Annotated in this window: 47 protein-coding genes and 4 tRNA genes (2 of these 51 cut by a window edge); 24 read left to right on the forward strand and 27 right to left on the reverse strand. The window is 64.1% G+C overall.

Features of this window, described 5'->3' with window-relative positions; translation table 11 throughout:
* From CKW35_RS24000 to CKW35_RS24010, 3 genes are all read left to right on the forward strand, one after another.
* Positions 1–734, forward strand: the 3' portion of a protein-coding gene (locus tag CKW35_RS24000; protein WP_095117035.1) for an HlyD family secretion protein. The gene continues 412 nt to the left of window position 1, outside the view; the window shows 734 of its 1,146 coding nt (coding positions 413–1,146); its start codon lies beyond the left edge, outside the window; the stop codon is at positions 732–734.
* Entirely contained in the window at positions 724–2,238 is a 1,515-nt protein-coding gene (locus CKW35_RS24005; RefSeq protein ID WP_095117036.1) for a DHA2 family efflux MFS transporter permease subunit, read from the forward strand. The genes CKW35_RS24000 and CKW35_RS24005 overlap by 11 nt, the downstream gene beginning before the upstream one ends.
* Before the next feature lie 146 nt (positions 2,239–2,384).
* Positions 2,385–3,122, forward strand: coding sequence for a GntR family transcriptional regulator (locus tag CKW35_RS24010; RefSeq protein ID WP_060519057.1), 738 nt, complete (start codon positions 2,385–2,387; stop codon positions 3,120–3,122).
* 49 nt (positions 3,123–3,171) lie between these two features.
* On the opposite strand, the gene CKW35_RS24015 is transcribed toward CKW35_RS24010, so the two are convergent.
* Entirely contained in the window at positions 3,172–6,252 is a 3,081-nt protein-coding gene (locus CKW35_RS24015; protein WP_095117038.1) for a MexW/MexI family multidrug efflux RND transporter permease subunit, read from the reverse strand.
* On the reverse strand, positions 6,249–7,346 hold the full coding sequence (locus CKW35_RS24020) for an efflux RND transporter periplasmic adaptor subunit (RefSeq protein ID WP_016485571.1): 1,098 nt from the start codon (positions 7,344–7,346) through the stop codon (positions 6,249–6,251). The genes CKW35_RS24015 and CKW35_RS24020 overlap by 4 nt, the downstream gene beginning before the upstream one ends.
* Positions 7,347–7,430: 84 nt before the next feature.
* Between CKW35_RS24020 and soxR the strand changes: the two genes are divergently transcribed.
* Positions 7,431–7,886 carry a redox-sensitive transcriptional activator SoxR gene (gene soxR, locus CKW35_RS24025; protein ID WP_023049466.1) on the forward strand — a complete coding sequence of 152 codons (456 nt, stop codon included), beginning with the start codon at positions 7,431–7,433 and terminating at the stop codon, positions 7,884–7,886.
* Positions 7,887–8,032: 146 nt separating this feature from the next.
* Complete coding sequence (locus CKW35_RS24030) at positions 8,033–8,281, forward strand: CsbD family protein (RefSeq protein WP_016485569.1); 249 nt, start codon at positions 8,033–8,035, stop codon at positions 8,279–8,281.
* Positions 8,282–8,333: 52 nt separating this feature from the next.
* On the opposite strand, the gene CKW35_RS24035 is transcribed toward CKW35_RS24030, so the two are convergent.
* The 4 genes from CKW35_RS24035 to CKW35_RS24050 form a co-directional block, all read right to left on the reverse strand.
* A complete protein-coding gene (locus CKW35_RS24035) occupies positions 8,334–9,587 on the reverse strand; it encodes an OprD family porin (RefSeq protein WP_016485568.1) in 1,254 nt (417 codons plus the stop codon).
* Positions 9,588–9,654: 67 nt separating this feature from the next.
* Positions 9,655–10,959, reverse strand: coding sequence for a CitMHS family transporter (locus tag CKW35_RS24040; protein ID WP_016485567.1), 1,305 nt, complete (start codon positions 10,957–10,959; stop codon positions 9,655–9,657).
* A 113-nt stretch (positions 10,960–11,072) separates the two neighbouring features.
* Entirely contained in the window at positions 11,073–12,380 is a 1,308-nt protein-coding gene (locus tag CKW35_RS24045) for a dicarboxylate/amino acid:cation symporter (protein WP_016485566.1), read from the reverse strand.
* Positions 12,381–12,452: 72 nt separating this feature from the next.
* Complete coding sequence (locus tag CKW35_RS24050; protein ID WP_016485565.1) at positions 12,453–13,532, reverse strand: 4-oxalomesaconate tautomerase; 1,080 nt, start codon at positions 13,530–13,532, stop codon at positions 12,453–12,455.
* 147 nt (positions 13,533–13,679) lie between these two features.
* Between CKW35_RS24050 and CKW35_RS24055 the strand changes: the two genes are divergently transcribed.
* Positions 13,680–14,573 (forward strand): LysR family transcriptional regulator, encoded by an 894-nt coding sequence (locus tag CKW35_RS24055; protein WP_016485564.1) that lies wholly within the window; start codon positions 13,680–13,682, stop codon positions 14,571–14,573.
* 25 nt (positions 14,574–14,598) lie between these two features.
* Here CKW35_RS24055 and CKW35_RS24060 read toward each other — a convergent pair whose 3' ends face one another.
* Positions 14,599–14,895, reverse strand: a complete 297-nt coding sequence (locus CKW35_RS24060) for a DUF3144 domain-containing protein (RefSeq protein ID WP_016485563.1) — start codon at positions 14,893–14,895, stop codon at positions 14,599–14,601.
* Positions 14,896–15,281: 386 nt separating this feature from the next.
* Here CKW35_RS24060 and mtlD point away from each other — a divergent pair, with 386 nt between their 5' ends.
* From mtlD to CKW35_RS24090, 5 genes are all read left to right on the forward strand, one after another.
* A complete protein-coding gene (mtlD, locus tag CKW35_RS24065) occupies positions 15,282–17,426 on the forward strand; it encodes a bifunctional mannitol-1-phosphate dehydrogenase/phosphatase (protein WP_016485562.1) in 2,145 nt (714 codons plus the stop codon).
* A gap of 284 nt (positions 17,427–17,710) precedes the next feature.
* Positions 17,711–18,493: an aldolase gene (locus CKW35_RS24075; protein WP_016485560.1), complete on the forward strand. Its 783-nt coding sequence runs from the start codon at positions 17,711–17,713 to the stop codon at positions 18,491–18,493.
* A gap of 44 nt (positions 18,494–18,537) precedes the next feature.
* Positions 18,538–19,425, forward strand: a complete 888-nt coding sequence (locus CKW35_RS24080) for a dihydrodipicolinate synthase family protein (RefSeq protein WP_016485559.1) — start codon at positions 18,538–18,540, stop codon at positions 19,423–19,425.
* Positions 19,426–19,494: 69 nt separating this feature from the next.
* Entirely contained in the window at positions 19,495–20,709 is a 1,215-nt protein-coding gene (locus tag CKW35_RS24085) for a benzoate/H(+) symporter BenE family transporter (protein WP_016485558.1), read from the forward strand.
* Positions 20,710–20,767: 58 nt separating this feature from the next.
* Positions 20,768–21,970, forward strand: coding sequence for an MFS transporter (locus CKW35_RS24090; RefSeq protein ID WP_016485557.1), 1,203 nt, complete (start codon positions 20,768–20,770; stop codon positions 21,968–21,970).
* A gap of 110 nt (positions 21,971–22,080) precedes the next feature.
* Here CKW35_RS24090 and CKW35_RS24095 read toward each other — a convergent pair whose 3' ends face one another.
* Entirely contained in the window at positions 22,081–23,388 is a 1,308-nt protein-coding gene (locus tag CKW35_RS24095; protein WP_016485556.1) for a DUF2235 domain-containing protein, read from the reverse strand.
* A gap of 231 nt (positions 23,389–23,619) precedes the next feature.
* Here CKW35_RS24095 and CKW35_RS24100 point away from each other — a divergent pair, with 231 nt between their 5' ends.
* The 9 genes from CKW35_RS24100 to CKW35_RS24140 all read left to right on the forward strand — a co-directional run bounded on the left by CKW35_RS24100 (position 23,620) and on the right by CKW35_RS24140 (position 36,076).
* Complete coding sequence (locus tag CKW35_RS24100; RefSeq protein WP_016485555.1) at positions 23,620–24,579, forward strand: MoxR family ATPase; 960 nt, start codon at positions 23,620–23,622, stop codon at positions 24,577–24,579.
* Positions 24,580–24,583: 4 nt separating this feature from the next.
* Positions 24,584–25,528 carry a DUF58 domain-containing protein gene (locus CKW35_RS24105; protein ID WP_016485554.1) on the forward strand — a complete coding sequence of 315 codons (945 nt, stop codon included), beginning with the start codon at positions 24,584–24,586 and terminating at the stop codon, positions 25,526–25,528.
* Positions 25,525–26,019: a DUF4381 domain-containing protein gene (locus CKW35_RS24110; protein ID WP_016485553.1), complete on the forward strand. Its 495-nt coding sequence runs from the start codon at positions 25,525–25,527 to the stop codon at positions 26,017–26,019. Before CKW35_RS24105 ends, CKW35_RS24110 begins: the two co-directional genes overlap by 4 nt.
* Complete coding sequence (locus CKW35_RS24115) at positions 26,012–27,088, forward strand: VWA domain-containing protein (protein ID WP_016485552.1); 1,077 nt, start codon at positions 26,012–26,014, stop codon at positions 27,086–27,088. The genes CKW35_RS24110 and CKW35_RS24115 overlap by 8 nt, the downstream gene beginning before the upstream one ends.
* Complete coding sequence (locus CKW35_RS24120; protein WP_016485551.1) at positions 27,085–28,803, forward strand: tetratricopeptide repeat protein; 1,719 nt, start codon at positions 27,085–27,087, stop codon at positions 28,801–28,803. The genes CKW35_RS24115 and CKW35_RS24120 overlap by 4 nt, the downstream gene beginning before the upstream one ends.
* Positions 28,800–30,434 (forward strand): BatD family protein, encoded by a 1,635-nt coding sequence (locus tag CKW35_RS24125; RefSeq protein WP_016485550.1) that lies wholly within the window; start codon positions 28,800–28,802, stop codon positions 30,432–30,434. The genes CKW35_RS24120 and CKW35_RS24125 overlap by 4 nt, the downstream gene beginning before the upstream one ends.
* A 172-nt stretch (positions 30,435–30,606) precedes the next feature.
* Complete coding sequence (locus CKW35_RS24130) at positions 30,607–31,845, forward strand: exonuclease SbcCD subunit D C-terminal domain-containing protein (RefSeq protein WP_016485549.1); 1,239 nt, start codon at positions 30,607–30,609, stop codon at positions 31,843–31,845.
* Complete coding sequence (locus CKW35_RS24135) at positions 31,842–35,486, forward strand: AAA family ATPase (RefSeq protein ID WP_016485548.1); 3,645 nt, start codon at positions 31,842–31,844, stop codon at positions 35,484–35,486. The genes CKW35_RS24130 and CKW35_RS24135 overlap by 4 nt, the downstream gene beginning before the upstream one ends.
* Positions 35,483–36,076 carry a glutathione S-transferase gene (locus tag CKW35_RS24140; RefSeq protein ID WP_024717869.1) on the forward strand — a complete coding sequence of 198 codons (594 nt, stop codon included), beginning with the start codon at positions 35,483–35,485 and terminating at the stop codon, positions 36,074–36,076. Before CKW35_RS24135 ends, CKW35_RS24140 begins: the two co-directional genes overlap by 4 nt.
* 163 nt (positions 36,077–36,239) lie before the next feature.
* On the opposite strand, the gene CKW35_RS24145 is transcribed toward CKW35_RS24140, so the two are convergent.
* From CKW35_RS24145 to CKW35_RS24195, 11 genes are all read right to left on the reverse strand, one after another.
* Positions 36,240–36,419, reverse strand: coding sequence for a hypothetical protein (locus CKW35_RS24145; protein ID WP_016485546.1), 180 nt, complete (start codon positions 36,417–36,419; stop codon positions 36,240–36,242).
* A 122-nt stretch (positions 36,420–36,541) separates the two neighbouring features.
* Positions 36,542–37,672: a lactonase family protein gene (locus CKW35_RS24150; protein WP_024717868.1), complete on the reverse strand. Its 1,131-nt coding sequence runs from the start codon at positions 37,670–37,672 to the stop codon at positions 36,542–36,544.
* Complete coding sequence (locus CKW35_RS24155; protein WP_016485544.1) at positions 37,638–37,928, reverse strand: DUF5629 family protein; 291 nt, start codon at positions 37,926–37,928, stop codon at positions 37,638–37,640. The genes CKW35_RS24150 and CKW35_RS24155 overlap by 35 nt, the downstream gene beginning before the upstream one ends.
* Positions 37,929–38,078: 150 nt before the next feature.
* A complete protein-coding gene (locus CKW35_RS24160; RefSeq protein WP_033731806.1) occupies positions 38,079–40,454 on the reverse strand; it encodes an RND family transporter in 2,376 nt (791 codons plus the stop codon).
* Positions 40,455–40,474: 20 nt separating this feature from the next.
* Positions 40,475–41,503, reverse strand: coding sequence for a YCF48-related protein (locus CKW35_RS24165; RefSeq protein ID WP_016485542.1), 1,029 nt, complete (start codon positions 41,501–41,503; stop codon positions 40,475–40,477).
* A 266-nt stretch (positions 41,504–41,769) separates the two neighbouring features.
* Entirely contained in the window at positions 41,770–44,427 is a 2,658-nt protein-coding gene (gene pepN / locus CKW35_RS24170) for an aminopeptidase N (protein WP_016485541.1), read from the reverse strand.
* A gap of 13 nt (positions 44,428–44,440) precedes the next feature.
* Positions 44,441–45,271 carry a DUF2797 domain-containing protein gene (locus CKW35_RS24175; protein WP_016485540.1) on the reverse strand — a complete coding sequence of 277 codons (831 nt, stop codon included), beginning with the start codon at positions 45,269–45,271 and terminating at the stop codon, positions 44,441–44,443.
* The gene (locus tag CKW35_RS24180; protein WP_016485539.1) at positions 45,268–45,528 is read right to left on the reverse strand and encodes a YeaC family protein; all 261 of its coding nucleotides are present in this window, start codon (positions 45,526–45,528) and stop codon (positions 45,268–45,270) included. The genes CKW35_RS24175 and CKW35_RS24180 overlap by 4 nt, the downstream gene beginning before the upstream one ends.
* Positions 45,529–45,541: 13 nt before the next feature.
* Entirely contained in the window at positions 45,542–46,426 is an 885-nt protein-coding gene (locus CKW35_RS24185; RefSeq protein WP_016485538.1) for a rhomboid family intramembrane serine protease, read from the reverse strand.
* Complete coding sequence (locus CKW35_RS24190) at positions 46,423–47,397, reverse strand: metallophosphoesterase (protein WP_169725181.1); 975 nt, start codon at positions 47,395–47,397, stop codon at positions 46,423–46,425. The genes CKW35_RS24185 and CKW35_RS24190 overlap by 4 nt, the downstream gene beginning before the upstream one ends.
* Positions 47,394–48,284 (reverse strand): NAD(+) kinase, encoded by an 891-nt coding sequence (locus tag CKW35_RS24195; RefSeq protein WP_016485536.1) that lies wholly within the window; start codon positions 48,282–48,284, stop codon positions 47,394–47,396. Before CKW35_RS24195 ends, CKW35_RS24190 begins: the two co-directional genes overlap by 4 nt.
* An 88-nt stretch (positions 48,285–48,372) precedes the next feature.
* On the opposite strand from CKW35_RS24195, the gene CKW35_RS24200 reads away from it, so the two are divergent.
* Positions 48,373–49,305 (forward strand): DUF1853 family protein, encoded by a 933-nt coding sequence (locus CKW35_RS24200; RefSeq protein ID WP_024717867.1) that lies wholly within the window; start codon positions 48,373–48,375, stop codon positions 49,303–49,305.
* Positions 49,306–49,522: 217 nt separating this feature from the next.
* Positions 49,523–50,068 (forward strand): cytochrome b, encoded by a 546-nt coding sequence (locus CKW35_RS24205; RefSeq protein WP_016485535.1) that lies wholly within the window; start codon positions 49,523–49,525, stop codon positions 50,066–50,068.
* On the opposite strand, the gene CKW35_RS24210 is transcribed toward CKW35_RS24205, so the two are convergent.
* Both CKW35_RS24210 and CKW35_RS24215 read right to left on the reverse strand, forming a co-directional pair.
* Complete coding sequence (locus tag CKW35_RS24210; RefSeq protein ID WP_016485534.1) at positions 50,020–50,949, reverse strand: 1-aminocyclopropane-1-carboxylate deaminase/D-cysteine desulfhydrase; 930 nt, start codon at positions 50,947–50,949, stop codon at positions 50,020–50,022. The two genes, CKW35_RS24205 and CKW35_RS24210, sit on opposite strands and share 49 nt — an antisense overlap.
* A gap of 51 nt (positions 50,950–51,000) precedes the next feature.
* Entirely contained in the window at positions 51,001–53,037 is a 2,037-nt protein-coding gene (locus CKW35_RS24215) for an NADPH-dependent 2,4-dienoyl-CoA reductase (RefSeq protein ID WP_095117040.1), read from the reverse strand.
* 192 nt (positions 53,038–53,229) lie between these two features.
* On the opposite strand from CKW35_RS24215, the gene CKW35_RS24220 reads away from it, so the two are divergent.
* On the forward strand, positions 53,230–54,348 hold the full coding sequence (locus tag CKW35_RS24220) for a nitrilase-related carbon-nitrogen hydrolase (RefSeq protein WP_016485532.1): 1,119 nt from the start codon (positions 53,230–53,232) through the stop codon (positions 54,346–54,348).
* A gap of 4 nt (positions 54,349–54,352) precedes the next feature.
* A complete protein-coding gene (locus tag CKW35_RS24225) occupies positions 54,353–55,393 on the forward strand; it encodes an AraC family transcriptional regulator (RefSeq protein WP_016485531.1) in 1,041 nt (346 codons plus the stop codon).
* 230 nt (positions 55,394–55,623) lie between these two features.
* Here CKW35_RS24225 and CKW35_RS24230 read toward each other — a convergent pair whose 3' ends face one another.
* The 6 genes from CKW35_RS24230 to CKW35_RS24255 all read right to left on the reverse strand — a co-directional run.
* Positions 55,624–56,451 carry a DUF2242 domain-containing protein gene (locus CKW35_RS24230; protein ID WP_016485529.1) on the reverse strand — a complete coding sequence of 276 codons (828 nt, stop codon included), beginning with the start codon at positions 56,449–56,451 and terminating at the stop codon, positions 55,624–55,626.
* A gap of 198 nt (positions 56,452–56,649) precedes the next feature.
* Positions 56,650–56,726, reverse strand: a tRNA-Asp gene (locus CKW35_RS24235).
* A 141-nt stretch (positions 56,727–56,867) separates the two neighbouring features.
* Positions 56,868–56,944, reverse strand: a tRNA-Asp gene (locus tag CKW35_RS24240).
* A gap of 100 nt (positions 56,945–57,044) precedes the next feature.
* Positions 57,045–57,121: transfer RNA gene (locus CKW35_RS24245), tRNA-Asp, on the reverse strand.
* A 64-nt stretch (positions 57,122–57,185) separates the two neighbouring features.
* Positions 57,186–57,261: transfer RNA gene (locus CKW35_RS24250), tRNA-Val, on the reverse strand.
* Positions 57,262–57,499: 238 nt separating this feature from the next.
* Positions 57,500–57,671: the 3' portion of an SDR family oxidoreductase gene (locus CKW35_RS24255; protein WP_016485528.1), read on the reverse strand. The gene runs 602 nt beyond the window's last position; 172 of the gene's 774 nt are visible here — the last part of the coding sequence; its start codon lies off the right edge, out of view — the gene reads right to left on this strand; it ends in the stop codon at positions 57,500–57,502.

Below are 57,671 nucleotides of genomic sequence, written 5' to 3' on the forward strand. Positions count from 1 at the left end.
CCATCTTGCAGGCTGAAGCAGCCATGCGCAGTGCCACTGCCGAACAGCGGCGCAGTGACTTGGACATGCAACGCTACCGTGGCCTTGTGCGAGACGAGGCCGCGACCGTGCAGCGCCTGGAAACCGCCAGCGCCCATGCCACCCAGGCACAAGCCGCGCTGCAAGGTGCCCAGGCCGCGCTGCGCCAACAACGGTCACAACTGGCCATGGCCAAGGCCCGGTCAGCCCAGGCTGACGCCGAACTGCAACAGCGCACGGCAGCGTTGAGCCGCGCGCAGGCCCGCCAACAGTTGGCCGAGCAGGACGAACAGGACACCGTGATCCGCGCACCGATCACGGGCGTGGTCGGCCAACGCCGCGTACGTGCCGGCCAGTACGTGGTGCCGGGCCAGCCGCTGCTGGCCGTGGTACCCCTGCAGCAGGCCTATGTGGTGGCCAATTTCAAGGAAACCCAGTTGGCCAACATGCGCCCGGGGCAGCCGGTAGAAATCCGCGTCGACAGCTTCGTCAGCCAGCCACTGCGCGGCCATGTGGCCAGCTTCTCGCCAGCGTCCGGCAATGTCTTCGCACTGCTGCCGTCGGACAATGCCACCGGCAACTTCACCAAGATTGTCCAGCGCTTCCCGGTGCGTATTTTGCTCGACACACCGCTGGATGGCCCGCAGGTACTGCCCGGCATGTCCGTGGTGAGCACGGTCGACACGCGCCCCGCAGAGGTGGCCGATGGGCACTGAACCAACGGTCACACTGCGCGCCTGGGTAGCGGTGCTCGGCGGCCTGCTGGGCTGCTTCATGGCCGGCATGAACGTGCATGTCACCAGCGCCGCGCTGCCGGAAATCCGCGGCTCGCTGGGCGCCAGCTTCGAGGAAGGCTCCTGGATTTCCACCGCCTACCTGGTAGCGGAAATCGTGATGATTCCGCTGACGGCCTGGCTGGTGGACGTGTTCTCGCTGCGCCGGGTGATGTGGACCGGCTCGCTCATCTTCCTGATCGCTTCGGTGGCCTGCTCCTGGGCGCCCAACCTGGAGGCGATGATTGCCATCCGGGTGATCCAGGGTGCTGCGGGCGCGGTGCTGATCCCCCTGTCGTTCCAGCTGATCATCACCGAACTGCCGGCCAGCAAGATGGCCATGGGCATGGCCCTGTTCAGCCTGGCCAACAGCGTGGCGCAGGCGGCCGGGCCATCGATTGGTGGCTGGCTGAGCGATGCCTATTCGTGGCGCTGGATCTTTTATCTGCAACTGTTCCCCGGCCTTGCACTGCTGTTCGCCATCGCCTGGTCGATCGAGGCCAAGCCCATGAAGCTTGAGCTGCTACGCAAAGGTGACTGGCTGGGTATCACCGCCATGGTGATCGGCCTGGGTGGCTTGCAGATCGTGCTGGAAGAAGGCGGCCGGCTGGACGGGTTCGGCTCGCCATTCATCGTCGCCATGAGTGTGGTCGCCGCCATTGCCCTGGTGGTGTTCGTGGTGACCCAGCTGTTCGGCCAGCGCGCCTTCATCAACCTGCGCTTGCTCGGGCGCTACAACTTCGGCGTCGCCAGCGTGGCGATGTTCATCTTTGGCGCCGCCACATTCGGCCTGGTTTTTCTGGTGCCCAACTACCTGTCGCAGCTGCAGGGTTTCAGCGCGCACGATGTCGGCGTGGCGCTGATCGCCTATGGCGTGGTGCAGCTGCTGCTGGCGCCGTTGATGCCCCGGCTGATGGGCTGGACCAGCGCCAAGTTCATGGTCGCCAGCGGCTTTCTGATCATGGCCCTGGGCTGCTGGCTGGGGGCTAGCCTGAGCGCCGACAGTGCCGACAACGTGATCATCCCGTCCACGGTGGTGCGCGGTATTGGCCAGCCTTTCATCATGGTGGCGTTGTCGGTGCTGGCGGTGGCCGGGCTGGACAAGCGTGAAGCCGGCTCGGCCTCGGCGGTGTTCTCCATGCTGCGCAACCTGGGGGGAGCCATCGGCACGGCCGGGTTGACGCAACTGGTGGCCACCCGTGAGCGCTTTCACAGCGAGCGCATTCACGAGCAGGTGACAGTGTTCGCGCCTGGCGTGCAAGAGCGCATCAACCAGACAGTACAGAGCTGGTTGCCGCACCAGCAGCAGATGCTGGAGGGGCTGGCCGGGACGATTCGGCGGGAGGCTTACCTGCTGGCTTACAGTGATGCGTTCTACTTGGCGTGCCTGGCGTTGGTCGGGTGTGCAGTAGCGGCATTGCTGTTACGGTCAAAACACCAATTGTGACGCCGACACATCTCCCTGCAGGAGCATGCGCTTAGAGTGCCGCACCCGGCGCGCGGCCCAGCACCGCACGCATTTCGGCGGTGCCGAACATATCCCTGCCGCTGTTACACTGCCAACCGATGAAATTTACGAGACAGACCAGAGGTATGAACCCGACGCGCTACTCCACCGTGGCAAAGGACTTGATGGAAGGCATCGCCAACGGCCGCTACCCGGTGGGCAGCCTGCTGCCGACCGAGTTCGAGCTGTGCGACCTTTACGATGTGAGCCGGCACACGGTGCGCGCCGCGATCAATCAGCTGCTCGACCAGGGGCTGGTGTCGCGGCGCAAGCGCGTAGGCACCCGGGTAGAGGCCAGCAGCCCGCGCGGCGGCTATTCGCAGTCGCTGGCCAGCGTGGCCGACCTGGCCCACCTGGCCGAAACCCAGCAGCGGGAAATCCAGGACGTGCGCCATTTCGTCGCCGACCTGAGTGAGGCGGCGCGGCTGGGGCTGGTACCGGGGGAGCACTACTTTTGCGTGTCGAGCATCCGCGTCGACCGCCTGCACAATGCCGCACCGCTGTGCTGGATCGATGTGTACGCACAGCGCGACTATGCCGAGGTCATCGAGCGAGCCCGCGAGCACCCCGACCAGCTGATTGCAGGGCTGATCGAGCAGCACGTTGGCCGGTCAATCGCGGTGGTCGACCAGCAGGTACGGGCAGTGTTGCTGACGGCAGAGCTGGCCAAAGCACTGAAGGCCGAGGCGGGTTCACCGGGACTAAAAATCATCCGCCAGTACCGCGAGGAAAACGGTGATTTGATGGCGGTTTCCGAAACCGTGCACCCGGATGACCGCTTCACCCTGGTGACCCAGATGCGCCGGGTTCGCTCACCGTCCTGATCGTGCAACCGGGGCCGCTATGCGGCCCCGATATTCCTGTTCCCTCACTTCACATGCCCAACACCCGATCGGCCTCCAGCAACTGCTGCCCCCGCACCGTGGTCACCCGGTGATCGCGCGCCAGCCAGGCATAGAGGGTCGGCAGCACGAACAAGGTAAACAAGGTGCCCACCAGCATCCCGCACACAATCACCACCCCCAGCCCGAAGCGGCTGTTGGCCCCGGCGCCGCTGGCAAACAGCAGCGGCAGCACGCCAAAGGTCATCGCTGCGGTGGTCATCAGCACCGGCCGCAAACGTATCTGCGCGGCACGGACAATGGCGGCAGCACGGTCGAGGTTGTCGCGCACCTGGATCTCGTTGGCGAACTCCACCATCAGGATACCGTGCTTGCTGATCAGGCCGATCAGCGTCACCAGGCCAATCTGCGTGTAAATGTTCAGCGTGGCCCAGCCCAGCGCCAGCGGCAGCAGCGCACCGCAGATCGACAGCGGCACAGTCACCAGGATGATCAGTGGGTCAACCAGGCTTTCGTACTGCGCCGCCAGCACCAGGTAGATCACCACCAGGGCAGCAAGAAACGCCCACATCAAGGCAAAGCCTTCCTGCACATACTGGCGCGATTCCGATTGCCAGTCGTGGCTGAAGCCCGGTGGCAACTCGGCGGTGAGCTGTTCGAGAAAGGCCACGGCGTTGCCCATCGACACACCCGGGGCCGGGATTGCCTGCAGGGTACTGGCGTTCTGCTGGTCGAACTGCAACAGGCGGTTGGGCGCCACTTCGAGATCCAGGTGCACCACCGTAGCCAGCGGCACCAGGCTGCCCTCTTCGGCGCGCACATACTGGCGGTTCAGCGCCGCAGGCGTCAGGCGCTGGTCCTGGATACTCTGCGGGATCACATCATAGGAGCGCCCGAACAGGGCAAAGCGGTTGAGGTATTGCTCGCCCACCAGCACCCCCAGCGACTCGCCAATGGCCTGCATGCTGATGCCCAGGCTGGCCGCCTTGGCCCGGTCGACACGCACCTTGACCACCGGGTTGTTGTAGTCGAGGTCGCTGTCCACCACGGCAAACAGGCCGCTGTCGCGGGCGCGTTGCTTGAGCACTTCCATGGTCTGGTACAGCTCGGGGTAATCCTGGGCGCTGCGCAGCACCATCTGCACCGGCAGGCCACCACTGGAGCCCGGCAGCGAAGCGACCTGGAAGGCGAAGATGCTGCTGCCTTCGATATCCGCCACGGCCTGCTGCAGCTGTGCCTGCACCTGTGCCGCGGACCGCTCGCGCGCCTGCCAGGCGCTGAGGTTGATGCCCCCGAAACTGGCGGCCGGGCCGTCGGTGCCGTTGATGATCCAGGTGTCGGTGGTTTCGGCGATGGACTTCATCACCTGGTCGAGCTTCAGCGCAAAGCGTTCCGCATATTCGAGGCTGGCATGCTGCGGCGACTTGATGGCGGTCAGCACCGCGGCCTGATCCTCGGGTGGCGCCAGCTCGCGTTGGGGCAGCAGGTAAAGCCAGGGCAGGCTCAGGCACACCAGCAGCGCCACACCAGCGCTGATCCAGCGATGCGCCAGGGAGTAGGCCAGCACTTGTCCATAGGCCCCGGTCAACGCAGCAAACAACCGATCGGCCATGTTGGCCATCGCGCCATGCTGCTGCCCGGGTTGCAACAGCAACGAGCTCATCACCGGCGACAAGGTCAGCGCCACAATGCCGGACACGATCACCGCCCCCGCCAAGGTCAGGGCGAATTCGCGGAACAGCGTGCCGGTCAGCCCGCCCATCAGCCCGATCGGCGCATACACCGCCGCCAAGGTCAGGGTCATGGCAATGACCGGCCCGGCGATTTCCCGCGCCCCGGCCAATGCCGCAGCAACCGGCGACTTGCCCTCTTCGATATGCCGGTGCACGTTCTCCACCACCACGATGGCATCGTCCACCACCAGACCGATGGCCAGCACCATCGCCAGCAAGGTCAGCAGATTGAGACTGAAGCCGAACATCAGCATCAGGCCCGCGGCACCGAGCATCGACAGCGGAATGGCCACCACCGCGATCAGCACACTGCGCAACGAACCCAGGCACAACCAGATCACCAGCACCACGATCAGCATCGCCTCCACCAGGGTGCGCAACACCTCATGGATCGAAGCATCGATGAAGCGCGCAGTCTCATAGGCCAGCGCCACCTTCACCCCAGGCGGCAGGGTCTGCTGGATTTGCGGCAGCAGCTGGCGAATGCCCTCGACAATCACCAGCGGGTTGCCGGCCGGCGTGGGGAACAGCCCCAGGTGCACGGCAGGCTTGCCGTCCATGGTAGCGCTGGTCTGGGTGGCCGCCGCACTGAGCTCGACGGTGCCGACATCGCGCAGGCGCACCAGGTCGGTGCCATCGTTGCGGATGATCAGCTCACGGAAGTCCTCGACCCGGGTCAGGTCGGTGTCCACCTGGATATCGGCCAGCACGTACTGCCCACGCACCTGGCCCGGCGTCGCTTGGTAGTTGTTGGCCCGCACCGCCTGCGCCACGTCCGCTGCCGTCACCCCGCGCCCGGCCATCTGCTCGCTGTCCAGCCACAGGCGCATGGCCAGGCGTTGCCCACCGAACGACTGCACCTTGGCCACGCCGTCGATGCCTGAGAACTGCGGCTCCACCACCCGCGACAGGTAATCGCTCAGCTCCGGGATCGACAGGCTGTCGCTGGAAAAACCCACATAGGCCACGGCGGTGGAGTCGCCTGCCGACAGCTCCACCACCGGGTCGTACGCCTTTTCCGGCAGGCGATAGCGCACCTGGTTGACCTTGGCCATGGTCTCGGCCAGCGCCTGGGTCGAGTCGCGGTTGAGCACCATGCGCAAGGTGATCAGGCTGCGCCCCTGCTGCGACGACGAGGACAGGTAGTCGATGCCCTCGACCGACGACACCGCCTGGGTAATCGGCTGGGTCACGAAGCCCTGCATCAGCTCGGCAGAAGCGCCGGGGTACTCGGTGCTGATGGTAATGGTCGAGCTTGCCAGCAACGGGTACTGACGGATCGGCAACTTGCCCATGGCAAACAGCCCCATCAGGATGATCAGGCTGCTGACCACCAGCGCCAGCACCGGGCGGCGCACGAAGAGATCGGTAAATTTCACCGCTGCCGGCCTCCGAGGTTGGCCTGCAAGCTGTCCTGCGCCACCGGCTCGACCGACATGCCGTCGCTCAGCTTCAACTGGCCAGACACCACCACCCGGTCACCGGGCGCCAGGCCGGAGGTAACCTCCACCCGCCCCTGCCAGCGCTCACCCGTGGTTACCCGCACCCTGCTGACCCGGGTACCATGCGCCGCGTCCTGAGTGGCAACGAATACTGTCTGGCCATAGGCGACGTAGGTGATCGCGGTTTCCGGCACCGCCAATACAGTCGACGGCTGCACAGCATCCAGGCGCACGCCAGCGTACATGCCCGGCTGTAACTGCCCGTCCGGGTTCGGCAAGGCTGCCTGCACCTGCACCAGGCGCGCCTTGCTGACCACCGGATCGACCGCCACCACCCGGGCCTGGAAGCCTTGCCCGCGTACGGCGTCCAGCGTCAGTGCCAGCACTTGCCCGACGTGCACTTCGGGGGCGGCCTGCTCGCCCAAGGCAAAATTCACATGCAACTGGCTGATGTCGGCCAGGCTGACGATGGCCTCGCCGGCCCCCAGGTATTGGCCCTGATGCACCCGCCGAATGCCCAGCTTGCCGGTAAACGGTGCGCGAATGGCCTTCTGCGCGATCAGCGCTTCGACATGCTGCAGCTCCCCGCTGGCCACGTCCACGGCGGTGGCGGCGTTGTCCAGCAACTCTTGCGACACGGCATTCATCGCCCGCAGCTTGCGGCTGCGCTGCAGCACCACGTTAGCGTTACGCAATTTCGCCCGCAACTGCACCCGCTGGGCCTGCTCCGGCGCGTCGTTCAACTGCACCAGCAACTGCCCGGCGGTTACCGCCTGCCCCGACTCGAAGGCAATGCGGGTAATGCGCCCCGCCGTCTCGGCCGCTACCTGCACCTGGTTGACCGCCTCCAGCTCCCCCGAAGCAAAGTGCTGCCGCGCCAGTGGCACCTGCTCGGCCGTGGCCAGCGCCACCCTGGTCGCCGGCCACGCCGCCGCGGCGGGTGGCGCCGAACCGCTACCCACTAACGCATAGCAAGCAGCCAGCACACCGGCTACAGCGCCAGCCCAGGCCAGTAACGTCCGTTTGTTCATGCACAGCTCCGATCACAGGGAAAGCGGTTGCGGGGAAGATCGGGCAGGACTATAAGAGCTCAACTTAACTTGAGGTCAACAGGCATGGCAGCGGATAACACGCGGATGCTCACAGTGGGTGAAGTGGCCAGGCGCAGCGGCGTGGCGGTGTCTGCGCTGCACTTCTACGAGACCAAGGGGCTGATCGCCAGCGTGCGCACGGCTGGCAACCAGCGCCGCTTTCCCTCACTGGTGCTGCGTACACTGGCGATCATCAAGGTGGCGCAGCGCACGGGTATTCCGCTGGAGGAAATCAGGCAGGCGTTCAGCCGCTATGCGCCCAACAGCAAGCTTACGGCGGCGCAATGGGGTGAGATGTCCACCGCCTGGCGCGAAGACCTGAACGCCCGCATCCGCACGCTGGAGGCGCTGCGCGACAGCCTCGACAACTGCATTGGTTGCGGTTGCCTGTCGCTGGAAGACTGCCCGCTGCGCAACCCCGAGGATGTGCTGGGCAAGGAAGGTACCGGGGCACGGATTCTGGAGAAGAAGGCCCGCTAGCCTCGCGCTCTCGAGCCATGTGCAACCCTTCGCAACAGCGCGTGGCCTGCAGGTGGCAAGCAGTTGCTTGGAACCATTGCGGTCCTTCACCGCCCTAACCCTGTGCTGTTAACCCAAAGCCGATCACAGGAAGGAACAAAGCCATCATGAAACGTGAACAGATCGAAGGTGTTGCAGAGAACCTCGCAGGCAAGGCACAAAGCGCTGTAGGCCGCCTGGTCGAAGACCCGGCGCTGGAAGCCGAAGGCGATGCGCGTCAGGCCGCAGGCCAGGTGACCAAGACCTACGGCGACACCCTGGATACGGTGTCTTCGTTCGTCAAGGAAAAGCCCTTCGCCGCACTGGCCATCACCGCCGCCGTCACACTGGTGGTTTCTCGCCTGCTGCGCCGCTGAACCACGGCGCCTCAGGCGGCTCAGGGCCGGAGATATCGTCCGGCCTGTGCCATCACCAGATGGCAATATCGTAGGTCAGGTACAGGCGATTGCTGTCTCGGCCGCGGGCGAAATCTGATCGATACACATAGTTTCGCAGCTTCACGCCCAGCCCTTTCAGCGGTCCGCCCTGCACCACGTAGGCAATCTCGGCGTCACGCTCCCACTCCTTGATGCCCTCGCCAGCTGAACGGCCATTGTCCCCACTCAGGTACCGCGTCATGAAGGTCAGCCCCGGCACCCCGGCCGCAGCGAAGTTGTAGGCGTAGCTGGCCATCCAGGTTTTCTCTTCCTCCTCGATGAATTTGCCGATGCCGACGTTGCTGAACGAATACACGGTCGCACCGCTGATGTACGGCAAGCCGGCTTCGCCATCGAGCACCTGGTAACCGGCACCCACAGAATGACCGGAATGCGCGTACGCCACCTGGCCGCTGAACATGTGGTTGTCGATGCCGCCGCCGTAGGCCGCCCCGCTGTCGCGGCTTTTGAAGTAGCGCAGGTCGGTGGTCAGTACCCCGCCGGCCAACGGCAGGTCATGGACCAGCCCGGCAAAATCCTGGCGATAGAAGTTTGCCAGCTGGCCATGGTAGACACTCAGACGCAGTTGTTTGGTCACGGCATAATCGGCACCTGCAAAGCTGAAGTCACCCGATTTGCCGCCCCCATATCCGTCCAGATAGATACCGGTGCTGTCAGACGAGTCACGCTGCTTGAAGCGGTCGAGGTGCCCGGCCGTCAGGGTCAGCCCGTCGATATCCGTGCTGGTCAGCTGAGTGCCCTGGTAGGTCTGCGGCAGCAGCCGCGCATCGTTGTAAACCAGCACCGGTGTCTTTGGCAGCAAGGTGCCGTACCTGACCACGGTCTGGCCCAGGCGTGCCTTGGCCGTGGCCCCGGCACTGGCAAGCTCCTGCGCTGCGCGGCCATCGTCGTGCACCGGCAACAAACCCGTGCCGCTGCGCCCACGACCGGAATCGAGGCGCAAGCCTAGCAGCCCCAGTGCATCGAGCCCCACGCCCACCGTACCTTGGGTAAAGCCAGACTGGTAGTCGAGCAGAAAACCTTGAGCCCACTCCACCCGTTCGCTTTTGGCGGTGGCGGCCGCGCGGGCGCTCATACCGTGCTCGTCACGGAAATTCTCGTTGAAATACACATTGCGCAACTGCAGCTTGAGCTTGCTGTCGTCGACAAAACCGGAAGCGCCGGCAACAGGCAGCCAGCCGCAAAGCAGGCCACAGGTGGCCCCACGGAACACAGCTCGGGACATGATCGGTACTCTATTGTTGTTTTCTGAGTGAGCGGGAGCCCGGGCGCCTGGCAACGCCCGGTAATGCTTAGACGAAGAAGGACAAGGCGCCCGTGAGCAGCGCCAGCGCTGTGATCACCAACGAGGTGAGCACGGCCCATTTCACGGTGGCTTTCTGGAAGTCACCGATATCGCGGTCGACCATGCCCACCAGCAACAACGTGGAAGCCACCAGCGGGCTCATCAGGTGCACAGGCTGGCCTAGCACCGAAGCGCGGGCAATTTCCACCGGGTCGATGCCGTACGCGGCCGCGGCGTTTGCCAGGATCGGCACAACGCCGAAGTAGTACGCGTCGTTGGACAGCACAAAGGTAAGCGGCATGCTGGTCAGCGCCACCACCAGCGGGAACCAGTGGCTCCAGGCTTCCGGAATCCAGTCCACCAGGGTCTGGGCCAACGCATCGACCATCTTGGTACCCGAGAAAATACCGGCGAATATGCCTGCGGCGAACACCAGCAGCACCACGGTCATGGCGTTGCCCGAATGGGCGAGGATGCGCTCTTTCTGCAGGTCCAGCTGCGGGTAGTTGATCATCAGTGCGGCGACAAAACCGATCATGAACAGGATGGCCGCGTGCATCAGCCCCAGCACCAGCGCAGTCATCACGGCGATCACCAGCACCAGGTTCACATAGGCAAGGCGCGGGCGCTTGTGCGGGCTGTCCCCGAGGATTTCCTTGATGTAGCAGTTACCCCCTCCCGACTCCAGCGCAATATTGCCGATACGCCGGCGCTCGGTGCGACCAAGCAGGTAAGCGGTGAACACCACCCACAATGCGCCGCCGATGACGGTGGGCAACATCGGAATGAAGTATTCGGTCGCATCCAGACCGAGCGCGGCAATGGCGCGGGTGGCGGGGCCGCCCCAAGGGCTCATGCCGCTCATGATGCTCAACGACAGCATCGACACGGTGGCCAGGATCATCGGGTTCATGCCGATCCGCTTGTACAGCGGCAGCATGGCGGCGCAGGTAATCATGTAGGTCGTGGTGCCGTCACCGTCCAGCGCCACCAGCAGCGACAGCAAGGCCGTGCCGATGGCGATCTTGACCGGGTCGCCGTTTACCCGTTTGAGGATCTTGCGGATCAGCGGGTCGAACAGGCCAGCGTCGATCATCAAGCCGAAGAACAAGATGGCAAACAACAGCAGCGCGGCAGACGGTGCGACCATTTTCAGCCCATCGAGCATCATCTTGCCCAGGTCTGGCGCGAAGCCGCCAACCAGGGCGAAAACAATCGGAACGACAGTCAGTGCAACGATCGGGGACAGGCGTTTACTCATGATCAGGTAGGTGAAAGTCACCACCATGATCAGGCCCAAGAGTGCGAGCATGGTTTGTTCTCTTGTTTTTATTGTCTATGTGGCCACCTGCAGCGCAGACGGCCCCCTACCCCACCCGGCAGCGCCTGGTGGGGGCCTTGTCAAAAGGGTGAAGGAGTGGGTGTTCAGCCGTGGCGGCGCGGTTCGGCGACCCAGTCGGCGGATTCAACCACGGGGCTGGCCACCGGCTCGCCGTTCAGGCGGCTGTGAAGCGTCTGGCGGTCACAGGCATTTTCCGACAGCGAAACCACCACCGTAGCCACTGCGTTGCTGGCGAGACTCGTCAGCGCACGGGCTTCCGACATGAAGCGATCGACGCCGATCAGCAGGGCCAGGCCGGCCAGGGGAATGTCATGGATAACGGTAAGGGTCGAGGCCAAGGCCACAAAACCGCTGCCGGTGACACCTGCCGCGCCCTTGGAAGACAACAGCATGATCGCCAGCATGGTCACCACCTGGCCCAGGCTCAGGTCGATGTTGCAGGCTTGTGCGATGAACACGGCTGCCAACGACAGGTAGATGGCAGTACCGTCAAGGTTGAAAGAATAGCCGGTGGGCAGCACCAGGCCGACCACGCCTTTCTTGCATCCAAGCTTCTCGAGCTTTTCAAGCATGCGCGGCAGCACAGGTTCGGTGGACGAGGTGCCAAGCACCACCAGGAACTCCTCACGGAAATAGCGCAGCAGCTTCCACAGGCTGAAGCCATGGGCCCGGCAGATGCCACCGAGCACCACCAGAACGAAGAACGCACAGGCGATATACAACGTCCCCACCAGCTTGGCCAGCGAGCCGAGGGAGGTAATGCCGTACTGGCCTACGGTGAATGCCAGTGCGCCGAAAGCGCCGATCGGGGCAAAGCGCATCAGGTAACCGAAGATGCGGAACACCATGGTCGACGCCGATTCCAGCACATCCAGTACCGGCTTGCCCTTTTCGCCCATCGACGACAGCGCGAAACCGCTGAGCACGGCGATGAACAGCACCGGCAAGACCTCTCCCTTGTTGAAGGCACCGACGAAGGTGTCCGGGATGATGTGCATGAAGAAGTCCACCACGCTCAGCTTGGCGGCCGAGGCGGTGTACTGGCTCAGGCCTGCAGTACTGAGGGTGGCAGGGTCGATGTTCATGCCACTCCCCGGCTTGAACAGGTAGACCGCCGCCAGTCCGATCACCAGGCTGACCACCGTCAGGCCCAGGAACAACAGCAGGGTCTTGCTCATCAGCCGCCCCAGCGAGCGCTTGTCGGTCATGCCGGCGATGCCGGTGACGATGGTGCAGAACACCACCGGCGCAATCATCATCTTGATCAGCTTGATGAACGCATCACCCAGCGGCTTGAGGGCCACGGCCTGTTGCGCCCAGAAGTGGCCGACCACCACGCCCAGCAGGACGGCGCAGAGGATCTGGAAGTACAGCGATTTGGCGAGTTTCATGGGGCATCACCATTGTTGAAATTGTGCGGATGCGCTTGCTAAGAATGTGCGGGGCTTGATCGACGCCTGGTGCTACCCGGCCAACCTGCGGAATGTAGGGGCGTAGACGAAGCCTGAGAAGAGCCGCCGGGCGGTTCGTACGACCGAGGCCTGGATCGTCTGGCCATCGGCACCGCTGCGCGTCAGGGCGATATCGATGCCGCCACTGGGGTGCTCGAGTCGGACCTCGGTCAGCTGCTGCGCGCCTTCGCCCAGCAGGTCGGCAATCACCGTGCCGGGGCTGACGCAGGCAGTCGCCAGCCCCACTGCGCCAGTGATAGCCAAGGCGCGATGGCAGTTGTGCGGCATGAAATAGCGAACCTGCAGCGTGCCGTCGTAGCGAGGCCTGGATACCAGCACTGGTTTGGGAATGACCATGCCACTGACGTCGCCCAGGCCCATGGCCTTGCCGGCCTTCAACCGCAATGCTTCAAGGCGTTGCAACAGTTCGCTGTTGGCGTCCAGCTGGGCCGGGGTTTCCGAGCCGGTGACACCCAGCTGGCTGGCCTCTACCACCATCATCGGCATGGCCATGTCGATGCAGGTCACCGGTACACCATCGATCAAATCCTTGGCCTGACCGGTGGGGAACAGCTTGCCGGTCTTGCTGCCGACTGCATCAAGGAAAGTCAGGTGCACCGGGGCCGCCGTGCCTGGTACGCCGTCGATTGCGGTTCGGCCTTCGTAGCGCACGATGCCGCCTGGGGTTTCTACCAGCGAATTGACGAAGGTACCGGTGTTCAGGTTGCGAATACGGACCAGGGTCTTGCCTTCCTTGCCTTTGACCAACCCCTGTTCGATGGCGAACGGGCCAACGGCACACAGCATGTTGCCGCAGTTGGGAGCAGTATCGACCCGCCGCTGTGCAACCATCACCTGCACGAACAGGTAGTCGACGTCGGCGTCGGCGTGCAAAGACGGGCTGATGATCGCCACCTTGCTGGTCTGCGGGCTGCCGCCACCGATGCCGTCGATTTCCAGCTCATGGCCAGAGCCCATCAGGTTGATCAGCAACTCGTCGCGCTCGACCACATTGGCAGGCAGGTCCCAAGCGTGGAAGAACGGCCCTTTGGAGGTACCACCGCGCATGAGTACGCAAGGAATTCGTTGCATGATTTCGCACTCTTGTTGATCAATGGACATCATTGATGCTGTGAGCAAAAGAGTGACAGGCATGGATAAATCAATCCAATGCAAATATCGTAGCCATTATTGCGATTCAAACATTAATCAAGCACGGCGACAGTAGCGGGTTTTCTTATGGAATATGAGCTGCAAGACATCAGATCTTTCGTGAAAATCGCCGAACTCGGCAGCTTCCACGAGGCCGCCGAAGCGCTTCACCTGTCCCAACCAGCGCTAAGCCGGCGGATCAAGAAGCTCGAGGAAGGCCTGGGCACCTCGCTGCTGGAACGCACCACTCGCCGGGTCAGCCTGACCAGCGTGGGCCGCGACTTCCTGCCCAAGGCCAGGCGCCTGCTGGATGATTTTGAAGACTCGATCCTCAGCATTCGCGAGCTGGCCGAGCGCCAGACCGGCCAGGTTACCCTCGCCTGCATTCCCACCGCAGCGTTCTACTTCCTGCCGTCGGTGATCCGCGATTACAACGAGCAGTACCCTAAAATCCGCATTCGCCTGCTGGACCTTAGCGCCAACGACGGGCTCGAAGCAGTGCTGCGCGGCGAGGCCGACTTCGGCATCAACATGATGAGCGGCCAGCACCCGGACATCGAGTTTGTCTCACTGGTGCAAGAGCATTTTGTACTGGCGTGCAGGCGCGACCACCCACTGGCAGAACGCGCATCCGTTACCTGGACAGAGCTGGCTGATTACCGCCTGATCGGCGTCGGCCGCCTGAGTGGCAACCGCATGCTGCTGGACCATGCGTTGTCCGGGCTCAACCTGCGGCCCAAATGGTTCTACGAAGTGCAGCACCTGTCGACGTCGCTGGGCATGGTCGAGGCCGGGCTGGGCGTGTCGGCCATGCCCAGCCTGGCCATGCCCAACGCTGATCACCCGACGCTGGTGAGCGTGCCGTTGATCGAGCCGCAGGTCACACGCACCCTGGGGCTGGTGTACCGGCGCGGTGCGTCATTGTCGCCTGCGGCGGAGAAGTTCGTTTCGATCCTGCTGCAGCAGTGGCCCAACCGTTGAGTCGCGGCTGCGCAGGCAGGTGAGGTCAGGCGTCCTTGCCCAGCACAATGCGGTCGAAATGCTCGATGTGCTCATCCAGATTATCTTCGAGCATCATCCGGTACTGCTCGCAGAAGTACTTCAGAATCTCCTCCCGGGCTGCCGCAAGTTCCGCGCCCGACTTGAAGCTGCGGGCGCTCATCCAGGCGCTGAAACGCGTGGCGCCAAAGGTCAGCGAGGCACTTACCTTGCCCAGGTCTTCGAATTTTTCAATCTGCTGGTTGGCCAGGTCGATGTGCGCATCGGCGCGGTCATAAAAGGCCTGATCGGTAGCTTGGGTCATTGCGCTTCACCTTGTAACGGAAGCCCAAGCCTTGCATGGCGGCGCGCATACGTGCAAGGCTGAAAAAGGATGACCCATGACGAAAAAGGAAGCAAAGCACCTTATGCTTGGAATCACACGTATCCATCGCTACTTGCGCCCACTGCCTGCAAAACCGACTGCAGCCAGTGGGCGTGACCTCAAGGCCAAACCAGTTGCCCGCCTCGCCTCAAAGGTTACAAACCTGCTCTGCACGCCCCGCTCCGCCCCGCCTTACCTCTGCGTCACCCCTGAGCGCCCCCCTGTCGACCGTGTGCCCCCTACCTGACTGCCATCGCTGCAGCTCACACACCGTATTCGCCTGTTACAGGCGGGATGTATGACGCAACAACAAGGGGCAATACCCAATGCTTTTCTTTCACGGTAAACGCATTTTCAGCGCCATCTTCGATATGGATGGCACCCTCTTCGACACCGAACGCTTGCGCTTCAAGACACTGAAGCAAGCCTCTGTGGAAATCTTCGGCAAAGCGCTGAGCGAGGACACATTGATCGGCTCGCTGGGTTTGAGCGCGACCAAGGCCGAAGCCTTGGCCAAGGCGCATAACGGTGAAAACTTCCCGTACGCCGAGATTCGCAAACGCGCGGATGAACTTGAGCTCGAATATGTGCGCAATCACGGCGTACCCATCAAGGCCGGCCTGCTGGAGGTACTCGAACGCCTGCGCAAGTCGGGGTTGACCATGGCAGTGGCCACCTCCAGCCGCCGTGCCATTGCCGAGGAATACCTGATCAATGCCAATGTGCTGAAGTACTTCGACATCACTGTCTGTGGCGATGAAGTCAGCCAGGGCAAACCCCACCCCGAGATTTTCCTGAAAGCCGCCCGCGCGCTCAATTGCGAACCCGATCAGTGCTTCATGGTCGAGGATTCAGAGAACGGCATGCTGTCGGCCATCCGCGCCGAAGGCCAGGCGATCCTGATCGAAGACATCAAGCCGCCCGCTGCCCAGATCAAGGCAGGCGCACTCAAAGCCTACCGCAGCATGCATGAGTTTCTCGCCGACCTGAGCGAGTGCGTACCTGACTTGGGCATGCCAGCATTGAGCGAGCCGTTCCCGGCTTCGTTGAACCAGTTCAGCGTGGGCATTCATGGCTTCGGCGCCATCGGCGGTGGGTACCTGACACAGGTATTTTCCCATTGGGACGGCTACACCCGGCCCCGTGAAATCATCGCCGCGACCCGCTCGCGCATGCTGCGCGAAAGCGTCAATGCCTTCGGCCGTTACAGCGTGCGCTACGGGGCCACTTCGTTCGACCAGACCATCGACAATGTACGCATGATCGACCTGGACGATGACGACGCCGTGATCGGCATGTACACCACTGCCGAAATTGTCGGCCTGAGCCTGCCCGAGCAGGCCATCCGCAACCAGGCGAAGGTGATCGCCAAGGGGCTGCTGCAACGTTTCGAACGACGTGGCCGTGAGCTGACGCTGCTGATCGTGCTGAACAAGGTAGGCGGCGCCGCGTTCGTGCGCCGCCATGTGCAAGCGGAGCTGGCATTGCTGTGCCCGCCGGCCATTGGCGAGCAAGTGCTGGAAAAGACCCATTTCGCCGAAACGGTGGTCAGCCGCATCGTCTCCAAGCTCAGCAATGACGCACTGGTGCGGCAACTGCGCATCAAGTCGCAGATGTTCCAGAACAGCCTGGAAGACGAACCGGCAGTCGCCACAAAGGCATCCACGCCAGTGCCTGAGTACGAACGACTGATCGGGCGCTTCAGGCCTTTCGCCCAGCCGAGCAGCGCGATGAGCCAGTTGCACCTGATCCTGTTCAACAGCGAACCCGACATGCCGCTGTATGTAGAGCACGGCAGCGAGCTGCTCGAGCGCCTGCGCCAGGTGAAGACGGTGCCTGACATCACCCAGATCCAGGTCATCAAGAACCGCCTGTGGAACGGCCCACATGCCGTTGTTGCCTGGTACGCAAGCCTGCTGGGCCATGATTCGGTGGGCCAGGGTATGGGCGACGCGCGTGTCAGCGAACTGGCCGAACGCCTGATTCGCCAGGAAGTCGGGCCCGCACTGGTGGCGGAGTACCCACACATGGCCGAAGTGGTCAGCCGTTTTGCGGATACGTTCCTTGAGCGCTGTGCAACCTCGTTCAAAGACCCTTGTGCCCGGGTGGGGCGCGACCCGTTGCGCAAGCTTCAGCGTAACGAACGGGTCCTCAGCAGCATCGACCTTGCACGCAAACACGGTATCGAAACCCCGGCACTGACGTTTGGCGCGGCCTTGGCCATTCACCATGCGTTGCGCTGCGAAGACAGCAAGGACCAGGAAGCCCAGGCGATCAGACAGGTTTATCGGGAAAACGACGCCAGCGTTGAGGCCGTGCTTACCCGTGACTGTGACTGTAATGGCAAGCGTTTTCCAGGATTGCACCCGATCAGGGATGAGCAGCTGATCACCGCCATTTCAGAGGCGTTTCGACAGTACCCGCAAAGGGATATGGCAACCAGGCGGGACGACCTTTGCATAGGCGCATGAGGTACTGCATAAGCCTGCAACCCGCGCAGTGAATGGCACGGGCTTCGCCCGTGTTCGCGGGGCAAGCCCGCTCCCACAGGGATCGCGCCAGCTTTTAGAAGTTAAGCAAGACAGTTGCTCCCACCTTGATCGCGCTAGCTTTCAGAGGGTTGCCAGCCAGCCCCCCTTTTTGAATGACACAATGCTTGCGCATGACACAAAGTGTCATTAAGATCGCCGTGTGTCCTGGCGACGCCATCACGACGAACAGCCAGCGCCCGCCCTTTCCCATGCAGGTACCGCCCATGACGACCACCATGCACATCCCCAAGGACCAGTTGGTCAAGCTGGCCCAGCAGCAGATGCTGACGGCCCTGGCCGACAACACCTACACCGCCCGACAAAAGCTTGCCCTCACCTGCCGCATCCTGTTCGATGGCGGCCACGACTCCGGCCTGGCCGGGCAGATCACCGCTCGTGCGCAGGAACCTGGCACCTATTACACCCAGCAACTGGGCCTGGGCTTCGACGAAATCGCTGCCTCCAACCTGCTGGTGGTGGACGAAGACCTCACCGTGCTGCAAGGCCGCGGCATGGCCAACCCGGCCAATCGCTTCCATAGCTGGCTGTACCGGGCCCGCCCCGACGTCAACTGCATCATCCACACCCACCCGCTGCACAGCGCCGCCCTGTCGATGCTTGAGGTGCCGTTGGCCATCTCGCACATGGATCTTTGCCCGCTGTTCGACGACTGCGCATTCCTCAAGGAATGGCCAGGCGTACCGGTGGGCAACGAGGAAGGTGAAATCATCGCGAAGGCGATTGGCGACAAGCGTGCAATCCTGCTCTCCCACCACGGCCTGCTGATTGCCGGTGGCTCGATCGAGGAAGCCTGCGTGCTCGCCCTGCTGTTCGAGCGCGCAGCAAAGATGCAATTGCTGGCCATGGGCGCCGGTGACATCCGCCCCATCCCTGAGGCACTGGGCAAAGAAGCCCACGACTGGATCTCCACCCCCAAACGTCATGGCGCCGCGTTCAGCTACTACGCACGCCGTGCCTTGCGTGCCCATGGCGACTGCCTGGGCTGATCGAAGCTGTACTCTTTCCTCAACAACGGCAAAGGTGCCTGGTCATGTCTACACCTGTAATTCGCGGCGTTATCGGCTACACCATCACTCCCTTCACGGCTGAGGGCACGCTCGACCTTGATGCCCTGGGCACGTCCATCGACAGCCTCATCGCAGACGGCGTGCACGCCATCGCACCGCTGGGCAGCACCGGCGAAGGGGCCTACCTGTCCGACAGCGAATGGGAAACCGTGGTGCGCTTCAGCCAGGCACGCATTGCCGGCCGCGTACCCAGCGTGGTCAGCGTATCCGACCTGACAACCGCCCGTACCGTGCAGCGTGCCCGCCTCGCCCAGGCCTGCGGTGCCACAGCAGTGATGGTGCTGCCCATTTCCTACTGGAAGCTCACCGAAGCCGAAGTGGTTGCCCACTACAAGGCCGTCGGCGCGGCCATCGACATTCCGATCATGCTCTACAACAACCCGGGCACCAGCGGCACCGACCTGTCGGTGGAGCTGATCCTGCGCATCCTCGGCGAAGTGCCCAATGTGACCATGGTCAAGGAAAGCACCGGTGACATTCAGCGCATGCACCGCCTGTTCAAGGCCACCGACGGCCGGGTGGCCTTCTATAACGGTTGCAACCCGCTCACTCTGGAAGCCCTGGTGGCTGGCGCCACGGGCTGGTGCACCGCCGCACCCAACCTGATACCAGCCCTGAACCTGGCGCTGTGGGACGCCGTGCAGCAAGGCGACCTGGCCCAAGCGCGCGCGCTGTTCTACCGCCAGTTCGAGCTGCTGGAATACATCACCCGCCGTGGCCTGCCCACCACCATCAAGGCCGGCCTGAAAATGCTCGGCCAGGATGTCGGCGCGCCGCGCCTTCCCCTGCAGCCGCTGGATGCGCAAGGCAGCAACTACCTGAAAAGCCTGCTGACCGAACTGGCCAACTGACCTTGAAACCTGCCCGGCGGCACCTCGCAGCCGGGCCCCTGCTGCACCCGACCTTCACCAGAGGCAACCATGGACGCGCCTGCACAAAGCTCTTCAACCCCGTTTCGGCCTACAGACCTCCTTCACCCCGTGATAGCCGGGCTCGTTTCGGTCATCGTCAACTATGGCGGCACCTTCATCCTGGTGTTCCAGGCGGCCAAGGTGGCCGGGCTGAGTCCAGAGCTGACGTCATCATGGGTCTGGGCCGTGTCGATCGGCGTCGGCCTCAGCGGCCTGTTGCTGTGCTGGTACAGCCGCGAGCCGATAATCACGGCATGGTCCACGCCAGCCGCAGCTTTCCTGGTCACCGCCCTGGCCAGCGTGCCCTACAGCGAAGCCATCGGAGCCTACCTGCTGTCGGCCGCGGGCTTCGTGGTGCTGGGGCTGAGCGGGTGCTTCGAGCGCCTGGTGCGGGTGGTCCCTGGCGGCATTGCCGCCGGGCTGCTGGCGGGCATCCTGCTGCAGTTCGGTATCGGCGCCTTTGCCAGCCTGTCGCTCGACCCCGTCCTGGCCGGGCTGCTGATTGCGGCCTATGTGGCATTCAAACGCTTCACCGCCCGTTATGCCGTGGTTGGCATTCTGCTCCTGGGCCTGGGCTACCTGCTGCTGCAGGGGCAAGCAGGCCTGACGGCATTGCAGCTGGAATTCGCCTCACCAGTGTTCACCGCGCCCACCTTCACCCTCAACGCCGCCCTCAGCGTGGCGCTGCCATTGTTCCTGATCACACTCACCGGCCAGTACATGCCAGGCATGCTGGTGCTGCGCAACGACGGCTTCAAGACCAGCGCCAACCCGATCGTCGCGGTCACGGGCCTGGGCTCATTGCTGATGGCGCCATTCGGTTCCCACGCCTTCAACATCGCCGCTATCACGGCGGCCATCTGCACCGGCAAGGAAGCCCATGAAGACCCGGGCAAGCGCTGGGTGGCGGGGATTGCTGCCGGTGTCTGCTACATCGTCGTGGGGGTGTTCGGGGTCACCCTGGCCAGTGTGTTCATGGCGCTGCCAGGTACCTTTATCACGACTCTGGCCGGCCTTGCCCTGCTGGGCACCATCGGTGCCAGCCTGGCCGGCGCCATGGCGGATGCCAGCTCGCGCGAAGCGTCACTGATCACCTTCCTGGCGGCGGCGGCCAACATCAGCCTGTTCGGCATTGGCGGGGCCTTCTGGGGGCTGGTCATTGGCCTGCTGGCGTATGCCGTGCTGAACGGGCGCCTGCCACGCGCCAGCCGTTCATCCCGATAGACAGCTTACAACCAACCTACCCTGCGCCCTGTATCCACGCCGTTCGACAGGTATCGACATGCCCCAAGCTGGCCCCAAGCTTCTTACCCAAATTGCTGCCGTGCACTTTGTCAGCCATGTGCACATCATGCTGATCCCGGCATTGCTGCCCGTCCTCCCCGGCCTGCTGGGTGTGGGATTCGTCGAGCTTGGCGTGGCCCTGGCGGTGTTCAACATCGTCTCTGCCTTGGTGCAGGCACCGCTGGGCTTTGCCGTCGACCACTACGGGGCGCGCAAGGTGCTCAAGGCCGGGTTGCTGCTGGGCAGTCTCAGTTTCCTGATGCTGGCGGTCAGCCCCGGCTATGCGGTATTGCTGGTAGCGATGGCCTTGGCCGGGCTGGCCAATGGCGTCTACCACCCTGCCGACTACGCGTTGCTGGTCAACGGCATTGAGGCAGGCCGCCTGGGGCGATCGTTCTCGATCCATACGTTCGCCGGTTTCCTCGGTTCGGCGGTAACGCCAGCGGTATTTCTCGGCATCGCCGCCGTGTTGGGTACCCAGGCCGCCCTGGCAGCAGGTGCGGTGGTAGGTATTGCCGCGCTGCTGCTGATCTCTGTGCCACGCAGCGGCATTTATCAGGTTTGCGGGCATGGCAACAAAAGTGACGCTGGCCTTGGTGCTGCGCCTGGCCGCGTGCGCTTGCTCACGCCGATGATCGGTGTGTTGACGGTGTTGTTCATCCTGCTGAACCTGAGCACCAGTGCCATCGAGAAGTTCTCCGTGGCCGCCCTGGTCCAGGGCCAAGGCCTGACCCTGGCCTGGGCCAACACGGCGCTCACGGCGTTTCTGCTCAGCAGTGCAGTGGGCGTTTTGTGCGGCGGAGCCCTGGCTGACCGCACCCGCCGCCATGGCCTGGTGGCGGCCATGGCCTTTGCCCTGGCGGCGGCGCTGACGACGCTGGTGGCGCTGGGGCTGGTGCGGGACTGGGCATTGGTAGCGGTACTGGGGGCCATCGGCTTGCTGACCGGGGTCATCGCGCCGTCGCGGGACATGCTGGTCAAGGCGGCGGCACCCCGTGGTGCCGAGGGTAAAACCTTCGGGCTGGTCTCGACCGGCTTCAACATCGGCGGCGCTCTCGGGCCCATTGCATTCGGCTGGATGCTCGATCAGCGCCTGCCCGAAGGCATCTTCATCGCTTCGGTGGTGTTCATGCTGCTGACCGTGCTGCTGACCCTGGCGCAGGAGGCATATTTAGCCAGTAAGCGTCGCCAGCTGGCTTAGACCCTAGGGCTGCTTTGCAGCCCTTTCGCCGGCAAGCTCCCACAGGACTCCACACCTCTTGAGTGCGGCGCGATCCGTGTGGAAGCCGGCTTGCCGGCGATGAGGCCGGTTCAGGTTGATAAAGCTACCGGGTTCGGATGCACCACCCGACCGCCTGCCGCTGGCCGGTTGATGAACAACATATCCAGCACACTGTTGCGCAACCCCTTCAGCGCATTCCAGTTCGCCGAGGTGTGCACATACCTGTCACGCAACAACCGCTGCTCATCCCCGGTCAGGCCAGGCTGTTCACATTCACCCAGGGCAAACGCATGCAACTTGCGGCTGATCTCCAGCAAATCAGCCGGCACCCCATGCTCAGCCTGCCCACCCAACGGCTCAAACGGCACCCCCGCACGCACCGCCAGCTCACGCATGACACTCAGGTACACCCGCGAAAGCTGCCCCGCCACCTCCCGCTCCCGGTACACCGCCGCATACACCTGCTTTTGCGCCTCCTCTGGCCGCCCACCGGCAATCGCTTCTTCCCAGGTAATCACCCGCGCGCCCAAGCCGCCAAATGCCGACGCCAACAACGCACTTACCTTGGCATATGCGCGGGTCTGTTCAGCGCAGACGCGCCGCATCACACGCTGTGACTGCGGTTTGCACAGCAGTACCCGCTCCAGCGTACTGCTCGGGTAACCACCACCAATATTCGAATGCACACCCGGCAACACGATGTCGTGACCGCTGCTCACCAATGGGAAGTTGTGCCGCTGCTCATCCCCCGCCACCAGTTGCACCACATGACGGGCAATGCCGGTACCCAGGCCCAGCCGCAAGCCGCCATGGCGGTCGTCGGCAGGGTCGAAATCGCCCTGCAACGGCGCAATGATCGCAGCCACGGTGTCGAACAGGCCGATGAAATTGATCGTGATACTGCACGGTACTGCCAGCAGCCTGGCGCCGTCGTCGTGCAGCAGATTTGCCAGATGACGCACTGCCGCCGCACCGCGGCTGAAGCCGAACAGGTCGAACTCGACCTGCGCCAGCATGGCCTGCGGATGCGCCCGGCGCCAGTCGCGCAGTTGCCCGGCAAGCCCCGCCAAGGCTTCGGTAACCCGCGCTTGCGCCCCCGTGTGGCCACGCCCGGTGGCCGAGGCATAGGTGCCATCCGCCTCACCGGCTCGGGTACCCACCCCCTCCACATAACATTTCAGAAACGCCATGGCCCCGCCCGTATCGGCCGCCTGCGCCGGGTACAGCGCATGCAACAGGGCCACATTGCTCAAGGCGTTGGCATAACTGGCGCCTTTGTCGCCGTTCGCATCCGCCGATATCGCATTGTGCTGGTTGTTACCCGTGCCGTCGAAAAACACGCCGAACCTCAAAGTGAGCGGCGCAGCGGCTTCATTACTGCAGCTGTTCAGTTCCATCGTTGTGCTCCTGCTTGCGTCAGAAGCACAAGCAGGCGCCAGGACCCCGCCGCAGAACATCGGCCTTTGGCCAGCCACTTGCAGGACATTTCTGTATATACAAGGCCCAGGGCTGGATAAATTTCCCAGCCGCCATTGGTCGCCACCCCCCCGGATGGATTAAAGTATCACCCCTTGCCAGGGCAGCTGCCTTCAGCCCCGCCTGCGGCCCCATACCAGGAACCGTCACTGATGGAACACCGTGAAGCGCTGACCGCGCTGCGCACCTTTCTTTCTACCCAGATCCTAGGCCAGGAGAAACTGGTCGAACGGCTGTTGATCGTGCTGCTGGCCGACGGCCACATGCTGGTCGAAGGTGCCCCGGGCCTGGCCAAGACCAAGGCCATCAAAGAACTGGCCGAAGGCATCGAGGCGCAGTTCCATCGCATCCAGTTCACCCCAGACCTGCTCCCGGCCGACATCACCGGTACCGAAATCTACCGCCCGGAAACCGGCAGCTTCGTGTTCCAGCAGGGGCCGATCTTCCACAACCTGGTACTGGCCGACGAAATCAACCGCGCCCCGGCCAAGGTGCAGTCGGCACTGCTCGAAGCCATGGCGGAGCGCCAGGTCAGCGTGGGCCGCAGCACCTACGACCTGTCGCCGCTGTTCCTGGTCATGGCCACGCAGAACCCGATCGAGCAGGAAGGTACCTACCCCCTGCCCGAAGCCCAGCTCGACCGCTTCCTGATGCACGTTAAAATCGGCTTCCCCGACGCAGCCGTGGAGCGGCGCATCCTGGCGCAAGCCCGTGGCGAAGCGCTGGGCGGCGAAACCAAGCCCGAGCGCCGGGTCAGCCAGCAGGCCATCTTTGCTGCGCGCAAGGAAATCCTCGGCCTGTACATGGCCGACGCGGTGGAGGAATACCTGGTGCAACTGGTGATGGCCACCCGCACCCCGGCCAAGTTCGACACCGAGCTGGCCGACTGGATCGCCTACGGCGCCAGCCCACGCGGTTCCATCTCGCTGGACCGCTGCGCGCGTGCCCACGCCTGGCTGGCCGGGCGGGACTTCGTCAGCCCCGAAGACATCCAGGCCGTGCTGTTCGACGTGCTGCGCCACCGCATCATCCTGTCGTTCGAGGCCGAGGCGGCGGGGATCGACCAGGACCGTGTGGTCCAGCGCATCCTCGACGTCGTCGCCGTTGCCTGACCCAATGCCCACCGCGCAGCTGGCCGAACCCGGCATCCGCATCGGCCTTGCCGAGCTGATCGACATGCGCCACCGCGTGCGCGAAATCCAGCTGTTTTCCAAGCCCGGCCAGCGCAGCCCGCTGGTGGGCCTGCACCATTCCAAGCTGCGCGGGCGCGGGGTGGACTTCGACCAGGTGCGCGTGTACCAGGCCGGCGACGATGTGCGCAACATCGACTGGCGGGTCACTGCACGCACCCAGGAACCGCACACCAAGCTGTTCCACGAAGAGCGCGAGCGGCCGATCTTCATCCTCGTCGAGCAAAGCCAACGGCTGTTCTTTGGTTCGGGCCTGCTGTTCAAGTCGGTGCTGGCGGCCCAGGCTGCGGCACTGTTCGGCTGGGCCGCACTGGGCCACAACGACCGCATCGGCGGGTTGGTGTTCGGTGACAACGACCCTCACGAAATCAAGCCCCGGCGCAGCAAGCAGAGCCTGCTGCAACTGCTCAACCGCCTGGCCAAGGTCAACCAGTCGCTGCACACCGAAGCCGTGCCCCAGGCCGACAGCCTTGGCCTGGCCCTGCGCCGGGCGCGAGAGGTACTGCGCCCTGGCAGCCTGGCCATTGTCATTTGCGACGAACGTGCGCTGACCGCGCAGTGCGAACAGCACCTGGCCATGCTTTCGCGCCACTGCGACTTGTTGCTGCTACCAGTCTCCGACCCGCTCGACCACGCCCTCCCTGCCGCCGGCCTGTTACGCTTTGCCCAACGGGGCGCGCAGCTGGAACTCGACACCCTGGACGCCAACCTGCGCCAGGCCTATCGCAAGCAGGCCGAAGCACGCATCGAGCGCTGGGAGCTGATGGCCCAGAAACTGCGCGTCGTGTTGATGCCGCTGAGCACCCAAAGCGACATGATCGAGCAACTGCGCGAGTACCTGAACGCCCAGCGGCCAAGGAGCGCGTCATGAACCCGCTCGACCAGTTGCACCCACTGATCGAGCCTGCGCCTGTCGGCCTGTGGCCGCCGGCACCGGGCTGGTGGCTGCTGCTGGCCGTGCTGCCATTGCTGGGCTGGGGCCTGTGGCGGCTGCGCCGCTGGCGCCCGGGCAAACGCCGCATCGTGCGCGCCGAACAACCGCTCGACCCGGTGCGCGTGGCCGCCCTGGCCGAGCTGGCGCGCCTGCCGCGCCCCTACGACGGCGCCCCGGCCGGCGCCTGGCTGCAACAGATCAATGCCCTGCTCAAGCGCCTGTGCCGCAGCCACTATCCAGGTGCCAACAGCCACACCCTCAACGGCCGCCAGTGGCTGGCATTTCTCGACAACCGCTGCCCGGCTGCCGGCCTGACCCGCTGGATGATACTGGTCGAAGGCGCCTACAAGCCTGAGTGCAAGCTTGATGACAAGGCCATTGCCGGGCTCAGCCAAGCCGTCGAAACCTGGATCCGCAAGCATGTTTGAACTGGCCTGGCCGTGGGTCTTCGCCCTGTTGCCGCTGCCTTGGCTGGCGCGCCTGCTGTTGCCAGCCGCCGACAGCGGCGAGCCGGTGCTCAAGGTAGGCTTCCTCAACGAGCTGGAAGGCCTGGCAGGGCGCCGCGCACGGCTCAACCTGCCCACCTGGCGCCAGCAGGCGCCGTTCGTGGTCATCTGGTTGTTGCTGCTATGCGCCGCCGCCCGCCCGCAATGGCTGGGCGATCCGGTGCCGGTGGCCGCCAGCGGCCGCGACCTGCTGGTGGCGGTGGACGTGTCCGGGTCGATGGACTTCCCCGACATGCAGTGGAAAAACGAAGACATCAGCCGCCTCGACCTGGTCAAGGCGCTGATGGGCGACTTCTTGCAAGACCGTGAAGGCGACCGTGTGGGCCTGATCCTGTTCGGCAGCCAGGCCTACCTGCAGGCGCCGCTCACCTTCGACCGGCGCACCGTGCGTACATTCCTGATGGAGGCGCAAATCGGCATCGCCGGCAAAAACACCGCCATCGGTGACGCCATTGGCCTGGCGGTCAAACGCCTGCGCCAACGGCCAGCACAAAGCCGGGTGCTGGTGCTGATCACCGACGGCGCCAACAACGGCGGACAAATCCACCCGCTGACCGCCGCCCGCCTGGCCGCCCAGGAAGGGGTGCGTATCTACACCATCGGCATTGGCGCCAACCCCGAAGCCAGTGGCACCCCCGGCTTGCTTGGCCTGAATCCGAGCCTGGACCTGGATGAGGCCTCGCTCAAGGAAATCGCCGACATCACCCACGGTGCCTATTTCCGTGCCCATGACGGCGCCGAACTGGGCGCCATCGGCGACGCCCTCGACCAGCTGGAGCCGGTAGCCCAACAGCCTACCCAGGCACGCACGGCCCAGGCCCTGTACGCCTGGCCCCTGGCCTTGGCGCTGCTGCTCAGCGTGCTGCTGGTGGTGGCCGTGCAATGGCCCGACAACCTGTTGCAACGCCTGCTGCGCAAGCCGCGTTTCCTGCAGCCGCACCCGGAATGGCGCCAGCGTCTGAAGCGCCTGCGCCTGAGGAGGCGGCGATGATCGAACTGTGGCCCCAATGGCTTCGCCCGCTGTGGTTGCTGGCCGTGCCGCTGCTCGGCTGGCTGCTGTACAAGCTGTGGCACCGGCGCAAGCGCGCCGGGCGCTGGCAGATGATCTTGCCGCCGGCCTTCCACGGCGTATTGCTGGGCGGTGGCAGCGGCAGCGCAAGCAAGCTGCCGTGGATAGCACTGGGCCTGGCCTGGGCGCTGGTGATCCTGGCCCTGCTCGGGCCCAGCTGGCAGCGCGTGGAAGAAAACCGCCAGCGCCCGGCCGACCCCTTGGTGATCCTGCTGGAGCTGACCCCGCAGATGCTCGCCGACGACAGCCCGCCCAACCGCCTGGAGCAGGCCCGGCGCAAGGTGCTCGACCTGCTCGAACGCCGCCGTGACAGCCAGACTGCGCTGGTGGTGTATGCCGGCTCGGCGCACACCCTGGTGCCGCTGTCCGATGACCTGGCCACCACCCGCAACCTGCTGGAGGCCATCGACCCGTCGATCATGCCAAAACCTGGCCAACGCGCCGACCTGGCCGTGCAAAAAGGCCTGGCCTTGCTGGCCCAGAGTGGCCTGGGCCAAGGGCGTTTGCTGTTGATCGGCTCGTCGCTGAGTGCCCAGGAACGGCAAGGCATCAGCCAGGCCCTCGGCCGTCAAGGCCCAAGCCTGCTGATGCTGGGCATTGGCAGCCGCGAAGGCGCGCCGGTACGCCAGGCCAGCGGCGAATACCTCAAGGACAACCAGGGCGGCATTCTTTTGCCACGGCTGGACAGCGCCAGCCTCAAAGGCTTCATCAACGGCACGGGCGGACGCTACCGGCATGCCCGCATCGACGACCTCGACCTGCGCGGGCTGGGCCTGTTCGACAACCCGCGCACCGCACGCAATGACGGCCAGACCCTGCAACTGGACAGCTGGGCCGACCAGGGTTACTGGCTGCTGATCCCGTTGTTGTTGCTGGCCGCCTGCGCCGGCCGTCGTGGCTGGCTGTTCTGCCTGCCACTGCTGCTGGCCCTGCCACAGCCCAGCCAGGCCTTTGAGTTCAACGACCTGTGGCTGCGCCCCGACCAGCAAGGCCAGCGCCTGCTGGAACAAAACCGCCCGGCCAGCGCCGCACGCCACTTCCAGAACCCACAGTGGCGCGGCATGGCGCTGTACCAGGCCGGCGACTATGCCGGTGCCGCCGAAGCATTTTCCCAAGGCGACACAGCCGCCGCCCACTACAATCGAGGCAATGCCCTCGCCCGCAGCGGCGAACTGGAGGCCGCCCTGGACGCCTACGAGCAAGCCCTGGAGCGCCAGCCAGACCTGCAACCGGCGCTGGACAACCAGGCGCTGGTGCAACAACTGCTGCAACAGCGCGAGGCCAAGGCCGAGGAGCAGTCAGCCAGCAGCGATGCCCAAGGTACACCCGGCAGTGAAACCGAAGGCAATAGCAGCTCGTCCAGCAGCCCGGCCCAAGGCACGCCCGGCAGCGACGAACAGGCCAACGCCGAACAACCCGGTGAAAGCAGCAATAACAACCAGGCCGCGCCCGGCAACCAGGCGGGTGCTGACGACAATGTCACCCAGCCGCCACAGCGCCCGGTTTCGACCAGCCTCGACACCGAGCAGCGCCAGGCCCTGGAACAATGGCTGCGGGAGATCCCCGATAACCCGGCGGAGCTGCTGCGGCGCAAATTCTGGTATGAACAGCAATTGCATCAGGAAACCCCACGATGAGTCGCTTCGGCGTCTTTCTGCTCACCCTGGTATGGGCCGTGCTGGCCCAGGCCGAGCCGCTGCTGCAAGCCAGCGTTGACCGCACCCGCCTGGAAGCCGGCGAGAGCCTGGAGCTGACCCTGGAAAGCCAGGACGTCACCGAGTTCGGCAAGCCCGACCTGCGCGCCCTGGAAGGTGACTTTGAAGTGCGCGGCACGCGCCAGCTTAACAGCCTGCACACCCTGGACGGTGAAACCCGCGCCAGTACCCGCTGGATCATCACCCTGCTGCCACGGCGCAGCGGCAGCCTGCGCATTCCCGAGCTGCAACTGGGCCAGTCGCACAGCCAGGCCATCGAACTGCAAGTGCTGCAAGCCGATGCCAGCCGCCAGGACAGCGCCTCGCAAGTGTTCATCGAAGCGACCCTGGACAGCAACGACGTCTACGTCCAGGCCCAGGCTGTGCTGACCCTGCGCATCTACCATTCGGTGGCGCTGTACGACGACAGCAGCCTCAGCCCGCTGCAACTGGAGAACGCCAAGGTCGAGCCACTAGGCGAATCGCGCACGTATGAAAAGGAAATCAACGGCGTGCGTCATGGCGTGATCGAAACCCGCTATGCGGTGTACGCCCAGCAAAGTGGCAGCCTCGATATTCCCTCACTGACCTTTACCGCCACTGCCGCCGCCAGCAACGACGAAGCGCCACAAGCCAATGGCACGGCGCGCGCCGGCCGCCAGGTGCAGGTCAGTTCGCTGCCCTTGCGCCTCACCGTGCGGCCGATTCCCGCGGCCTGGCCCGCTGGCGTACCATGGTTGCCAGCCCGCAGCCTGACCCTGGAAGAGCACTGGAACCCCGACCCGGGCAGCCAGCAGGTGCAGATTGGCGACTCGCTGACGCGCAACATCACCTTGCGTGCCGAGGGCTTGTCCAGCACCCAACTGCCGCCGCTGCCCGCCACAGAGATCATCGGCTTGCGCCGCTACCCTGACCAACCGCTGCTGCGCAACGAAATCAGCGAGCGCGGCATGACCGCCAACCGCGAAGAACGCGAAGCCCTGGTGCCGACTCACGCCGGTACGCTGACCTTGCCGGCGCTGGAAGTGGCCTGGTGGAACACCCGCGAAGACCATCTGGAACACAGCAGCCTGCCGGCGCGCACCCTGAATGTGCAGGACAACCCGGCGCTAAGCGCAGACACCCCTGTGGGCGACAACAGCAGCGCCAGCACCCTGCTGTGGCCTTGGCAACTGGCCACACTGGTGTTCGCCCTGACCACCGTGCTGGGCTTTGCCCTGTGGTGGCGCGCCCGCTCGCGGCCTGCGGTGCTGCGCGCGGCGCAGAACGGGCCAAGCCCACGTACCTTGCTGGACGACCTCAAGCGTGCGTGCCAGGCCAACGACCCCCAGGCCACGCGCCAGGCGCTGGATGCGTGGGCCCGGCAACAACCGGAAACCCTGGCCGAGATGGCCGCGCGCTTCGTGCCGTTGTCGGATGCGCTGGATGGGTTGAACGGGGCGTTGTATAGCGAGAGTGGCCAGTATTGGCAGGGTGAGGATTTATGGCGGGCGATTGGCACCATTCCGCCGGCTGAGCAGGTGCTGCTGCCGACGGGTGACAACGGCAGCTTGCCGCCGCTTTATCCCAAGTAGGCCACCAGGTGTTCGCCACAAGGTTTTCAGCGCCTGTGAGATCGAGCGCCGCGCGGGCGGCGCTCGATCTCACAGCCGCCAAACATCTCCAGGCAGACACCTCTCAACCCCATCCTTGGGTTACCATACCGCCCTTTCCCCGCTTGCCCGACTCGACACCAACAGGTCATCCATGCGTCTGTTTCATACCTCCGACTGGCACCTGGGCCAAAGCCTGCACGGCCAGGAACGCGACTTCGAACACGCCTGCTTCCTCGACTGGCTGCTCGGCCAGCTGCGCCTGCGCCAGCCGGATGCGCTGCTGATTGCCGGCGACATCTTCGACACGGTCAACCCGCCGGTCAAAGCCCAGGAGCGCCTCTACGACTTCATCGTCCAGGCCCATGAGCAACAGCCCAAGCTGGACATCGTGATGATCGCCGGCAACCACGACTCCGGCTCGCGCATCGAGCTGCCCGCCGCATTGATGCGCCGTCTGCGCACCCATGCCCTGGGCCGTGTGCACTGGCTGGATGAAGGCCAGCTGGATGCCGAGCGCCTGTTGATCCCGTTGACCAACGGCCGCGGCAAGGTCGCCGCCTGGTGCCTGGCCCTGCCCTTCCTGCGCCCGGCCGAGGTCACCGGCCCGAACCTGGGCGACGACTATCTGCAAGGCATCACCCAGGTGCACCAGCAACTGATCGCCGCCGCGCAGAAAAAGCGCAAGAAAGACCAGGCGCTGATCGCCATCAGCCATGCGCACATGGCCGGTGGCTCGGTGTCGGAGGACTCGGAGCGCAGCCTGATCATCGGCAACGCCGAGGCACTGCCGGCCAAGCTGTTCGACAAGGCCATCAGCTATGTCGCCCTGGGCCACCTGCACAAGCCGCAGAAGGTCAACCGCGAAGAACGCCTCCGCTACAGCGGCTCGCCGATCCCGCTGTCGTTCGCCGAAATCAACTACCCGCACCAGGTGCTGGAAGTGGAGCTGGACGGCACCGACCTGGTCAGCGTCGAACCGCGCCCGGTACCGCGCGCGGTGGCCCTGCAACGGGTCGGCCCGGCGCCGCTCGGCGAACTGCTGCAACAACTGGCCGACCTGCCCGTGATCGACCTGCTCGAAGACCCCAACCGCCAGCCCTGGCTGGAGGTGCGGGTGATACTGGACGAGCCGCAACCCGACCTGCGCCAGCAGATTGAAACTGCGTTGGAAGGCAAGGCCGTGCGGCTGATCCGCATCAGCGCCGAATACGCCGGCCGCAATAACGCCGAAGACGATGACCTGGCCTTTGTCGAGCTTTCCCAGATGACCCCGCAGGACCTGTTCAGCCGCGCCTGGGAGCAGGCTTATGGCAACCCCGCAGATGAGCAGGCGCTGGCCGACTTTGCCCTGCTGTTGCAGGACGTGCAGCAGGAAGAGGAGCAGCCATGAAGATTCTCGCCATTCGCTTGAAGAACCTGGCATCGCTGGCCGGCCCGGTCGAAATCGACTTTACCGCCGAGCCGCTGGCCAGCGCTGGCCTGTTTGCCATCACCGGGCCCACCGGGGCGGGCAAGAGCACGCTGCTCGACGCCCTGTGCCTGGCGTTGTTTGGCACGGTGCCACGCCTGAACGACATTGGCCGCGAGGCCAAGGTGCCCGACGCCGATGGCGAAATCCCCACCTACGACCCGCGCAACCTGCTGCGCCGGGGCACCGGCAGTGGCTTCGCCGAGGTCGATTTCATCGGTATCGACGGCCGCCGCTACCGCGCCCGCTGGGAAGCCAACCGCGCCCGCGACAAGGCCAATGGCAAGCTGCAACACAGCCGCCAGAGCTTCTACGACCTGGACAGCGAACAGGTGCTGGGCAGCGGCAAGAACGAATACAAGCAACTGGTCGAAGCCCGCCTGGGCCTGAACTTCGAGCAGTTCACCCGTGCGGTGATGCTGGCTCAAAGCGAGTTCGGGGCCTTCCTCAAGGCTGACGACAAAGAGCGCAGCGAGCTGCTGGAAAAGCTCACCAACACCGCCATCTACACCCGCCTGGGCCAGCGTGCCTTCAGCAAGGCCCGTGAAGCCGCCGAGGCCCACAACGCCCTCAAGGACCGCGCCAGCCACCTGATACCAATGGCCCCCGAAGCCCGCACCGAACTGGACCAGCGCCTGGAGCAGGCGCAGCAGCAGTTCAAGGCCGACCAGGCCGGCGAGCGCCAACTGGAGCAGCAACGCAACTGGCTGAATGAGCAACGCCAGCTGCAGGCCCAGCATGCCGAAGCCGGCACCGCCCTACAGGCCGCCGAACACAGCTGGCAGCAACTGGCCGAACCCCGCCTGGACCTCGTTCGGCTGGAACGCCTTGCCCCGCAGCGCCACCAGTTCCACCGCCAGCAGGCGCTGGCTGCGCAACTGGCACCCATGGCCGCGAAGATCGCTGAGCAACAGCAACAGCAAACCGAGCTGCAACTGCGCACCCTCGAGCTCGAACAGGCGCTGAGCGCCGCACGCCAAGCGCTTGCCGACCGCCAGGCCCGGCACAGCGAGGACGCACCACGCCTGCGTCAGGCCTTTGCCGCCCAGGACAACGTGGCCCGCCTGGGCCAGGAGCTGGCCGCGCAGCGCAGCACCGGCCAACAGGCTGAACAACAGGTCGCCGAGGGCCAGCAGCAGGTGCAGCAGCTGGAAGCCAACCAGCAGCGCAGCCTGCAGCAACTGGCCAACATCGACACCGCACTGGCCGACAGCCAGCACCTGGCGGGCCTGGCCGATGCCTGGCACGCCTATCTGCCGCAGCTCAAGCAGGTGATGCTGATTGGTGGCCGCCTGGCCAAAGGCCGTGATGAACTGCCCGGCCTGCAGGCCCAGGCCAGCCAGGCCAATGCTCACTTGCAGGCCGAGCGCGACGCCTATGACCTGCTATTCCGTGAAGCCAAGGCCGAACCGCAGGCCCTTGCCGAACAAATCGACCTGCTCGGTGGCATGCTGCAGGACAACCGCAAGCAACAGCGCGCCGTCGAGGAGCTGTCGCGCCTGCATGGCCGTGAACAAGACCTGCGCCAGCAGCTGGATGCCATGCGCGAACGGCAGCAGCAGGCCATGCAGCAACGCCAGCAACTGATTACCGAAGGCACCGCCGCCAAGGCCGAGCTGGAAGCGGCCGAGCAAGCGCTGACCCTCACCCGCCAGTTGCTGGAACGCCAGCGCCTGGCGCGCAACACCAGCGTCGAAGAACTGCGTGGCCAGCTGCGCGACGGCGAACCCTGCCCCGTGTGTGGCAGCGCCGAGCACCCGTTTCATCAGCCCGAAGCGCTGCTGCAGAGCCTGGGTCGCCATGACCAGGCCGAAGAAGAGGCCGCGCAGAAGCAGGTCGAAACCCTCAACGGCACGCTGGTGGAACTGCGTACCCAGCTGGGCGTGGTGAATGCCCAGCTCAAGGACTACCAACAGCAACTGCAACAATTGGGCGAACAGCTGCAACCGCTGGTGGCCCAGGTACAGGCGCACAGCCTGTGGCCGGCCCTCGCCCCGCAGGACGACAAGGCCCGCAGCACCTGGCTCGACAGCCAGTTGCGGCGCCTGGATGAAGAAATCGGCCAGGACGAGAAGCGCCAGAGCGCCCTGCTCGCCCTGCAAAAAGATGCCGCCCGCCTCAACCAGCAATTGCAGGCTGCCCACGACGCCCAGCAGCAGGCCCAGCGTCATCTGGAGCAACAGCACCAGGCCCTGGCCAACGATGAGCAGCAGTTGCAGCAGGGGCTGAGCGACCTCGCTGGCGTATTGCCCGAGCAAGCCCTCAAGGCCCTCAACGAAGACCCGGCAAATGCCTTCCTCGCCCTCGACCAGCAGATTGCCCAGCGCCTCCAGCAACTGGAGCAGCGCAAGGACGAACTGGAAGAACAACAAACCCGTCAGGCACAGCTGGACAAGTTGCACGACCAGCAACAGGCGCGCGTGCAAGGGCTGCAGCAGTTGCAGCAGAAACTGGCCGTCCTCGAAGAACAACGCCAGCAGGCCCAGGCCTCACTCGGCGAACTGCTGGGTGAGCACAGCAGTGCAGAAGCCTGGCAGCAGCACATGAACAGCACGCTGGAGCAAGCCCGCGCCCTGGACGCCGACACCGCCCAGCGCCTGCAAGACCTGCGCACCCAGGGTGTGCAACTGGCCAGTGAACTCAAGGCCAACGTCCAGCAGCAGCAAGCGCTGGACGCCGAGTGCCAGCAGTTGCAGGGCCAGATTGCCCAGTGGCGCAGCGAGCACCCGGAACTGGATGACGCCGGCCTGGATCGCCTGCTGGCCATGGATGACGCGCACGTCAATGAACTGCGCCAGCGCCTGCAAAACGCCGAAAAAGCCATCGAACAGGGCCGTGTGCTGCTGCAGGAGCGCGAACAACGCCTGCAACAACACGCCACGCAAATGACCGTGGACACCTCGGCCGAAGCCCTGGAGCACGCCCTGACCGGGCTGCGCGCGCGCCTGGCCAGCCACGAGCAGCAGTGCGCCGAACTGCGCGCGCAACAGGCCGACGACCAACGTCGCCAGCAGGCACACCAGGCGTTGGCGGCAGAAATCGAACAGGCCCATCAGCAATGGCAACGCTGGGGGCGCCTGAACGCTTTGATCGGTTCAGCCTCGGGCGATGTGTTCCGCAAGATCGCCCAGGGTTACAACCTCGATCTGCTGCTGCACCACGCCAACACCCAGTTGCGCCAGCTCGCCCGCCGCTACCGCCTCAAGCGTGGCGGAAGCGCCTTGGGCCTGCTGGTGCTGGACACCGAGATGGGCGACGAACTGCGCTCGGTGCATTCGCTGTCGGGCGGGGAAACCTTCCTGGTCTCATTGGCCCTGGCCCTGGGCCTGGCCTCGATGGCCTCCAGCACCCTGCGCATCGAATCGCTGTTCATCGACGAAGGCTTCGGCAGCCTCGACCCCGAGTCGCTGCAACTGGCCATGGACGCACTCGACGGCTTGCAGGCCCAAGGCCGCAAGGTGGCGGTGATCTCCCACGTGCAGGAAATGCACGAGCGTATCCCGGTGCAAATCCAGGTGCGCCGCCAGGGCAATGGCCTGAGTGACGTGGAGGTATGCGGGTGATCCTCTACTCGTTCCGCCGCTGCCCCTGGGCCATGCGCGCGCGCCTGGCCTTGCGCTATGCCGGGTGCGCGGTGGAAATCCGTGAGGTGGCGATGAAGAACAAGCCGGCAGCACTGCTGGCCTTGTCGCCCAAGGGCACGGTACCGGTGCTGGATACCGGTGCCGGGGTACTGGAAGAAAGCCTGGACATCATGCGCTGGGCGCTGACGCAAAACGACCCGCAGGACTGGCAGCTACAGGCTGACCCTGCGGCGGCGCAGCAGGCTGAAGCGCTGATTGCGCGCAACGACAGCACGTTCAAGGCCCAGGTGAACCTGTACAAGTATGCCGAGCGTTACCCGCAGCATTCCCGCGAGCATTACCGCCAGCAGGCCGAGGCCTGGCTGGCGGAGCTCGAAGGCCTGCTGGCCGGCCGGCCCTACCTGCTGGCCGACCACCCGAGCATTGCCGATGCCGCGTTGCTACCCCTGATGCGCCAGTTTGCCGGGGTCGAACCGCAGTGGTTCGCCGAGGCGGCTTATCCGCGGGTGCGGAGCTGGCTGGAGGGGTGGCTGGCTTCGGAGCTGTTCAGGTCAGTCATGGCCAAATGAACAGCTCTCAGCTTTACACGGTCCCCTGTGGGAGCGGCCTTGTGTCGCGAAAGGGCCGCACAGCGGCCCCAGCATTCTTAGAGTAAACCGCTCAAATCCTGGGGGCGCTGTGCGCCCCTTTCGCGACACAAGGCCGCTCCCACAGGGGCCGCAGCAGGCTGGCTCAGTGGTGCTGCTTGGCACTCAAGGCCGCATGGAAGTTGGCACTCTGGCGCAGGTACTGCTCGGTGTAGCTGTGGGTGGCAGAGGCCTTGCCGCTGCTGTCGGCATGGGCATGCGCCGGCAGTACGACCGATGCGGAAATGGCGGATGCGGCAATAACCGGGAAGAGATTGAAGTTCATCTGGGCTGACCTCGACGGCGGTGGTTTGACGGTGGCCCGCTTGGGCCTTGGGTCAAACTTACGCCGCCGAGGCCGCGCGCAAAAATTCATTGCGCCAGTATCGATTATCACGCCAATCGATATCACTCGATGAACTTGAGGTCCGAGGGTGCATCCTGCTGCAGCGTCTGCACCGTCTCCAGCAGCTTGCCGCTGCGCGGATCGCGACGCATCACCACGATCTGGTTGCTCTTCTGGTTGGCCACCAGCAGGAAGTTGTCACTCGGGTCCAGGGCAAATTCCCTGGGGTGATCGCCTTCCACCGAACGACGCTGCAGGAAGGTCAACTGGCCATCGTCCTTGCTCACGCCAAACACCACAATCTCGTTAGCCGTGCCGCGGTTGCTCACGTACAGGAAACGCCCGTCCGCCGACAGGTGCAAGCCACCCGCAGCCTTGGCTGCTGCCTCCTGGTGCTCGGTCAGGGGCAAGCGCTGGCGTTCGACCAGGTTGCCGTCCTGCACATCGAACATCACCACCTCGGCGTTCATTTCCAGGGTGAGGTAGGCATGGCGGCCTTTGGCATCGAACAGCAGGTGACGCGGCCCGCTGCCCGGCGGCAAAGCCACGGACGCCGGTATCGCCGCTGTCAGCGGGTGGTCCGCACTGGCGCCGTCGTACCGGTAGATGAACACCTTGTCGGCACCTAGGTCGCTGGCATACAGGTGCTGGCCATCAGGCGACAGCACCAGCGAATGCACATGGGCACCGGCCTGGCGCTCAGGGTTTACCCCGCTGGCCTGGTGTCGGGCCTGCTGCACCACGGGCTTGAGCTTGCCGTCCCTGGCCACCGGAATCACCACCAGGCTGCCACCGGGGTCGGGCTTGACCGCATAGTTGGCCACGAACAGGTAGCGCTGGTCACGGCTGATGCTGGCGTGGGTTGGCTCGTCGCCCTCGGTGGCCACCTGGTTGAGCGGCTTGATTTCGCCTTTGCTGCTGATGCTGAAACTGCTGGCATGGCCCTGCGGGGTTTCATTCACCGCGAACAGCTGACGCTGGTCGGCGGACAACACCAGCCACGAAGGGCTGACGCTCTTCACCACCTGCAAGGGCGTGGGGTCAATATGGCCGACCTTGTCGTCGAATTGATAGCGGTAGATGCCTTGGCTGGCACCATCGGTGTAACTGCCCACCAGCAAGGTAGCGGCGTGGGCGTGGATTGTCAGGCTCATCAGGCTAGCGGTCAGCAGGTTCGTCCAGATCCGGTTCATCTTGGTCTTCATCCGGGGCGCGAAAGGCACTCATACAGACTAGCCGATGCTCGCCGTTGGCATCGTTGAGTTGCCATTCATCACCGGTGGCGATAGCGGCGGCGACCTGATCAGGGGTGAAGGACCAGCGGCGCAGCTGGCGGCCGTCCATGCATTCGACGGTGAGGCCGGATGCGTCGGCGGTGAAATCGAAGGCGTGCAGGCCGTCGATCAGGAGCATGTCGCAGGACTGCAGGGCGGTGGCGAGGGGGGACATGGGGGTACCTGTGGGAAATATGGCGGCATTATAACCCTGGGGCTGCTTTGCAGCCCATTCGCAGCACAAGGCTGCTTCTACAGGGGATCGCGTAACCCTTGCAGGAGCAGCCTTGTGCTGCGAATGGGCCGCAAAGCGGCCCCTTGCGATTCAATGGGCGAAAATGGACCCACCTTCCTTGCCCACCATCTTCTCCGGCTTGATCAGGAACCGTGCCAGCGCCGGCAGCAGCCACAGCGCGCCAAACATGTTCCACAGCAGCATGAAGGTCAGCATCAACCCCATGTCGGCCTGGAACTTGATTGCCGAGAAGATCCAGGTGCACACGCCGATGGCCAGGCACAAACCAGTGAACAACACGGCTTTACCCGTCGAACGCAGGGTCTGGTAATAGGCTTCCTGCAACGGCAACCCGGCACGCAGGAAGCTTTCCAGCCGGCTGTAGATGTAGATGCCGTAATCCACGCCAATCCCCACACCCAGCGCCACCACCGGCAAGGTCGCTACCTTCACCCCGATGCCCATGTAGGCCATCAGTGCATTGCCCAGCACCGAGGTCAGTACCAGCGGCAGGACGATGCACAGGGTGGCGGCGAACGAGCGGAAGGTGATCAGGCACATCACCGCCACACAGATGTACACCAGGATCAGGATAGTCAGCTCGGCCGACTTGATCACTTCGTTGGTCGCCGCCTCGATCCCGGCGTTGCCCGCCGCCAGCAGGAACTGCAGGCCTTCCTTGTTGTGGCTGTCGGCAAACGCCTTGGCCACGGCGGTCACCCGCTCCAGGGTCTCGGCCTTGTGGTCGTTGAGAAACACCAGCACCGGCGCCAGCGAGCAGTCACCGTTGTACAGGCCGTCGGCACGGGCGATGGAGTTGTTGAGGATGTCCGGGTTACGCGACAGGGTTTCCCATTTCAGGCTGCCCTCGTTCATGCCCTTGATCACCTGCTTGGACACGGTCACCAGGGAAATCGCCGACTGCACACCCGGGGTGTTCTGCATGGTCCACATCAGCTCGTCGATAGGCGCCATGGTCGCGTGGACCGAGCACTGCTCGGGCGGGGTTTTGACCATGATCACCAGCACGTCGGAGCTGGTCGAGTAGTTGCTGATGATGAAGCTGTTGTCCTGGTTGTAGCGCGAGTCAGGGCGCAGCTCCGGCGCGCCTTGGTCGAGGTCGCCGATCTTCAGGTTCTGGCTGTACCACAGCCCACCGGCGAAGGCGACCAGCGCCAGGGTGACAGACACCGGCGCCACCTTGGCACTGGCAAAATTCGATAGCAGGCGCCAGAAGGGGTGCTCGCGGGTCGCGTCCTTCTTGCTGCGCTCGATGGCCTTCTTGCTGATGCCGACATAGGAAATGGCCACTGGCAGCAGAATCAGGTTGGTGAACACGATCACCGCCACGCCGATGGAGGCGCCGATGGCCAATTCGCGAATCACCCCGATATCGATGATCAACAGAGTGATGAAGCCCACCGCGTCGGCAAGGATGGCGATCATCCCCGGCAGGAACAGCTGGCGGAAGGTGCGCCGGGCCGCCGTGAGGGCGTTGTCAGCGTCACTCGACTGCAAGGCGATGCCGTTGATCTTCTGCACCCCGTGGGAAATGCCGATGGCGAAGATCAGGAACGGCACCAGCATCGAGTATGGGTCCAGCCCAAAGCCCACCGCATGCATCAGCCCCAGCTGCCAGACCACCGCCACCAAGGTAGTGATGAGCACGGCGATGGTGCTGCGTATGCACCAGGTGAACCAGTACAACAGCACCCAGGTAATGGCCAGGGCGACGCCGAAGAACATCGCCACCATCACCAGGCCATCGATCAGGTCACCGACCTTCTTGGCGAAGCCGACAATGTGGATTTTCACATTGGGGTTCTGCGCCTGGAACTTGTCGCGGATCTTCTCTTCCAGCAGGTGCGAGAACTGCTGGTAGTCCAGCTTCACCTGCTTGCCTGGGTCCTGCGGGTCGGGGTAGCTCTCCAGCAGCGGCACGTCGACGATGCTCGACTTGAAGTTGTTACCCACCAGGCGCCCCACCTGGCCGGACTTGAGCACGTTGTCGCGCAGGGTGTCGAGGCTGTCCTGCGAACCGTTGTAGGTGTTGGGGATCACCTCGCCACCGGAAAAGCCCTCCTCGGTTACCTCGCTCCAGCGCACGCTGGGGCTCCACAGTGACTTCAGCCCGGCACGGTCGACGCCGGGGATGTAGAACACCTCGTCATGGACCTGGCGCAGGGTCTCCATGTAGTCCTTGTCGAAGATGTCGCCATTCACCGCCTCCACCGAAATGCGCACGGTGTTACCCAGGTTGGCGAGGTCGTTACGGTGCTCCATCATCTGCTCGATGAACGGGTGCTGCAGCGGGATCATCTTCTCGAAACTGGTGGACGGGCGAATCTGCGTCGCCTGCCAGAACAGGAAAATGCTCACCAGCACACACAGGGCGATGACCACGGGGCGGTTGTTGAAGATCAGGCGCTCAAGCAGCGTGGCCTTGTCCTGGTGGTGCGGGTGCATGGTAATGCTCTCCCTGCTGGTCATCGGCTCACCCCTTCGGCACCCTGGGCATCCGCCAGGTGTACGCCGCCCTGCCCCACCAGCAGCAGGCCGCCATTGGCCAGGCCGCTGACGCCAGCCAGGGCGATGCGGTCGGCGCGGTTGTACACGCTGAAGGTCTGGCCGCCATCGGTACTGCGCAGCACACTGCCGCCGTTGCCGACCAGCACCAAGGTGCCATCATCGAGAAGCGTAGCGCTTGCCAGGCCGAATTCGAGGTTGCCGCGCGCGACCTTGAGTTCGATCGGCTGCCAGCTGTCACCAAAATCGGTGGAACGGAACAGGTTGCCGCGCAGGCCGTAGGCCAGCAAGGCGTGCGCCTGGGCGGTGCCGATCACACCGAACAGCGAGCCCTCGTAGGGGCCCTGCACCTTGGCCCAGGTCTGGCCGTTGTCGGCGGAGCGGAACATGCCGCCCTGCTCGCCTACGATGAACAGGCCGGCATCCCGCACACGGGCAATACCGTTCAGGTGCAACTGGTCAGGGTTGTCCAGGCGCTCGGCCACGTCCTGCCAGTGCTGCCCGCCGTCGGTGGTTTCCATCAAGGCGCCATAGGCCCCTACGGCAAAGCCGTGCTGCGCATCGAGGAAAGCGATATCGAGCAAGGGTGCTTCACGGGCGAGGTCTTCGAACTGCTTGGTCCAGGTTGCGCCGCCGTCGCTGCTGACGAGGATCTGCGCATCATGGCCGACCGCCCAGCCGCGCTTGTCATCGAGGAAGAACACGGCGGTGAGCAACTGCCGGGTGGGTACACGAGCCTGGGTCCAGGTATTGCCCTGGTCGTCGGAGAACAGAATATGGCCGCGATCACCCACCACCACCAGGCGCTTGCCGGCATGGGTGGCGCCGATCAGCAGGCTTTGGCTGGCCTTGGCAGATTCGGTGGAGTATTCGTCGACAGCGGCGGCCTGGGCACTGTCGGCCCACACCCCCAATGCCAGTGCCAGCAATGCGCTGGCCGCCAATGGCCAGGCACCACGCCTGGCCGGCGCCCGTAGCTGTTCCCTCATGACTGCCCCCTTGTTGTGTTCTTGTTGGTGGGTCAATGCATTGCAGGTACTGCAAAAAGCCTGATCTAGAGGCCTGCAATAGCTTGAGGGGATCGTAGCGGGGATGTCTGCGCGATTACAACGGGCGGGGTGTTATGTTTTGTTGTCGGCCCAAAAAGCTTCGCGGGTCAACCCGCTCCCACAGGTGCTACACCGTCCATGAAAGCGGTGAAGTACCTGTGGGAGCGGGTTTACCCGCGAAGAGGCCGGCACTGACTACAGAAAACTCAAGCCAGGCTCTTGCTCACCACTTCATACACATCGCTGGACAGCTCACCCGAAGCCAGAATCCGCTCCAGCTCGCCCCTCATCAGCGCCTGACGCGCATCGTCATATTTGCGCCAGCGGGTCAGCGGCGCCAGCTGACGCGAGGCGATCTGCGGGTTCAGCGCATTCAGCTCGATCACCAGGTCCGCGAGGAAGCGATAGCCCGAACCATCGGCGGCATGGAAGTTGATCAGGTTCTGCCCGGCAAAGGCCCCAATCAGCGCACGCACCTTGTTCGGGTTTTTCAGGGTGAACGCCGGGTGCTGCATCAACGCCTTGACCCGTGCCAACCCGCCCGGCAGTGTGCTGGCCGCCTGCACGCTGAACCACTGATCCATGACCAGCGGGTTGTCCTTGAAGTGCTCGGCAAAGGCTTCCAGGGCCTTGGCCCGCTCGGCTTCGAACGGCGAGTTGACCAGCACCGCCAAGGCCGTGAGGCGTTCGGTCATGTTGTCGCACTGATCGAACTGTTCCAGGGTCGCTTCCAGCACCTGCGGCTTGCCGCTCTGCATCAGGTACGACAGGGCAATGTTCTGCAGGCTACGGCGGGCGAAGTGCTCGGCAGAGGCCACGTAGGCGGTGCCGCGCGACACTTCACGGTGGGCCTGATAGCGCGCCCACAAGGCGTCGAACAGCTGCTCGGCGATCTGCTGGCGGGCGAACTCGCGGGCTGCGTGGATGGCGTCCACGTCGGCCACCTGGCTGATCTCGGTGAGGTACGCCTCGCCCGGCAACGAAAGCATTTCGGCAACCATGGCCGGGTCCAGCGACGCGTTACCCAGCACGGTGCCCAGGGCCGTGATCAGGCGCTGGTCGAGTTTCAGGGCTTCGCCGCGTTGATGCTGGCCGATCAGCTCCTGCAACACCTGTACCGACAGTTGCTGCCCCGCTTCCCAGCGGTTGAAACCGTCGCTGTCGTGCTGCATCAGGAACATCAGCTGGTCGCGGTTGTAAGGGAAGCTGAGCTTCACCGGTGCGCTGAAGCCGCGCAGCAGCGAGGGCAGCGGCTTGGCCTGGATACCCTCGAAGGTGAAGGTCTGCTCGCCCTCGGTCACCGACAGCACACGGCTGGTACCGCCAGCTGCCGGCTCACCGGCCAGACGCAGCGGCAGGTCATTGCCTTGAGCGTCCAGCAGGCCCAGCTCGACCGGGATCACGAACGGAAGCTTTTCGGCCTTGTCCGGGGTTTGCGGGCAGCTCTGGCGGAAGGTCAGGCTGTAGGTTTGTGCAACTGCGTCATAGCTTTCGCTCACGTCCAGACGCGGGGTACCGGCCTGGCTGTACCAGCGCTTGAACTGGGTGAAGTCCACACCGTTGGCGTCTTCCATGGCCTTGATGAAATCATCGGTGGTCACCGCTTGGCCATCGTGACGCTCGAAATACAGGTCGCTGCCCTTGCGGAAGCCGTCGGCGCCCAGCAGGGTACGGACCATGCGCACCACTTCGGCGCCCTTCTCGTACACCGTCAGGGTGTAGAAGTTGGAAATTTCGATGAAGCTGTCCGGGCGCACCGGATGGGCCATGGGGCCAGCGTCTTCGGCGAACTGGTGGGTGCGCAGGTAGGCGACGTCTTCGATGCGCTTGACCGTGCGCGAGTTCATGTCGGCACTGAACTCGGCATCGCGGAACACCGTGAAGCCTTCCTTGAGCGACAGCTGGAACCAGTCACGGCAGGTGACACGGTTGCCCGACCAGTTGTGGAAGTACTCGTGGGCGACCACGCCTTCGACGCGCTGGTGCGCGGCATCGGTGGCGGTTTCGGCACGGGCCAGCACACAGCTGGAGTTGAAGATGTTCAGGCCCTTGTTTTCCATGGCGCCCATGTTGAAGTCGTTGACCGCGACGATCATGAAGATGTCCAGGTCATACTCACGGCCGTAGACTTCTTCGTCCCAACGCATGGACTTCTTCAGGCTGACCATGGCGTGGTCGCACTTGTCGAGGTTTTCGGGTTCGACATAGATGCGCAGCATCACATCACGGCCAGACTGACGCGTAAACGTGTCCTCGACGCACCACAGGTCACCGGCCACCAACGCGAACAGGTAGGCCGGCTTCTTGAACGGGTCTTCCCAGGTGGCCCAGTGGCGGCCGTCCTCGGCCGGCCCGCTGCCCGTTGGGTTGCCGTTGGACAACAACACCGGGTAGCGATGCTGCTCGGCGATCACCGTGGTGGTGAAGGTGCTCATCACGTCCGGGCGGTCGAGGTAGTAGGTGATCTTGCGGAAGCCCTCGGCCTCGCACTGGGTGCAGAACATCTTGCCGGACTTGTACAGGCCTTCCAGCGCAGTGTTGCGCTCAGGGTGGATCTTCACGCTGGTGTCGAGGGTGAAGCGTTCGGCCTTGGGATGGACGGTCAGGCTGTCGGCATCGACCTGGTAGTCGCCCGACTGCAGTTCCTGGTCGTCCAGCGAGGCACGCAGCAGTTCCAGCTGCTGGCCGTCTAGCACCAAAGGCGGCAGGCCGGCACCGCGTGCCGGGTTGCGGCGCATGACCAGTTGCGCGTGGACCAGGGTGTGGTCCTCGAACAGCTCGAAAGTCAGGTGCGTCTCGTCGATCAGGTACTCGGGCGCCTGGTAATCCTTCAGGTAGATCACTTGCGGTTGTTCGGTACGCATGTGCAGGTCCTTTTTACTGGAGCACGGCCAACTGGTAGGCCGTGTACTTGCGAATATTGATCACCCCGGTGTCAAAGATCAGATACTGGCCCTTGATGCCCAGCAGCGTGCCTTCGGCCACCGGGTCCTTGTCGAGGTTGAAGCTGACGATCTTTTTCGGGTAGGCCTCGACCGGGTAGTTCATCTGCACCACTTCGGCGTCGGGCAGCGGCTGAATCGCCTGCAGGCCAAAGCGCCCGTGCAGCTCGCGCAAGCCGTCGGCGCAGGCGTCGAAGATCTGCTCACGAATGGCGGGCAGGTCGAGCACCTCGGCATCGCCTTTGAGCAGCGTGCGCCAGTTGGTGCGGTCTGGCACCTGGCTGCGCAGTACATCTTCCACCAGGCCTGATTGCTGACGGGTGGCCACACGCATGATCGGCAGGGCCTGGCTGGCGCCCTGGTCGAGCCAGCGAGTGGGCAGCTGGGTGGCGCGGGTGATGCCGACCTTGATCCCCGACGAGTTGGCCAGGTAGACCACGTGGTCGGTCATGCAGAATTGTTCGCCCCACGACGGTTCGCGGCAGGTGCCGGCATCGTAGTGACATTTTTCCGGGGCCATGATGCACAGGTCACACTGGGCCAGCTTGGTCATGCACGGGTAGCAGTAACCCTGGCTGAAACTGGTCTTGGTGCGCTTGCCGCAATGGCTGCAGTGAATGGCGCCGAGGTATTCCAGGCGCAGGCGCTGGCCGATCAGCGGGTTGACTGGCACCTGCGTGTCATCCAGCCGGAAGCTGTATTGCACCACGGGTGCCTGCAGGCTTACTGCCATCTTGCTCAACGAGCCACGAGCGAGTTCGATCAATGTACCGAGTCCGACTTGAACAGAATGTTGGCGATCGGCGCAGACTTCGATGCGCATTCCTGCGGGCCCATGTAACCGGTGCGCTGCTCTTCGGGCAGGTTTTTCATCTCCCAGGCGATGACCGCCTGCAGCGACAGCTCTTTCTGCTCGGCCGTGAGCTTGCGGCCATCCGACCATTTGCCGATTTCCACGGCCAGTTTCAGGCTTTCGTAGATTTCCGGGGTGATGTTTTCAATCATTTGCGCGAAAGTGGACATAGTGTCTCCTGATTCAAGCCGACAGTTTACGCCGGGCCAGCGCCCCACCCAAGAGCCCGGTCAGGCATCCGATGAGCAACCCACCAACATGGGCAGCGTTGGCGATCTGGCCAAGGCCCAGGGTGCCGACCACGCCGGTCAGGCACACCACCAGCCAGACCAGCATCATCACCAGTACGCCCTTGGGCAGGTTGAAGTGACGGTTGGGCGCCAGCCACTGGTACAGCCAGATATGCCCGAGCAAGCCGTACAGCACGCCGGACAGGCCGCCGAACAGGCTCGGCCCGCTGGTGTAGTGCTGGGCCAGGTTGGACACCAGGCTGAACAGCAAGGTCAGGCCCAGCAGCATCCACGGGCCCTGGCGCAACTCGATGCGCTTGCCCAGCTCCCAGTACCACAGGCTGTTCATGGCCAGGTGCAGCACGCCAAAGTGCAGCAGCATGGGTGATACCAGGCGCCACCACTGGCCTTGGTCCAGGACTTGCGCCAGCGAGCTGAAGTACAGGTAGTCGCCCTGGACGCGGAAGTCGAGGAAGGTAAACCAACTGATGGTGGTGAAATTGTCGCCCAGGCTGGTGAGGCCGGCGACGATGAAGCACAGCAGCAGCGTGAGGGTGGTGATCTTGCAGGCTTTGGCCTGCTGCACCAGGGAGGGTTGTGTGGGGCCGTTCGCAGGCCCCGCTCCCACAGGTTGCTCCACCGCCTGGAGGTCGGCGTTGCCGTCGGGGTAGCGCTGGTAGAGTTGCAGCACGTCTTCGGCAAGGGTGTCGGGGGCCCAGAGCACTTGGACATCGCCCTCCTCGCTGACCCGGTGCGGCACCTGCAGACGTTGCAGCAGGTGGACGAAGCCGCTGAGGTCAACCGACAGCGGCAGGCGCATCACTTCGATAATATTCATTGGTTGGCCTGTGGGCGGTCGACGTCGACCCAGACGAACTTGTGCGGGTCAATGCGGGTTTCATCATCCAGCCGGTAGGCGGCCAGTTTGCCGTAGAGCACGGCACTGTAGTCCAGGCAGGCCAGGTTGGCGCGGATCGGCGCTGGGCGGCCGCTGCGCCAGTAATGGCCCACGAACAGCAAGGGCTCGTCTTCGGCATAGCGCAGCAAAGCGTTCTTCTGGCTGTGGCTGAGCGGGGTACTGGCTACCTCCTCGGGCAAGGCATCGGGCTGGAACACGATGTCGCCATAGGTTTGCGGGTCTTCTTCCCAGAACTTGGTGCGGAAGAACGCGCGGGTCAGGCCGTCGCCGCCGGTCAGCGTCAGGCCGTCCGGCAGGCGCATGTCGGTGCCACGCAACAGGCGGTTGCACACCGTGTCGGCAAAACTGCCACTGACTGCCGAGGCCTGGATGAAGTGTTCATCGATGCGCCCGTCGGGGTATTGCTGGCGCAGCGGCTCGATCAACCGCGGGTCCCAGCAGGCGTGCACCAGGCGGAAGCGCCCGGCATCGATGAACAGCGGCAGCTGGTAGAACCAGTTGACGAAATCGTGCCAGTCGCCGGGGTGGTGGGCGAACTGGGTGAGGGTTTCGTCAATCAGCCGGGCGTGGCGTGGCGTGTGCTCGCGCACATAGGCCTTGCCGCTGCCGGGCAGTGCCGGGGTGACCCAGCCCAGGGCGTTATATTCGTGGTTGCCCATGATGCAGAACGCCTGGCCGGCCTCGACCATATCATGGACGATGTGCAGCGCCTCGCGAATGCGTGGCCCGCGGTCGACGATATCGCCCAGAAACAGCGCGAGGCGCCGCGGGTGGCGCCACACGCCGGCCACACGCTTGTAACCGAGGGCGTCGAGCAGGCGTTCAAGGGTCAGTGCACAGCCGTGTACGTCACCGATGATGTCGAAACTTCGCGCCGGATCGAGCATCAGTCGTCCCTGCTCCCCAGGCGGCTGCCCCAACCGAGCTTGGTGCGGCAGACCTCGTAGTAATTGTGGTCCAGCGGGTGAATCAGGCGCAGCTTCTGCGGCTTCTTGCTCACCGTGATGGTGTCGCCGGGGGCGCAGGTGAAGTGGTTCTGGCCGTCACAGGACACTTGCGGGTAGATCTGCAGGTCCTTGGACACCACGATCTTCAGCTCGCTGTTGCCGTCGACCACGATCGGCCGGCCCGACAAGGTGTGCGGGTACATCGGCACGATGACGATGGCGTCGAGCTTGGGGTGCATGATCGGGCCGCCGGCCGACAGCGCGTAGGCAGTGGAACCGGTGGGCGTGGCGACGATCAGGCCGTCGGCCTTCTGGCTGCAGACGAACTGGCCGTCGATGTAGATTTCGAACTCGATCATGCGCGTGGACTTGCCTGGGTGCAGCACCACGTCGTTCAGCGCATCACCCTGGCCAATGGCCTCGTGATGGCGACGCACCTCGGCCTGCAGCAGGAAGCGGTTTTCCACCAGGTAGTGGCCGTCGAGCACTTCGGCAACTTTCTCTTCCAGCTCGTCAGGGCGGATGTCGGTGAGGAAGCCCAAATTGCCACGGTTGATGCCCAACACCGGAATGTTGTGCCGGGCCAGGGCGCGGGCGGCGCCCAACAGGCTGCCGTCGCCGCCGACCACGATGACCAGGTCGCAGACCTCGCCCAGCAGCTTGCGGGTAGAGGTTTGCAGGCCATGGCCGGGTAGCACTTCGGCAATGGTGTCCTCGAGGATCACATGCAAGTGGCGATCGAGGAGGAATTTTTTCAGTCGGCGAATGGTGTCGAGCACCTGCGAGCTGCCAAGGCGGCCGATGATACCGATATTGCGAAATTGCTCCATGGGGCTCCTGCGGGGCTCTGCGACGGGTGACGATGGCCCGATTATGGGCGAAACCACCGGGTAGCGGCAAACCGGCTATGCTCGCAGGATGATGCCATTCGCCCTGCTCATCGACCTGCCCCGGCAGTTACGCCGCCCCGCCGTGCGCGACCTGGCCTGGGCGCTGCTGTCGCCGCCCCTGCTCAGCACCCCGCCCTGCCCCCAGCGCCACCCGCTGACGGGCAGCCTCTGGGCGCAGCAGCCGCAGCGTCTCGAGGGCTGGTTGCGAGCGCTGGATGCCGACGATCGCCCGCTGCAAGCGTGGCTGGCAAAGCTTGGCAGCCGACGGCTGGGGCATTACTACGAACGGCTGTGGCAATTTGCCCTGGGCCAGGCGCCCGGCATCGAACTGTTGGCGGCCAACCTGCCGATTCGTGACGCGGGGCGCACCTTGGGCGAGCTGGACGTGGTGCTGCGCGATCGCGACGGTGTGCACCACCTGGAACTGGCGATCAAGTTGTACCTGGGGCCGCAAGACGCCGGGCACGACCCGCATGCCTGGCTGGGACCTGGGTGCCATGACCGGCTGGGGAGCAAACTTGCGCACCTGACGGGGCACCAGTTGCCCATGTCGAACGGCGCGCACAGCCGCGAGCTGTTGGCGCGGTTGGGGGTTGAGCAGGTGCAGGCACACGTGTGGCTGGGTGGCTACCTGTTCTATCCATGGCCTGGCCATGCCGAGCCACCCGCGGGCGCCAACCCGCAGCACTTGCACGGGCGCTGGGTGCGCCGGCGGGACTGGGTCATGGCAGAGGGTGAACATTGGCAGCCCTTGCAGCGGCATGCCTGGCTGGCACCTGCGCGGGTCGAGGCAGGTGAAGGCTGGACGGTGGAGCAGTTTGCGGCCTGGTTGCATGTGCTGGAGCGGCAGGCGCCGGCGCAGTTGCTGGTGAGGTTGGAGGCTGATGCCGAGGGTGCCTGGCAGGAGGTGGAGCGGGTGTTTCTGGTGGCTGATGACTGGCCGCACGTGCCCGGTGCCTGATGTTACCTGTACCGGGCCTATCGCCGGCAAGCCAGCTCCCACTGCACAGGCCCCAGGCTCAGCATCGTCCCTGTGGGAGCTGGCTTGCCGGCGATAGGGCCGGTGCTGGCAACACAATTTTCACAGACCTAGCGCAAAGATTTATTTCTGGTAACCACTACAGTGGTACCTGAGCGCCAGCAAGAGCGCCATTTTGACCTGATGACGAGGACCGATCATGGTTTCATCCAACCCCGCGACCCATTACGCACGCGTGTCCATCGCCCTGCATTGGCTGATGCTGGTGCTGCTGGCCGCTGTTTATGCGCTCATCGAACTGCGTGGCCTGTTCCCCAAGGACAGCGCCGAACGCAATCTGATGAAAGACCTGCACTTCATGCTCGGGCTCAGCGTGTTCGTGCTGGTCTGGCTGCGCCTGGCCATGCGCCTGAGCCGCCCTACCCCGCCCATCGTGCCCAAGCCGCCGGCCTGGCAGACCGGGCTTGCGCACCTGATGCACCTGGCGCTGTACCTGCTGATGATCGGCATGCCACTGGCCGGCTGGCTGATCCTCAGCGCCGCCGACAAACCTGTGCCGTTCTTCGGCCTGGAGCTGCCACACCTGATTGGCCCGGACCCGGACCAGGCCAAGTTCATCAAAGGCTGGCATGAACGCGTGGGCAGTTGGGGCTACTGGTTGATCGGCCTGCACGCCCTGGCCGGGCTGTATCACCACTACGTGCAGCGCGACAACACGCTGCTGCGCATGCTGCCCTTCAAGTAACCGCGCCGGCCCTGCAGGCCACCGGTATGCACAACGATCAGGCGGGTGCCGGGCGCAAACAGCCCGGCCTCGACCTGATCACGCAGGGCCAGCAGGGCCTTGCCGGTGTACAGGGCCTCGAGCGGTACACCACTGTGCTGCTCGCACCCGGCAATGAAGGCCAGCAGCTCATCGTCGAATTTGCCAAAACCGCCACGGCACGCATCGTGTAGCTGGTAGCCGTGTGTACCGGCCAATGCTGCCACCGTCTCCGGCACGCCATGATCCCTGGGCACGGCCAATGCGCCATGTACGACATGCGCACCCGCCTCGGCCAGCACCAGGCCGGCCAGGGTAGTACCGGTTCCAGCAGCCAGCCACCAGGCATCGTAGCCCGACCAGCCCAATGCCGTGAGCTGCGAACGCGCCTGCTGCATGATCAGCGCACAGCCCTGTGCACCAGCCGGGCCGCCGCCGCCTTCGGGGATGCAATGCCAGCCTGGGTAGCGTGACTGCCAGGGGCCCCAGAATCCGGTTTCGTTGCGCGCGCGGTAGCCGCCGTAGCCGAGCCAGTGCAGCTCCATGCCCAACGCCTGAAGGTCACGCACCGTAGGTGTTTCCTGAACGTGGCCCCGCAGCAGGCCGGCGGTGGCGAAGCCGAAGCGCTTGCCGGCGGCGGCCAGGGCGTGCAAGTGGTTGGAGTGATTGCCGCCAAGGCTGATCAGGCCCGGGGCTTTGCTGACGCTGGCTTGCTGCAGGTGAAGGCGAAGCTTGAACCACTTGTTGCCGCTGACCAGTGGGTCGATCAGGTCCAGCCGCAGGATGGCGGCCTCGACATTGGCAGTTGCCAGCCAAGGCAGGTTCAGGGGTTGCAGGGGCGCTTGAGGGAGGTCGAAAAGCATCGTGCGAGTTTACCAGCGAAATCCTGGGGCTGCTTTGCAGCCCCAGCGATCTCAGAGTTCCGCCGCCAACCTCGAACCTTGGTTGATCGCCCGTTTGGCATCCAGCTCGGCCGCCACATCAGCCCCGCCAATCAGGTGCACCGACTGCCCCGCCGCCACCAGGCCGTCCTGCAATTCGCGTAGCGGATCCTGGCCAGCGCAGATCACCACGTTATCCACCGGCAGCACCTGCGGCTCGCCGTCGGCCACACGAATGTGCAAACCGGCATCGTCGATACCCAGGTACTCGACACTGTTAAGCATCTGTACCCGCTTGTTCTTCAACCCGGTGCGGTGAATCCAGCCCGTCGTCTTGCCCAGGCCATCACCCACCTTGGACTTCTTGCGCTGCAACAGGTACACCTGCCGCGCCGGCGCATGAGGCTCGGCCTTGATCCCGGCCACACCGCCACGCGCCTCAAGACGGGTATCGATGCCCCACTCCTGCCAGAACGCCTCACGGTCCTGGCTGGTGGCCACGCCTTGGTGCACGAGGTATTCGGAGACATCGAAGCCGATACCACCCGCACCAATGACCGCGACCGCCTTGCCTACCGGCTTGCGTTCAAGCAGCACGTCCAGGTAGCTGAGCACCTTGGCATGCTCAACACCGGGAATGGCCGGGGTACGCGGTGCGATGCCAGTGGCCAGGATGATTTCGTCGTAGCCGCCGCTCACCAGCGCCTGCACGTCGACACGGGTATTCAGGCGCAGGTCCACGCCCGTGCTCTTCACCTTGTTGCGAAAGTAGCGCAGGGTTTCAAAGAATTCTTCCTTGCCCGGCACCCGCTTGGCCACGTTGAACTGCCCCCCGATTTCGCTTGCGCCGTCAAACAGGGTCACCGCGTGGCCCCGCTCGGCCGCCACGGTGGCCGCAGCCAGGCCAGCCGGGCCGGCGCCGACCACGGCAATGCGCTTCACTGCCCGCACGGGCAGGTAGTTGAGCTCGGTTTCGTGGCAGGCACGCGGGTTGACCAGACAACTGGTCAGCTTGCCGCCGAAGGTGTGGTCCAGGCAGGCCTGATTACAGCCGATGCAGGTGTTGATCTCATCGGCACGGCCAGCCGCTGCCTTGTTGACGAATTCCGGGTCGGCCAGGAACGGCCTGGCCATTGAAACCATATCCGCATCACCTTCGGCCAATACAGCTTCGGCCACTTCCGGCGTATTGATACGGTTGGTGGTGATCAGCGGAATATTCACCACGCCACGCAGCTTGGCCGTGACCTTGCTGAATGCCGCACGCGGCACCTTGGTGGCGATAGTGGGGATACGCGCTTCGTGCCAGCCGATGCCGGTGTTGATCAAGGTCGCGCCGGCCTGCTCGATGGCTTTGGCCAACAGCTCGATCTCGTCCCAGGTGCTGCCACCCTCAACAAGGTCGAGCATCGACAGGCGGAAGATGATGATGAAATTCGGCCCTACCGCGCCGCGTACCCGGCTGACGATTTCCACCGCCAGGCGCATGCGGTTTTCATAGCTGCCGCCCCAGCGATCGGTGCGGTGATTGGTGTGGGCGGCGAGGAACTGGTTGATGAAGTAGCCTTCCGACCCCATGATCTCGACGCCGTCGTAACCCGCGCGCTGGGCCAGTGCCGCGCAATTGACGAAGTCGGCAATCTGTTTCTCGATGCCCTCCTCGTCCAGCGCCTTGGGCGTGAACGGATTGATCGGCGCCTGGATCGCGCTAGGTGCCACCTGCCGAGGGCTGTAAGCGTAACGCCCGGCATGCAGGATCTGCAGGCACACCTTGCCACCCGCCGCGTGCACGGCTTCGGTGACGATGCGGTGCTTGTCGGCCTCTTCTTCGGTACTGAGCTTGGCCGCGCCGGAATACACCCCGCCTTCATCGTTGGGCGCAATGCCCCCGGTGACCATCAGGCCGACGCCCCCACGGGCGCGCTCGGCAAAGTACGCAGCCATGCGCTCGAAACCACCAGGGCGCTCTTCGAGGCCGGTGTGCATCGAGCCCATCAGGGTGCGGTTGCGCAAGGTAGTAAAGCCCAGGTCCAGCGGGGCGAGCAGGTGCGGGTAGCGGTCGGCAGCCATGGAAAAGTCCCCTGGTGGCGTGATCACGGTATGCGGGCACCTCACTGGTCGGCGGGGCCCGTCGTTTGTCTGTCAGCGAGATTAAACAGCCGTTTGAATGGGCTCAATGATCGAAAATGACAAGTTATTGATCCTGACGTACAGCCGGACTACCCTAGGGAACCCTCGGTTCTCAAGGCCTCGTCCTGTTCCATGCGAAAACTCCTGGCAAGCGCGCTGGCGCTGGTGATGATCGCCTCCCTGTGCGGCTACGGCTTCTGGACCCAGCAGCGCCCAGAAGGCCACTACCTGTCCGACCTGCGCATCGAGCTGGCCCTCAACCATGGCGTGCCGGGCGAGCACGGTAATCTGCTGGGCGTCGAGCCGCTGCTGTACCCGGGCGACTACCAGAACCTGCAACGCCTGCACCGCAAGCTCGCGGCTTATCTGGAGCAAGCCCGCGCGCAAGGGCTGGTGAGCCCGCGCACGGTGGTGGTGCTGCCGGAGCACATCGGCACCTGGCTGTGGGCGCGTGGGGAAAAGAATGAGCTTTATCAAGTCACGCACAGCCGCGAGGCCTTGCAGTGGCTGGAGCTGAGCAACCCGCTGCGCTACGGCCTGGCAATACTCGGCGCAGACGGCGACGACTGGCGCGCTGACGCGCATTTGCGCATGAAGGCCGAGCAAATGGCCGCAGACTATCAGCAGTTGTTCGGCGGGTTGGCCAGGGAGTTCGGCGTCACCCTGGTGGCCGGCTCCATCGTGCTGCCCGCACCCTATGTCAAACAAGGCGTGCTGCATGCCGGCAGTGGCCCGCTGTTCAACAGCAGCCTGGTGTTTGCCGCAGATGGCTCGCTGCTGGGCCAGCCACAGCGCCAACAGTTCCCCGACAGTGAAATCCGCCGCTACGTCCATGATGGCCGCCAGCAACCGCTGCAAGTGGTGCAAACCCCGGCCGGCCGCTTGGGTGTCCTGGTGGGCAGTGACAGCTGGTATCCGCAAAACCATGAGCAACTGGCACAACAAGCGGTACAGCTGATCGCCAACCCGGTGTTCCTCAGCGGCAAGGGTAGCTGGGAAGCGTCATGGCGCGGCAATCGCCACCAGGACGCCAGCGCAGGGCTGGCCCTGCAACGGGGCGAGGTCAGCGAACAGACTGCCTGGCAACGCCTGACCGAGGCAGCCGGGGCCAGCGTCAGCAGCATGAGCGTGTTCATGCGCGGGCAGTTCTGGGAGCAGGCCAGCGACGGCCAGGGCTTTGCCCGACAGTCGGGTGAGTTGCTGACGGGCCCCCCCAGCCCTGGCGCCCGCCTGCTGAATCTGTGGCTGTAGGCTCATGACCCGCCCCCGCGTACGCCTGGGCGACCTTTCGGTAGGCTTTGTCCAGCCGCTGACAGAGGCCCTGCGCGAACTGGGGCACGACCCCGAGCCCCTGCTGCGCCGTTATGGTCTGGGTGCGCCCCGCCTTGCCGAGGCCGGCGCGCGCTTGTCGATCCCCCGTTACATGCACCTGGGCCACGCAGCCATCGAGCTGAGCGGCGAGGCCGCACTGGGCCTGCACATGGGCCGCCTGAGCCGCCTTGCGCATGCCGGCCTGGCCGGGGTCACCGCCGCCCAGGCACCGACACTGGGCGACGCGGCGCGCACCCTGCTGCGCTTCGAGCCACTGTATGCGGCCAACTACCGTGGCCACTCCAGCTTTGAGGAAGACGCCCAAGGCGCCTGGTTGCGTTTCTACTCCATCAGCCCTTACAACGCCTACAACCGCTTCGTGGTCGACTCACTGCTTGCCGGCTGGCTGGCGCAACTTGCCGACCTGGCCGGCACACAGGTGCAGGCCGAGCGCCTGGACATCGAGTTTGCCGCCCCTGCCTACGCCAAGTGTTATCAGGCGCTGTGCAACACACCTGTACAATTCGCGGCCGAGGGCAACCAGCTGCGGCTAAGCCGCGCAACCCTGCAACTGGCCAACCCAAGGCATTGCCCGAGCACCTGGCAGCACCTGCTGCAACTGTGTGAGGCAGAGCTGCTGCAACGCACACGGGTGCGCAGCCTGGGTGAACGCATTACCCACTTGCTGGGCCCGCTGCTCAATGGCGGCCGTGAACCGGACCTGGAAGAAGTGGCGCTGCACTTACAGCTACCGACCTGGACGTTGCGCCGCAAACTCGCCGAAGAAGGCACGCGCTTTCGCGACCTGCTCAACGAAACGCGGCGCGACCTGGCCGAGACCTATATCCGTGACACGGAGCTGGCCTTCGGCGAGATTGCCTATCTGTTGGGGTTTGCTTCGGCCGAGGCCTTCCAGCGCGCATTCAAGCGCTGGACGGGCCTAACGCCGGGGGAGTTCCGCCGCAACCAGCGGCGGGCGGGCTAAAGCTCGGTAGCGTCTTCAGCCGGTTCCGGGGTGTCCAGTTCGTAAGCCTGGGTTTCGAGTAGTTCTTCCTGGTATTCATCCATCGCCCTGCGTCCTCTTTACTCATATTGTCTTCGTAGGTATCGCCTTCAGCCTAAGCAGGTGGGATGAAGGGATGATGACAAGCTTATGAGTGGTAAACGTAGCAGGGGTTCAGGAAGTTATCGCGGGTGTCTGTAACAGGCAAACAGTCAAAGGGAGGGTGACGCGGCCTCGGCAGGCTGGGATTGCTGCTGCACCTGAATAGGCGCAGCTTCGGCCGGCGGCGCCACCGGCTGCGAGCCCTGGCTGTCATCCACCACCGGTGCCGCTGCCGCTTCACTGGCCGGGGCAACGGCCGGCGCAGGTGCATCTTGCGCCTCCGGTGCCGCTTCCGGAGCCGGCGCAGGCGCCACCGGGTTCGCCGCTGCCTGCTCAGGTAACCCCAGTTCTACCGCTGGCTTCGGAACCTTGGGCGCCTCGACCTTGGCTTCTTCAACCTTCTTAGGCTTGGGCTTGGGCAGGTAGCTCTCTACCAAGGCGAAATAACGGTCATAGAACTGCGCTGCCGTCACCGTTTCGCTGGCCACCTTGACCATCGAGTCGTCGCTGGAGCCGATCGGCATCGATACCGAACCCAGTACCCCCACGCCCAGGCTGGCGGAGGTGTTGGATTTTTTCAGCGCGTAACGGTCCTGCAGGGCGTTGGCGAACATGGTCGAGCGCTGTTCGTCGCTCACATCCGGCGCACAGGTCACGTTGAAGCTGATCTGCAGGTGATTCTCGCTGTTCTGCTGGAAGCTCTTGTTGCCCACCACCTGGTTGGCACCGCTGTTGGTAATGATGTAGCCCTGGCTGAGCAAGGCACGCCGGGCGGCCTCGCAAGTGCCGGCATCGCTCACCGGAAAGCTGCGCGAGAAGGTACCCGAGTCATCGAAGTTCTCGTGCTCGTACACGGCAGTCTTTTTCGAGGAACAACCGGCCACCCCCGCCAGCACCAGGGCCAGCCCGAGCGCACCAAAGACGGAAGATCTGGTCATTGCGAATTCCGGGTAAGTCGAGAAGGTGCCTATTGTGCAACACAGCAGGCAGGCACAGGAACCACTGGTCGGTGAAGAGTCTGTCAGGTTGGTGTAAAAATGGGTAAAGACAGGTTTTCAGCCGCAGAAACAAAAAAAGCGACCCTAAGGTCGCTCTTTTTGTGCTTCAAGGCGTTCAAAGGGGCCTTGAGGCAAAGATGGCGCAGCGGACGGGACTCGAACCCGCGACCCCCGGCGTGACAGGCCGGTATTCTAACCGACTGAACTACCGCTGCGTATCATTCAGGCTTTCACCCGATTGAAACCTGGGTCTACCCTTCCGGCGCCAAGGCCTCAGGGCAGGCACAAAAAAAGCGATAACATGATCGCTTCTCTTGTGTTTGCTTCAAGGTGTTCTAGGGACCTTGAAGCGAAGATGGCGCAGCGGACGGGACTCGAACCCGCGACCCCCGGCGTGACAGGCCGGTATTCTAACCGACTGAACTACCGCTGCGTATCGTTCAGGCTTGCACCTGATTGAAACTAGGATCAGCCAAAGACAATTTGCCTTGTGGCTTCAGACCGGTGCAAAGCACCCATCTGTTACTGAAAAATGGCGCAGCGGACGGGACTCGAACCCGCGACCCCCGGCGTGACAGGCCGGTATTCTAACCGACTGAACTACCGCTGCGCAGTGCGTTCCTCTCTGGCCATGGGCTTCTTGCGAAACCTTGCACCAGGAACTTCTCAGGAAGTGGTGGGTGATGACGGGATCGAACCGCCGACCCTCTGCTTGTAAGGCAGATGCTCTCCCGGCTGAGCTAATCACCCTCGCGATGTTGCTTGTTGCGTTTGCTTCGCTGAGGCCGCGAAATTTACGCAGATGGCGAAGCTAAGTCAATAGCCCCATTGAATTTTTTTCAAAAAGGGCAAAATAGTGCGCTTGCCTGTACGGGCCCCTTCGCGGGTAAACCCGCTCCCACAGGTACGGCACAGGTCTTTAGCACTGCGCTGTACCTGTGGGAGCGGGTTCACCCGCGAAGAGGCCCGTAAATGATAAGCAGAATGTTCAGGTGTAGATCATCTTGCGGGTCATGCCGCCGTCGACCACAAACTCCTGGCCAGTGACAAACGCCGCCTGGCGCGACAACAGCCAGGCAACCATGGCCGCCACATCTTCCACGGTGCCCACCCTGCCCGTCGGGTGCTGGGCATGATCGGCGTCGGTCAACGGCTCGGCG

This window comes from Pseudomonas sp. Irchel 3F3 (genome assembly GCF_900187545.1).
In the GTDB taxonomy this organism is placed as follows: domain Bacteria; phylum Pseudomonadota; class Gammaproteobacteria; order Pseudomonadales; family Pseudomonadaceae; genus Aquipseudomonas; species Aquipseudomonas fortuita.

Coding starts and splice junctions, on each gene's coding strand:
- CKW35_RS24210 (WP_016485534.1), bottom strand. CDS start 50,949: ATGCTTTTCGACCTCCCTCAAGCGCCCCTGCAACCCCTGAACCTGCCT.
- soxR (WP_023049466.1), top strand. CDS start 7,431: ATGGCAGCGGATAACACGCGGATGCTCACAGTGGGTGAAGTGGCCAGG.
- mtlD (WP_016485562.1), top strand. CDS start 15,282: ATGCTTTTCTTTCACGGTAAACGCATTTTCAGCGCCATCTTCGATATG.
- CKW35_RS24100 (WP_016485555.1), top strand. CDS start 23,620: ATGGAACACCGTGAAGCGCTGACCGCGCTGCGCACCTTTCTTTCTACC.
- CKW35_RS24160 (WP_033731806.1), bottom strand. CDS start 40,454: ATGCACCCGCACCACCAGGACAAGGCCACGCTGCTTGAGCGCCTGATC.
- CKW35_RS24090 (WP_016485557.1), top strand. CDS start 20,768: ATGCCCCAAGCTGGCCCCAAGCTTCTTACCCAAATTGCTGCCGTGCAC.
- CKW35_RS24030 (WP_016485569.1), top strand. CDS start 8,033: ATGAAACGTGAACAGATCGAAGGTGTTGCAGAGAACCTCGCAGGCAAG.
- CKW35_RS24095 (WP_016485556.1), bottom strand. CDS start 23,388: ATGGAACTGAACAGCTGCAGTAATGAAGCCGCTGCGCCGCTCACTTTG.
- CKW35_RS24200 (WP_024717867.1), top strand. CDS start 48,373: ATGATGCCATTCGCCCTGCTCATCGACCTGCCCCGGCAGTTACGCCGC.
- CKW35_RS24060 (WP_016485563.1), bottom strand. CDS start 14,895: ATGACCCAAGCTACCGATCAGGCCTTTTATGACCGCGCCGATGCGCAC.
- CKW35_RS24110 (WP_016485553.1), top strand. CDS start 25,525: ATGAACCCGCTCGACCAGTTGCACCCACTGATCGAGCCTGCGCCTGTC.
- CKW35_RS24085 (WP_016485558.1), top strand. CDS start 19,495: ATGGACGCGCCTGCACAAAGCTCTTCAACCCCGTTTCGGCCTACAGAC.
- CKW35_RS24120 (WP_016485551.1), top strand. CDS start 27,085: ATGATCGAACTGTGGCCCCAATGGCTTCGCCCGCTGTGGTTGCTGGCC.
- CKW35_RS24050 (WP_016485565.1), bottom strand. CDS start 13,532: ATGCAACGAATTCCTTGCGTACTCATGCGCGGTGGTACCTCCAAAGGG.
- CKW35_RS24195 (WP_016485536.1), bottom strand. CDS start 48,284: ATGGAGCAATTTCGCAATATCGGTATCATCGGCCGCCTTGGCAGCTCG.
- CKW35_RS24080 (WP_016485559.1), top strand. CDS start 18,538: ATGTCTACACCTGTAATTCGCGGCGTTATCGGCTACACCATCACTCCC.
- CKW35_RS24075 (WP_016485560.1), top strand. CDS start 17,711: ATGACGACCACCATGCACATCCCCAAGGACCAGTTGGTCAAGCTGGCC.
- CKW35_RS24040 (WP_016485567.1), bottom strand. CDS start 10,959: ATGCTCGCACTCTTGGGCCTGATCATGGTGGTGACTTTCACCTACCTG.
- CKW35_RS24155 (WP_016485544.1), bottom strand. CDS start 37,928: ATGTCCCCCCTCGCCACCGCCCTGCAGTCCTGCGACATGCTCCTGATC.
- CKW35_RS24205 (WP_016485535.1), top strand. CDS start 49,523: ATGGTTTCATCCAACCCCGCGACCCATTACGCACGCGTGTCCATCGCC.
- CKW35_RS24225 (WP_016485531.1), top strand. CDS start 54,353: ATGACCCGCCCCCGCGTACGCCTGGGCGACCTTTCGGTAGGCTTTGTC.
- CKW35_RS24180 (WP_016485539.1), bottom strand. CDS start 45,528: ATGTCCACTTTCGCGCAAATGATTGAAAACATCACCCCGGAAATCTAC.
- CKW35_RS24135 (WP_016485548.1), top strand. CDS start 31,842: ATGAAGATTCTCGCCATTCGCTTGAAGAACCTGGCATCGCTGGCCGGC.
- CKW35_RS24220 (WP_016485532.1), top strand. CDS start 53,230: ATGCGAAAACTCCTGGCAAGCGCGCTGGCGCTGGTGATGATCGCCTCC.
- CKW35_RS24150 (WP_024717868.1), bottom strand. CDS start 37,672: ATGAACCGGATCTGGACGAACCTGCTGACCGCTAGCCTGATGAGCCTG.
- CKW35_RS24045 (WP_016485566.1), bottom strand. CDS start 12,380: ATGAAACTCGCCAAATCGCTGTACTTCCAGATCCTCTGCGCCGTCCTG.
- CKW35_RS24185 (WP_016485538.1), bottom strand. CDS start 46,426: ATGAATATTATCGAAGTGATGCGCCTGCCGCTGTCGGTTGACCTCAGC.
- CKW35_RS24230 (WP_016485529.1), bottom strand. CDS start 56,451: ATGACCAGATCTTCCGTCTTTGGTGCGCTCGGGCTGGCCCTGGTGCTG.
- pepN (WP_016485541.1), bottom strand. CDS start 44,427: ATGCGTACCGAACAACCGCAAGTGATCTACCTGAAGGATTACCAGGCG.
- CKW35_RS24165 (WP_016485542.1), bottom strand. CDS start 41,503: ATGAGGGAACAGCTACGGGCGCCGGCCAGGCGTGGTGCCTGGCCATTG.
- CKW35_RS24130 (WP_016485549.1), top strand. CDS start 30,607: ATGCGTCTGTTTCATACCTCCGACTGGCACCTGGGCCAAAGCCTGCAC.
- CKW35_RS24215 (WP_095117040.1), bottom strand. CDS start 53,037: ATGGCTGCCGACCGCTACCCGCACCTGCTCGCCCCGCTGGACCTGGGC.
- CKW35_RS24010 (WP_060519057.1), top strand. CDS start 2,385: ATGAACCCGACGCGCTACTCCACCGTGGCAAAGGACTTGATGGAAGGC.
- CKW35_RS24145 (WP_016485546.1), bottom strand. CDS start 36,419: ATGAACTTCAATCTCTTCCCGGTTATTGCCGCATCCGCCATTTCCGCA.
- CKW35_RS24035 (WP_016485568.1), bottom strand. CDS start 9,587: ATGTCCCGAGCTGTGTTCCGTGGGGCCACCTGTGGCCTGCTTTGCGGC.
- CKW35_RS24020 (WP_016485571.1), bottom strand. CDS start 7,346: ATGAACAAACGGACGTTACTGGCCTGGGCTGGCGCTGTAGCCGGTGTG.
- CKW35_RS24005 (WP_095117036.1), top strand. CDS start 724: ATGGGCACTGAACCAACGGTCACACTGCGCGCCTGGGTAGCGGTGCTC.
- CKW35_RS24055 (WP_016485564.1), top strand. CDS start 13,680: ATGGAATATGAGCTGCAAGACATCAGATCTTTCGTGAAAATCGCCGAA.
- CKW35_RS24115 (WP_016485552.1), top strand. CDS start 26,012: ATGTTTGAACTGGCCTGGCCGTGGGTCTTCGCCCTGTTGCCGCTGCCT.
- CKW35_RS24125 (WP_016485550.1), top strand. CDS start 28,800: ATGAGTCGCTTCGGCGTCTTTCTGCTCACCCTGGTATGGGCCGTGCTG.
- CKW35_RS24105 (WP_016485554.1), top strand. CDS start 24,584: ATGCCCACCGCGCAGCTGGCCGAACCCGGCATCCGCATCGGCCTTGCC.